Annotated in this window: 46 protein-coding genes (1 of these 46 running past the window's edge); 37 read left to right on the top strand and 9 right to left on the bottom strand. The window is 44.7% G+C overall.

What is annotated here, in order from left to right; all coding sequences use genetic code 11:
* The 13 genes from ftsH to G588_RS0106495 form a co-directional block, all read left to right on the top strand.
* On the top strand, window positions 1-1,103 hold the final stretch of the coding sequence (gene ftsH, locus G588_RS0106555; protein ID WP_022777963.1) for an ATP-dependent zinc metalloprotease FtsH. 1,201 nt of this gene lie to the left of the window's left edge; 1,103 of the gene's 2,304 nt are visible here — the last part of the coding sequence; its start codon lies beyond the left edge, outside the window; its stop codon occupies window positions 1,101-1,103.
* 83 nt (window positions 1,104-1,186) lie between these two features.
* Complete coding sequence (gene uvrC / locus G588_RS0106550) at window positions 1,187-3,061, top strand: excinuclease ABC subunit UvrC (RefSeq protein WP_022777962.1); 1,875 nt, start codon at window positions 1,187-1,189, stop codon at window positions 3,059-3,061.
* A gap of 97 nt (window positions 3,062-3,158) precedes the next feature.
* The gene (gene hprK, locus G588_RS0106545) at window positions 3,159-4,109 is read left to right on the top strand and encodes an HPr(Ser) kinase/phosphatase (RefSeq protein WP_022777961.1); all 951 of its coding nucleotides are present in this window, start codon (window positions 3,159-3,161) and stop codon (window positions 4,107-4,109) included.
* A 198-nt stretch (window positions 4,110-4,307) separates the two neighbouring features.
* A complete protein-coding gene (locus G588_RS0106540) occupies window positions 4,308-5,243 on the top strand; it encodes an ROK family glucokinase (RefSeq protein WP_022777960.1) in 936 nt (311 codons plus the stop codon).
* A gap of 18 nt (window positions 5,244-5,261) precedes the next feature.
* Window positions 5,262-6,188: a UDP-N-acetylmuramate dehydrogenase gene (murB, locus tag G588_RS0106535; RefSeq protein WP_035787988.1), complete on the top strand. Its 927-nt coding sequence runs from the start codon at window positions 5,262-5,264 to the stop codon at window positions 6,186-6,188.
* Window positions 6,189-6,229: 41 nt separating this feature from the next.
* Window positions 6,230-7,105 (top strand): RNase adapter RapZ, encoded by an 876-nt coding sequence (gene rapZ / locus G588_RS0106530; RefSeq protein ID WP_022777958.1) that lies wholly within the window; start codon window positions 6,230-6,232, stop codon window positions 7,103-7,105.
* Window positions 7,106-7,114: 9 nt separating this feature from the next.
* Window positions 7,115-8,059 carry a DNA-binding protein WhiA gene (whiA, locus tag G588_RS0106525; protein WP_022777957.1) on the top strand — a complete coding sequence of 315 codons (945 nt, stop codon included), beginning with the start codon at window positions 7,115-7,117 and terminating at the stop codon, window positions 8,057-8,059.
* A gap of 69 nt (window positions 8,060-8,128) precedes the next feature.
* Window positions 8,129-8,389, top strand: coding sequence for an HPr family phosphocarrier protein (locus tag G588_RS0106520; RefSeq protein WP_022777956.1), 261 nt, complete (start codon window positions 8,129-8,131; stop codon window positions 8,387-8,389).
* A gap of 327 nt (window positions 8,390-8,716) precedes the next feature.
* Window positions 8,717-9,637, top strand: coding sequence for a GNAT family N-acetyltransferase (locus G588_RS0106515; protein ID WP_022777955.1), 921 nt, complete (start codon window positions 8,717-8,719; stop codon window positions 9,635-9,637).
* Between the two features lie 129 nt (window positions 9,638-9,766).
* A complete protein-coding gene (locus G588_RS0106510) occupies window positions 9,767-11,560 on the top strand; it encodes a Na/Pi cotransporter family protein (RefSeq protein ID WP_022777954.1) in 1,794 nt (597 codons plus the stop codon).
* A gap of 94 nt (window positions 11,561-11,654) precedes the next feature.
* On the top strand, window positions 11,655-12,809 hold the full coding sequence (locus tag G588_RS19445; RefSeq protein WP_022777953.1) for a serine hydrolase domain-containing protein: 1,155 nt from the start codon (window positions 11,655-11,657) through the stop codon (window positions 12,807-12,809).
* A 264-nt stretch (window positions 12,810-13,073) separates the two neighbouring features.
* Window positions 13,074-13,634 (top strand): NUDIX hydrolase, encoded by a 561-nt coding sequence (locus G588_RS0106500; RefSeq protein WP_022777952.1) that lies wholly within the window; start codon window positions 13,074-13,076, stop codon window positions 13,632-13,634.
* Window positions 13,631-14,404: a Crp/Fnr family transcriptional regulator gene (locus tag G588_RS0106495; protein WP_022777951.1), complete on the top strand. Its 774-nt coding sequence runs from the start codon at window positions 13,631-13,633 to the stop codon at window positions 14,402-14,404. Before G588_RS0106500 ends, G588_RS0106495 begins: the two co-directional genes overlap by 4 nt.
* A gap of 136 nt (window positions 14,405-14,540) precedes the next feature.
* On the opposite strand, the gene pflA is transcribed toward G588_RS0106495, so the two are convergent.
* Window positions 14,541-15,269 (bottom strand): pyruvate formate-lyase-activating protein, encoded by a 729-nt coding sequence (gene pflA / locus G588_RS0106490; protein WP_022777950.1) that lies wholly within the window; start codon window positions 15,267-15,269, stop codon window positions 14,541-14,543.
* A 431-nt stretch (window positions 15,270-15,700) separates the two neighbouring features.
* On the opposite strand from pflA, the gene G588_RS0106485 reads away from it, so the two are divergent.
* The 3 genes from G588_RS0106485 (at window position 15,701) to G588_RS0106475 (ending at window position 18,946) form a co-directional block, all read left to right on the top strand.
* Window positions 15,701-16,450: a transposase gene (locus tag G588_RS0106485; RefSeq protein ID WP_022777949.1), complete on the top strand. Its 750-nt coding sequence runs from the start codon at window positions 15,701-15,703 to the stop codon at window positions 16,448-16,450.
* A 282-nt stretch (window positions 16,451-16,732) separates the two neighbouring features.
* Window positions 16,733-16,930 (top strand): hypothetical protein, encoded by a 198-nt coding sequence (locus G588_RS0106480; protein WP_022777948.1) that lies wholly within the window; start codon window positions 16,733-16,735, stop codon window positions 16,928-16,930.
* Between the two features lie 114 nt (window positions 16,931-17,044).
* Window positions 17,045-18,946: an asparagine synthase-related protein gene (locus G588_RS0106475; RefSeq protein ID WP_022777947.1), complete on the top strand. Its 1,902-nt coding sequence runs from the start codon at window positions 17,045-17,047 to the stop codon at window positions 18,944-18,946.
* Here the strand turns inward: G588_RS0106475 and G588_RS0106470 are convergent.
* The gene (locus G588_RS0106470; RefSeq protein ID WP_022777946.1) at window positions 18,935-20,020 is read right to left on the bottom strand and encodes a hypothetical protein; all 1,086 of its coding nucleotides are present in this window, start codon (window positions 20,018-20,020) and stop codon (window positions 18,935-18,937) included. The two genes, G588_RS0106475 and G588_RS0106470, sit on opposite strands and share 12 nt — an antisense overlap.
* 182 nt (window positions 20,021-20,202) lie before the next feature.
* Here G588_RS0106470 and pflB point away from each other — a divergent pair, with 182 nt between their 5' ends.
* On the top strand, window positions 20,203-22,467 hold the full coding sequence (gene pflB / locus G588_RS0106465) for a formate C-acetyltransferase (RefSeq protein ID WP_022777945.1): 2,265 nt from the start codon (window positions 20,203-20,205) through the stop codon (window positions 22,465-22,467).
* Window positions 22,468-22,819: 352 nt separating this feature from the next.
* Complete coding sequence (locus G588_RS0106460) at window positions 22,820-23,143, top strand: hypothetical protein (protein WP_022777944.1); 324 nt, start codon at window positions 22,820-22,822, stop codon at window positions 23,141-23,143.
* A gap of 113 nt (window positions 23,144-23,256) precedes the next feature.
* Here the strand turns inward: G588_RS0106460 and G588_RS0106455 are convergent, their stop codons facing one another.
* Complete coding sequence (locus G588_RS0106455; RefSeq protein WP_022777943.1) at window positions 23,257-24,246, bottom strand: helix-turn-helix transcriptional regulator; 990 nt, start codon at window positions 24,244-24,246, stop codon at window positions 23,257-23,259.
* Between the two features lie 288 nt (window positions 24,247-24,534).
* On the opposite strand from G588_RS0106455, the gene mgtE reads away from it, so the two are divergent.
* From mgtE to G588_RS0106435, 4 genes are all read left to right on the top strand, one after another.
* Window positions 24,535-25,899, top strand: coding sequence for a magnesium transporter (mgtE, locus tag G588_RS0106450; RefSeq protein WP_022777942.1), 1,365 nt, complete (start codon window positions 24,535-24,537; stop codon window positions 25,897-25,899).
* Between the two features lie 15 nt (window positions 25,900-25,914).
* Window positions 25,915-28,380, top strand: a complete 2,466-nt coding sequence (locus tag G588_RS0106445) for an adenosine deaminase (RefSeq protein ID WP_022777941.1) — start codon at window positions 25,915-25,917, stop codon at window positions 28,378-28,380.
* Entirely contained in the window at window positions 28,380-31,997 is a 3,618-nt protein-coding gene (locus tag G588_RS21365) for a GH25 family lysozyme (protein ID WP_022777940.1), read from the top strand. The genes G588_RS0106445 and G588_RS21365 overlap by 1 nt, the downstream gene beginning before the upstream one ends.
* 105 nt (window positions 31,998-32,102) lie before the next feature.
* A complete protein-coding gene (locus tag G588_RS0106435) occupies window positions 32,103-36,932 on the top strand; it encodes a leucine-rich repeat protein (protein ID WP_081644279.1) in 4,830 nt (1,609 codons plus the stop codon).
* Between the two features lie 72 nt (window positions 36,933-37,004).
* Here the strand turns inward: G588_RS0106435 and G588_RS0106430 are convergent, their stop codons facing one another.
* Window positions 37,005-38,003, bottom strand: coding sequence for a GGDEF domain-containing protein (locus G588_RS0106430; RefSeq protein ID WP_022777938.1), 999 nt, complete (start codon window positions 38,001-38,003; stop codon window positions 37,005-37,007).
* Window positions 38,004-38,195: 192 nt separating this feature from the next.
* On the opposite strand from G588_RS0106430, the gene G588_RS0106425 reads away from it, so the two are divergent.
* Window positions 38,196-39,560 (top strand): sodium-dependent transporter, encoded by a 1,365-nt coding sequence (locus G588_RS0106425; protein ID WP_022777937.1) that lies wholly within the window; start codon window positions 38,196-38,198, stop codon window positions 39,558-39,560.
* 24 nt (window positions 39,561-39,584) lie between these two features.
* On the opposite strand, the gene G588_RS0106420 is transcribed toward G588_RS0106425, so the two are convergent.
* Window positions 39,585-39,869, bottom strand: coding sequence for a hypothetical protein (locus tag G588_RS0106420; protein ID WP_022777936.1), 285 nt, complete (start codon window positions 39,867-39,869; stop codon window positions 39,585-39,587).
* 159 nt (window positions 39,870-40,028) lie between these two features.
* Here G588_RS0106420 and G588_RS0106415 point away from each other — a divergent pair, with 159 nt between their 5' ends.
* Together G588_RS0106415 and G588_RS21360 are read left to right on the top strand one after the other, a co-directional pair.
* Window positions 40,029-41,363, top strand: a complete 1,335-nt coding sequence (locus G588_RS0106415; RefSeq protein ID WP_022777935.1) for a hypothetical protein — start codon at window positions 40,029-40,031, stop codon at window positions 41,361-41,363.
* 286 nt (window positions 41,364-41,649) lie between these two features.
* Window positions 41,650-45,180: a starch-binding protein gene (locus tag G588_RS21360; RefSeq protein ID WP_022777934.1), complete on the top strand. Its 3,531-nt coding sequence runs from the start codon at window positions 41,650-41,652 to the stop codon at window positions 45,178-45,180.
* Window positions 45,181-45,236: 56 nt separating this feature from the next.
* Here the strand turns inward: G588_RS21360 and G588_RS22435 are convergent, their stop codons facing one another.
* Window positions 45,237-45,404 carry a hypothetical protein gene (locus tag G588_RS22435; RefSeq protein WP_022777933.1) on the bottom strand — a complete coding sequence of 56 codons (168 nt, stop codon included), beginning with the start codon at window positions 45,402-45,404 and terminating at the stop codon, window positions 45,237-45,239.
* Between the two features lie 281 nt (window positions 45,405-45,685).
* Between G588_RS22435 and G588_RS0106400 the strand changes: the two genes are divergently transcribed.
* Window positions 45,686-45,889, top strand: coding sequence for a leucine-rich repeat protein (locus G588_RS0106400; protein ID WP_022777932.1), 204 nt, complete (start codon window positions 45,686-45,688; stop codon window positions 45,887-45,889).
* Here G588_RS0106400 and G588_RS23255 read toward each other — a convergent pair.
* A complete protein-coding gene (locus G588_RS23255) occupies window positions 45,882-46,007 on the bottom strand; it encodes a hypothetical protein (RefSeq protein ID WP_022777931.1) in 126 nt (41 codons plus the stop codon). The genes G588_RS0106400 and G588_RS23255 overlap by 8 nt on opposite strands.
* Before the next feature lie 33 nt (window positions 46,008-46,040).
* Here G588_RS23255 and G588_RS22430 point away from each other — a divergent pair, with 33 nt between their 5' ends.
* From G588_RS22430 to G588_RS0106375, 4 genes are all read left to right on the top strand, one after another.
* Window positions 46,041-46,202: a hypothetical protein gene (locus tag G588_RS22430; protein ID WP_022777930.1), complete on the top strand. Its 162-nt coding sequence runs from the start codon at window positions 46,041-46,043 to the stop codon at window positions 46,200-46,202.
* Complete coding sequence (locus tag G588_RS22425; protein ID WP_196804954.1) at window positions 46,174-46,344, top strand: hypothetical protein; 171 nt, start codon at window positions 46,174-46,176, stop codon at window positions 46,342-46,344. Before G588_RS22430 ends, G588_RS22425 begins: the two co-directional genes overlap by 29 nt.
* A 160-nt stretch (window positions 46,345-46,504) precedes the next feature.
* The gene (locus G588_RS0106380) at window positions 46,505-47,992 is read left to right on the top strand and encodes a hypothetical protein (RefSeq protein WP_022777928.1); all 1,488 of its coding nucleotides are present in this window, start codon (window positions 46,505-46,507) and stop codon (window positions 47,990-47,992) included.
* Between the two features lie 181 nt (window positions 47,993-48,173).
* A complete protein-coding gene (locus G588_RS0106375; RefSeq protein ID WP_022777927.1) occupies window positions 48,174-48,974 on the top strand; it encodes an FRG domain-containing protein in 801 nt (266 codons plus the stop codon).
* 210 nt (window positions 48,975-49,184) lie between these two features.
* On the opposite strand, the gene G588_RS21355 is transcribed toward G588_RS0106375, so the two are convergent.
* On the bottom strand, window positions 49,185-49,604 hold the full coding sequence (locus G588_RS21355) for a LysM peptidoglycan-binding domain-containing protein (RefSeq protein ID WP_022777925.1): 420 nt from the start codon (window positions 49,602-49,604) through the stop codon (window positions 49,185-49,187).
* 140 nt (window positions 49,605-49,744) lie between these two features.
* A complete protein-coding gene (locus G588_RS22705) occupies window positions 49,745-49,900 on the bottom strand; it encodes a hypothetical protein (protein ID WP_022777924.1) in 156 nt (51 codons plus the stop codon).
* A gap of 289 nt (window positions 49,901-50,189) precedes the next feature.
* Between G588_RS22705 and G588_RS22965 the strand changes: the two genes are divergently transcribed.
* From G588_RS22965 to G588_RS0106325, 7 genes are all read left to right on the top strand, one after another.
* Window positions 50,190-50,852, top strand: a complete 663-nt coding sequence (locus tag G588_RS22965; RefSeq protein ID WP_022777923.1) for a hypothetical protein — start codon at window positions 50,190-50,192, stop codon at window positions 50,850-50,852.
* Between the two features lie 429 nt (window positions 50,853-51,281).
* Window positions 51,282-53,090, top strand: a complete 1,809-nt coding sequence (gene aspS / locus G588_RS0106350; protein ID WP_022777922.1) for an aspartate--tRNA ligase — start codon at window positions 51,282-51,284, stop codon at window positions 53,088-53,090.
* Between the two features lie 266 nt (window positions 53,091-53,356).
* Entirely contained in the window at window positions 53,357-54,511 is a 1,155-nt protein-coding gene (locus tag G588_RS0106345) for a hypothetical protein (protein ID WP_022777921.1), read from the top strand.
* Window positions 54,512-54,776: 265 nt separating this feature from the next.
* Complete coding sequence (locus G588_RS0106340; protein WP_022777920.1) at window positions 54,777-56,069, top strand: hypothetical protein; 1,293 nt, start codon at window positions 54,777-54,779, stop codon at window positions 56,067-56,069.
* Between the two features lie 113 nt (window positions 56,070-56,182).
* The gene (locus G588_RS0106335) at window positions 56,183-56,782 is read left to right on the top strand and encodes a hypothetical protein (protein ID WP_022777919.1); all 600 of its coding nucleotides are present in this window, start codon (window positions 56,183-56,185) and stop codon (window positions 56,780-56,782) included.
* 49 nt (window positions 56,783-56,831) lie between these two features.
* Window positions 56,832-57,260 carry a hypothetical protein gene (locus G588_RS0106330; protein ID WP_022777918.1) on the top strand — a complete coding sequence of 143 codons (429 nt, stop codon included), beginning with the start codon at window positions 56,832-56,834 and terminating at the stop codon, window positions 57,258-57,260.
* A gap of 18 nt (window positions 57,261-57,278) precedes the next feature.
* Window positions 57,279-57,665, top strand: coding sequence for a hypothetical protein (locus G588_RS0106325; protein WP_022777917.1), 387 nt, complete (start codon window positions 57,279-57,281; stop codon window positions 57,663-57,665).
* Window positions 57,666-57,671: the final 6 nt, after the last annotated feature.

The raw sequence follows: 57,671 nt of genomic DNA, 5'->3' as shown, positions 1-57,671 counted from the left end.
TTAAGATGGATGAGACCGTTGATCTTAAGGAAATCGCTCTTGCAACAGGCGGAGCCGTTGGTTCAGATCTTGCCAACATGATTAACGAGGCGGCCATCAATGCGGTAAAGGCAGGCAGAGAATATGTTTGCCAGCAGGATCTTATGGAAGCCTTTGAGCAGGTTATCGCAGGTAAAGAGAAGAAGAATTCAGTCCTCAGCAAAGAGGAGAGAAAGCTTGTAAGCTATCACGAAGTTGGACATGCCCTTGTAAGCGCAGTCCTTACCAATACAGAACCAGTACAGAAGATCACCATCGTCCCCAGAACCATGGGATCACTTGGATATGTTCTCCATGTGCCTGATGATGAGAAGAACCTCAACACCAAGGACGAGCTCCTTGAGGAGATCAAGGTACTTCTTGGCGGACGTGCAGCGGAGGAGATTATCTTTAACACCGTAACCACAGGTGCTTCCAACGATATCGAGAAGGCAACTTCCATAGCAAGAGCAATGATCACCCAGTATGGTATGAGCGACAGATTCGGTCTCATGCAGCTTGAATCAATCCAGAACAGATACCTGGACGGCAACAGGATCCTTGAGTGCAGTGACGAGACAGCAACACTCATCGATGAAGAGGTTAAGAAGCTCCTTGCAGAGTGCTATGAAGAGTCCAAGAAGGTTGTCAGCGCACACCTCGACACCATGGACAAGATCGCAGCCTTCCTTATTGAAAAAGAGACCATCACAGGCAAGGAATTCATGAAGATCTACCGCGAGGCAGAAGGTCTTACAGAGCCAACCGAAGAGGAGATGGAGGCAGCCAAGAAAAAGAGAATCTACGCAACAAGAGCGGAGTCAGCCCTTGTAGGAGCCAATGTTCCCGACAAGCGTGAGAAGAAGGCTGAGGAAGAGAAGAAAGCCGAAGAGGAAAAGGCAGAGGAAGAGCAGGAAGCTACTTCCGAGCAGACATCTCAGGCTCCCTATGAGAGTTCCACAGGCATAGATTATAACGAAGGAATCTTTGCCGATAGCAAGGAAAATACTGATGATTCAGATAAGCCTGAGCAGACCGGCGGCGGAAGATTTTCCCATGCTCCCGAGGACTTCGATAAGAAGTAATATCTGATAATATGTAAAGGAAAAAACGCAAACTCCTGACGATTATTTCAGCGGGAGCTTGCGTTTTTAGATATAATAGCATTATGAGTGAATTTGATGTAAAAGAAGAACTGAAAAAGCTCCCCAATGAGCCGGGGGTCTACATCATGCGTGATGAGAACGACACCATCATGTATGTGGGTAAGGCTGTTAATCTGCACAACCGCGTCAGGTCTTATTTTCGTGCCAACATCGGCCGCGGACCGCAGATAGACCAGATGGTAAGGCAGATAGCACGCTTTGAATATATCGTAACCGACTCGGAGCTGGAGGCGCTGGTACTCGAGAACAACCTTATCAAGGAACACTGCCCTCGCTATAACACTCTTTTAAAAGATGACAAGACCTATCCCTATATCAAGGTTACCGTATCGGAGGAGTATCCAAGAGTCCTTTTTTCCCGACTTATGAAAAAAGACAAATCCAGATATTTCGGGCCCTTCACCAGCGCAGCTGCGGTAAAGGATACCATTGATCTCATAAATAAGATATACGGTCTTAGGACCTGTAACAGAGTCCTTCCACGGGACATCGGCCTGGACAGGCCTTGCCTGAACTATCACATGAAGCAGTGCTGCGGCCCCTGTACCGGGAATGTCTCCAGGGAAGAGTACAGAGAGCGCATAGACAAGGCCCTTGATTTCCTCAGCGGCAATTATGCGGTAATAATAAAAGACTTGGAACAGAAGATGGAGGCAGCGTCGGAGGAGCTTGATTTTGAATCTGCCGCCAAGTACAGAGATCTTCTAAACAGCGTCAAAGTCGTGGCCCAGAAGCAGAAGATGACTGATTCTTCCATGGAGGACAAGGATATTGTGGCCATTGCTTCGGACGAGAAGGATGCGGTGGTTCAGGTATTTTTTGTACGAGACGGAAGGCTGATCGGGCGAGAACATTTTTACATGACACATGTGTCTGAGAATCCTCAGGCAGAGATCCTGCTCAATTTCGTCAAGCAGTTTTACGCAGGGACGCCCTTTATTCCGAGACAGCTCATGCTCCCCGAGCCCATCGAGGACATGGAGATAATAGAGAAGTGGCTTACTCAGCGCAAAGGAAGCCGAGTGTACATCACCGTTCCCGAGAGGGGGGAGAAGGAGAAACTTATGGAGCTGGCGGCCCAGAACGCCATGCTGGTTCTTTCCAAGGACAAGGAGAGGATCAAGCGTGAGGAGGGCAGGACTATCGGAGCGGTAAAAGAGATTGAGAATCTCCTGGGCATCAAGGGCCTTAACCGAATGGAGGCCTACGATATCTCCAATATAAGCGGCTTTGCCAACGTCGGATCCATGGTGGTCTATGAGAAGGGCAAGCCCAAAAAGAGCGACTACAGAAAGTTCAGGATCAAGTCCGTGGCAGGACCTGATGACTACGCCTGCATGCATGAGGTTCTGACAAGAAGGCTTCTTCATGGAATAGAAGAGCGCCATGACATGGAGGTTCGTGACATAGATGCGCAGTATGGCAGCTTTACCAAGTTTCCTGATCTGATCCTGATGGACGGTGGAAGAGGTCAGGTCAATATCTGCCTGCAGGTTCTGGAGGAGCTTGGAATTAACATTCCGGTCTGTGGAATGGTCAAGGATGATAATCACAGGACCAGGGGACTGTATTTCAACAATGTGGAGCTTCCCATAGATACCAGGTCAGAGGGGTTCAAGCTCATAACCAGGATTCAGGATGAAGCCCACAGATTTGCCATTGAATATCACAGGTCACTTAGAAGCAAGGCTCAGGTTAAGAGCTCATTGGATGATATACCTGGAGTCGGCCCTGCAAGGCGCAAGGCGCTGATGCGGCATTTTAAATCTATTGAAGATATTAAGAATGCTTCCTTTGAGGAACTTGCCAAGGTTCCTGATATTAATGAGAAGGTCGCAAGGCAGATTTTTGACTATTTTAATCCCACTGAACAATAGTCCTTTGTGGCGGCAGTATTTATTTGAAGTGCAGTAATAACTATGGTATCATTTAGCTGTTTGAAGACATTTTTATCTAATGAAGAGGGGGATAATAATGGCAAGCGTAAGTCTTAAAACTATTATTGAAAAAATGAAGCTTGAAAACCTGACACCTGAGCTCGACATCAAGAAGATCAGGATCTCACAGCCGGATATCAACAGACCGGCCCTTCAGCTGGCAGGATATTTTGAGCACTTTGAAGCCACGAGACTTCAGGTAATCGGTTTTGTTGAGTATACCTACATGGAATCTTTTCCTCAGGAAAAGAAGGAAGAGATGTACAGGGAATTTCTTTCCTTTGATATTCCCGGTGTTGTTTTCTGCAGAGAACTGACTCCTGATCCTTTGTTCCTTAAGATAGCGACTCAGGAAAAAGTTCCCGTTCTTATTACCAAGAAATCCACTTCCGCATTTATGGCGGAGATAATCAGATGGCTTAACGTTAAACTGGCTCCATGCATTTCAATCCACGGAGTTCTGGTTGATATCTTCGGTGTTGGCGTTCTTATCACGGGTGAGAGCGGAATCGGTAAGTCCGAGACAGCCATAGAGCTTATCAAGAGAGGACATCGTCTTGTATCGGACGACGTTGTTGAGCTCAGGCGTGTCAGCGAGGAGACACTTATCGGTACAGCTCCTGATATAACCAAGCATTTCATCGAGATGCGAGGCGTTGGTATCATCGACGTTAAGACTCTCTACGGTGTATCAAGTGTAAGAGAGACCCAGACCATTGACCTTGTTATCAAGCTTGAGGACTGGGACAAGGATAAGGAATATGACAGACTTGGTCTGGAGGAGGAGTATACCGAGTATCTTGGCAACAAGGTGGTATGCCACAGAATTCCCATCAGACCCGGACGTAACCTGGCGGTTATCTGCGAATCAGCAGCCGTTAACCACAGACAGAAAGCCATGGGCTACAACGCAGCTCAGGAGCTCTACAACCGCGTTCAGAATTCCCTTGCGCGTCGTCGCAGTGAAGACGATGAAGATGATGAGTGATACAGGGATTCAAAGTCATGAGCTTCATGTGCTCGCACAATGAAGGTTATGACCTTGAAGACCGAACATACATGAGGAAGTAGCGCGGTAGTGCGGATTCCGAATGTATGTAGCACGGCGAGAGCGTAAGCGGAGCCATGCGGTATCACGGAGTAGATTACATCAATTATTAAATTAAACATAGAGGAGAAACACAAAATGGCAAGATACGTATTCGGAGCAGACATCGGCGGCACAACCGCCAAGATCGGTCTTCTGACTGAGATCGGTGAGAAGGTAGATTTTTGGGAGGTTCCCACAAGGACCGACAATGGCGGAGAGCTGGTTCTTACTGATGTTGCGGAAGCAATCAGAGGCAAGATTAATGAGAAGAACCTCAACGATTCAGATATCGTAGGTGTAGGTGTCGGTGTTCCGGGTGCGGTTAATGTTGACGGACTGTGCTATCAGGCAGTTAACCTTGGATGGGAGAACAGAGCCGTTGTCAACGAGCTTCACTCCAAGGTTAAGCTTCCCGTTAAGGCCGGTAACGATGCTAACGTTGCTGCTCTCGGAGAGTCCTGGAAGGGCGGCGGACAGGGATATGCCAATATGCTGCTTGTAACACTGGGAACCGGTGTCGGCGGCGGAATCATCAACGAAGGCAAGATCCTTAACGGTGCCAAGGGTTCAGGCGGAGAGATCGGACACATTCATCTTGTGGATGATGAGCCTGATACCTGCGGATGCGGTAACCATGGCTGCTTTGAGCAGTACGCAAGCGCAACAGGAGCTGTAAGAATCGCCAGGAGAGTTCTTGCAGAGACCACAGAGGACAGCGTTCTTCGCGGCGGTTCATTTGAGTGCAAGGATATCTTTGATGCGGCCAAGAAGGGCGATGCAGTAGCAACCATGATCGCTGAGAGATACGGTTATTACCTTGGAAAAGGTATTGCCATCACAGCCAGCGTAGTTAACCCTGAGATCATAGTACTGGGCGGCGGCGTATCCAAGGCAGGAGATATGCTCTTTGACCTTCTTATGCCAAGCTTCAAGAAGTACGTATTCCCGGGCTGTGCAGATGCTAAATTCGCTCTTGCCAAGCTTGGAAATGATGCAGGCGTATACGGCGCAGCTAAGATGCTCCTGTACTAATGCTATTTTGTTAACTGGATGGAGAACAATCTTTTGAAGGAAGAATTACTTACATCCCTTAGAGGGATACTTTCGGAAGAAAATATATTAATAGATGAACCCATGAGCAGGCACACCACGTTTAGAACCGGTGGGCCTGCAAGCTTATTTATAAGGCCGGCTTCACGGGACGAACTTATACGGTCCATGACGATTATTAAGGAGAGCAATAGTCCTTTTTTCATCTTGGGGAATGGCAGTAATCTCCTTGTTTCCGACAAGGGATATGACGGAGTGATCGTATCTGTCTCCGGTCTTAAGGGGCTGGAAACCTTGGGTGAGAACAAGATTGTCGCCGAGGCAGGCTGCCTTAATTCACAGATAGCGGCGGTTGCCAGAGAGAATTCCCTGACAGGCTTTGAATTTGCGGCAGGAATTCCCGGAACCATAGGTGGCGCCATGATCATGAACGCGGGAGCCTACGGCGGAGAGATGAAGATGATAACAGAGAGTGTTACACTTCTTTCTCCGGAGGGAGATATCGTGACCTATGACAACGAGGCCATGGAGTTCGGGTACAGAACCAGCTCTATTAAGAATAAGTGCTACGTTGTTCTTGAAGCTACTCTTTCTCTTGAAAAAGGCGACAGCGAACAGATTATTGCGACCATGAACGAACTTGCTCTTAAGAGAAAAGAGAAGCAGCCACTGGAGTATCCAAGCGCAGGATCAACCTTCAAGCGTCCCGAGGGCTATTTTGCCGGCAAGCTTATCGAAGATGCGGGACTTAGAGGCTATCAGGTGGGCGGAGCGAGAGTTTCAGACAAGCACTGCGGCTTCGTAGTAAATATGGGAGATGCCACATCTACAGATGTATACAGGCTTATCTGCGATGTTAGAGAGAAGGTTCTGAAGGAATCGGGAGTTACTCTCGAACCGGAAGTTATAATGTTGGGAGACTTTTAATCGTATTTGTTTAATTACAGTCAGAGAGAAAGGATCTTGAGATGAGATTCGTAATTGTTACAGGAATGAGCGGCGGCGGTAAGGCCACAGCTATCCATATGCTTGAAGATGCAGGCTATTACTGCGTTGACAACATTCCGGTATCCCTTATTGAGAAGTTTGCCGATCTTATTACCATGCCGGACAATGAGATCAATAAGGTGGTTCTGGGCATAGATGCCAGAGCCGGACAGAGCTTTGAAGAAGTTCCGGGAATAATCGACTCCCTTAAGCGCAGGGGAATCCCCGTTGAGATTCTTTTCATGGATGCCAGTGACCAGGTGCTCATCAAGCGCTACAAGGAGACGAGGCGTGTACATCCTATGAATGTAAATGATGTTGGCGCCAGAATTGAAGACGGAATTGATAAGGAGAGAGCTGTTCTTTCCGAGGTAAAAAAGCGTGCTGACTACATCATCGATTCCACGCAGCTTCTTACAAGAGAGCTTAAGGAAGAGCTGGATCGAATTTTTGTTAAGAATAAGGCCTACAATTCGCTGATGGTGACAATACTTTCCTTTGGCTTTAAGTACGGAATCCCTGCCGATGCGGATCTGGTTTTTGACGTCAGATTTTTACCTAATCCTTACTATATTGATGAACTGAAACATCAGACCGGCAATGACAAGGGAGTTCAGGACTATGTTAAGAGCTTCCCTGAGTGCGGACAATTCCTGGATAAGCTGGAGGATATGCTGAAATTCCTTATTCCCGGCTACGTTCAGGAGGGCAAGTACCAGCTGGTTGTGGGAATAGGCTGCACCGGCGGACAGCACAGAAGCGTAACCATCGCCAACGAGCTGTTTGACAGGCTTCGGGAGTCCGGAGGCAATATCGGAATCAAGCTTGCTCACAGGGACATCAAGAACAATAAGTAGGAAAAATATATGTCTTTTTCAGCAGAGGTTAAAGAAGAACTTGCTGCCAGGATCGGAGGACCGAGGCACTGTCAGCTGGCTGAGATTGCTGCGATAATTACCTGCGAGGGTTATGTGGAGTCCGACGAAAACGGCGTGGCTGCGCTGTTTTTGCAGGATGAGAATGAGCTGGCAGTCAGAAAGTTCTTTACATTATTAAAAAAAGCATTTAATATAAGAACTAGCTTTTTGGAGAATATCCCTGAAATTAAGGAAGGGGGCAGAGTTTATCGGCCTGTTCTTACTGACAGGCAGGAACTGGACTCAGTCCTTGGGGCCATCAGAATGCTTGACGGCGACCGTAAGGTCAGGGAATTTGACAATGGGGCAAGCCCTATGGTTACCAGGAATTCCTGTTGTAAAAGGGCTTTTTTACGTGATGCCTTTTTGTGTACCGGCTCCATAAGCGATCCAAACAAGGGATATCATCTGGAGTTTGTCTGTAACTATGAGGGACAGGCTAAGGCGCTTCAGCAGATGATCGAGAGTTTTGATATAGAAGCCAGAATAGTTCAGAGGAAGAAATACCATGTCCTTTATGTTAAGGAAGGTGCCGGAATTGTAGATCTTCTGAATATTATGGAGGCTCCCGTCAGTCTCATGAATCTTGAGAATCTTCGTATTGTCAAGGAAATGCGCAACTCCATCAATAGACGTGTCAACTGCGACGTGGCCAATATTGCCAAGACTGTTAATGCCGCCGCCAAGCAGATTGAGGATATCACTTATATCAGAGACCATTACGGATTTAACAAGCTTCCGGACGGACTCAGAGAGATGGCCGAAGTAAGGCTGGAACACCCGGAATCAACTCTTGGAGAACTGGGTGGCTATCTTGATCCGCCGGTGGGTAAATCGGGAGTCAATCACAGGCTCCGCAAGCTCAGCGAACTGGCTGAGAAGATCAGGCTCTGATACGTTGTAATGTTTGAAATACCTGCAGTTTATAGCTTACACAGTGTAAGCCCGGCAAGGAGGGGAATTATGATCACAAAATCTATCGAAATCAAGTTACCAAGAGGACTTGAGGCAAGACCTGTTGCAGAGCTTGTTCAGCTCGCATCCAAGTACGAGAGTACAATGCACATCGAGGCTCAGTCTAAAAAAGTTAACGCCAAGAGCATCATGGGAATGATGACACTTAACCTCAACACAGGTGAGGAAGTAACTGTAATAGCTGAGGGAAGCGACGAAGAGACAGCAGTAGCTGATCTTGAGAAGTTTCTTCAGGGAAATGCACAGTGATGACTTTTAGCGATTAGAAAATGGCATGTCGGAAACGACATGCCATAAAATTTGCTCTAAAAAGGGAGGATGCCAGGTAAGCTTCCTTACCTGGCATATTATGAAAAAGTTTTTTATTTGGTATTGTCTTAACTCATCTGACAATATTATATTAACAAGCCTATATGTCCAAAAGATGATTCTGAGTAAACAAGCTTTTAATTAATTGTAAACAAATTATGAACGCGCCCGGAAACCAGTAAATATGCGGGCTGCGTTTTTTTGTTGTTTAAAAAAACATGCCTGTGCCTTATAATTAAGTTTGAAAGTTTCTGTTTTTGAGGTGATATGGTGTTAAAAACGGTAGTTTTTGTTCTGAGAAGTGAATTCATGGACAGTGAGATCATAACTTCCCAGATTGGAGAGACGATTGAATATATTAAAGAAAACAAAGTGGATGCATCTGTGGTATATGCAGATGAGGAGACCAATATCAGTATTCCCGGAGAGCCCGGAGAGATGCTGGTTATCTGCGACAGCGGCAGTATGGCGGAGAAACTAAAAGGCCGCGGATATTATATTACCGGACTGTGGCATGAGTTTAATAAGGATGAGAAGTTTAAGGACCTTAAATACATTTTTTCAGAGCTTACCGAGATAGATTTCGACTCTTTTGTTAAGACCTATCAGAGATACGCAGGGGAGCCCTGGGAGGTTCTTAGGACTGAGAGGTTACTTATCAGAGAGACCACCCTGGAAGATATTGATGAATTCTACAAGATCTACGCGGATCCGGAAATGACCAGGTATATGGAGGGACTTTTCGATGATCCGGCGGATGAGAAGAGATATCAGAAGGACTACATTGAGAAGGTCTACGGCCTTATGGGCTTTGGCGTGTGGACTATCGTAAGGCTTATCGATGGCAGAATCATTGGAAGAGCGGGATATTCCGTAAGGAACGGATTTGAGGACATTGAGCTGGGCTTTTTGATAGGAACGCAGTTTCAGAGGCAGGGCTATGCCTTCGAGGCTTGCAAAGCAATCCTTGACTACGGCCGTGACATTCTTTTGTTCGATAAGGTCCAGACTCTGGTTAAAAAGGAGAATCTGGTGTCCATCCATCTGTGCAACAAGCTGGGGTTTGCAGTCAGCGAGCAGGTAGAGGTGGAGGAGAATATTTACGGACATTCCTACAACGGCAAGAAGGTGGAGCTTAGTCAGTGCAACTATGGCACATATATTAAAATGGTTAAACATTTGACATAAAAAGCATTTCTTTATGGTAATTTTTAGCTTAATACTGTAATATATAGCTGTAGCAATGAGAAGGATTTAAGAATATAGGTACTAAGGGACACTGGAGCCCCTCAGGAGAGAATACCTATCGGAGGAAAAATGACAGCACTTCAAATGTTCAGTTTGGTCGCAGGACTCGTAGGCGGTCTTGCCATGTTTCTTTATGGAATGAATGTTATGAGCGGAGGCCTCACCAAGGCAGCCGGAGGTAAGCTCGAGGCAGTTCTTGCCAAGGTTACGGAGCATCCTATCATAGCCTATCTGTTCGGAGTCGGTGTAACGGCTCTTGTTCAGTCATCATCTGCATCAACCGTAATGGTTGTTGGTCTTGTTAATTCAGGTATCATGACTCTCAAGCAGGCAGTAAGCGTTATCCTTGGTGCCAACCTCGGAACAACCTTTACCGCATGGCTTCTTTCATTAAACGCAATCAGCAGTGACAACTTTTTGATCAATCTGTTAAAGCCCGCATCCTTTACGCCTTTCCTGGCGATAATCGGTATCGGTCTCTATATGTTTGCCAAGAGCGACAAAAAGAAGAATATCGGAACCATTCTTCTTGGCTTCTCGGTTCTTATGTTTGGTATGAGCAGCATGTCCAGCGCTGTTTCGCCTCTTAAGGAAGTTGATTCCTTTGTGGATTTCCTTACAACTTTTTCCAATCCAATAATCGGATTTCTGGTTGGTATAATCTTTACCATGGTAATTCAGAGTTCTGCCGGAACCATCGGTGTACTGCAGGCTCTCTCATTATCAGTCAGCGTTAAATACAGCATGTCTATTCCCGTGGTTGTGGGCGCAGAGGTAGGAACCTGTATTACAGCGATCCTTTCATCCCTTGGTGCCAATAAGAACGGTAAGAGAACAGCCCTGATGCACCTTTACTTCAATATCATCAAGGCTTCACTCTTTATGATCATCTTCTATACAGTCAATTCCTTTGTACATTTTGCATTCATGGAGGAGCAGAGCGGAATGGTTGGTATCGCCGGAATCCATACGCTCATCAACCTTGTGGCAACACCTCTTATGCTGCCTTTTGCAGGACTCCTTGTTAAATTGGCTCTTAAGACTATTCCTATCGATGAGAAGGAGAAAAAGGAGCAGGAGGAGAACGAGGCTATTCGTACTCTGGACGAGCGCTTCTTAAAGAACCCGCCCTTTGCTCTTCAGCAGGCAAGACAGGCTGCGGTTGAGATGGCTACTATGTCAAGGGATGCTCTGGTTAAGGCAATCGGCCTTATCAATGAATTTGATCCAGAGATCGCGGATGAGGTTGACTATCTTGAGAGAAAGGTTGACCGCTACGAGGATCAGCTGGGAACTTATCTTATGAAGATCAACTCCCACCACCTTGGTGAGGAGGACAGCCATACACTTTCAGTTCTTTTGCACTGTATCACCGACTATGAGCGAATCAGTGACCACGCCCTCAATATCATGCAGAAGGCCAGGAATATGTCAGACAACAAGAGGAAGTTCTCACCTAAGGCAGAGATAGAGATGGGTGTATTTTCTGCAGCGGTTCAGGAGATTGTGGAGCTGTCACTTAAGAGCTTCGAGAATCTGGATATGGTTGTGGCCAAAGAAATTGAGCCCCTTGAGGAAACCATCGACGGAATACAGAAGGAAGTTAAGCGCCGTCATGTGAGAAGACTTCGCAAAGGCAAATGTACCATCGAGCAGGGATTTGATCTTAGCGACATCGGAACAGATTTTGAGAGGATTGCCGATCACTGCAGCAATATCGCGGTTGGTATCATTGAGGTTAACGACGATGCCTATGATGCCCACGGATACCTTGAAGCGCTGAAGGCTGACAAGCGTGAGGACTTCGACAAGGCAGTTGAATTCTATGAGAGAAAGTACGAATTGCCTGCGGTTAAGTATTGACACAGTTAGACATTGTCATTAAAAGGCTGTGAGACTCTGCGGGGTTCTCACAGCTTTTGAGCGTATTACAAGAATAAATTGGAAGGATTTGTTTATGAATATCAGGAAACTTGGCAGACTGACTACATATATGGAGGCTCAGCAGAAGCTCGGGAGAATCCAGGGCGCAGCTCTTGTTGTGGAACACAAGGGCAAAAGAGTCTATGAGAATCACCTTGAGCCCGACAGGGAGGATAGCATCTACAAGATTTTCAGTATGACTAAGCCCATCACCGCCATGGCAGCCATGATGCTCTATGAGAGAGGTGAGCTGGACCTTATGAGCAAGGTATCCGATTATCTGCCTGCCTTCAAGGATTGCAAGGTTGCTTCTCCGGAGGGAATCAAGAAGGCGGAGAATCCTATTTTGATAAAAGATCTGTTGAACATGACTTCCGGCATTGTGTATCCCGGTGATTTCGGTGAGGCAGAGAGATCTATGGGCAAGGTTGTGAAGGAAGCAACGGCCCAGAGACAGTCGGGAATCCTTAAGAGCAACGTGGATTTCTGCAACAAACTGGCGGAAGGCTATCTTGCCTTCGAGCCGGGAACCGGATTCAGATACGGTTATTCCGCGGATGTTATGGCAGCGGTGATGGAGGTTATCACAGGACAGAAGTATTCCGAGTTTTTGAAAAAGGAGATATTTACTCCTCTTAACATGGAGGATACAGGATTTAAGATTGACGACAGCAAGGCCTTCAGAGCAGCTGTTCTCTACAGAAGAGATAAGACAGGTAAGGCAGTGAGAGCAGAGGATGATGTCAGAAGACGCCTGTCCATGGAGCATCCCACAAGGGAGCCTTTATTTGAGAGCGGCGGCGCAGGGCTGTATTCAACTATCAACGACTATACGCATTTTGCCCAGATGCTACTTAACAAGGGCTCTTATCACGGCAAAGAGCTTATCGGCAAGAAGACCCTTGCCTTTATGACAAGCCCACAGCTCACACCTCTTCAGCAGGATGCGCTGGATCTGGACAGCTGTGTTGGCTATGGATACGGCAACTATTTCAGGATTCTGACGGATCCTTCCGCTGCCTGCTCAAACGGCAGTATTGGCGAATATGGATGGGACGGAATGGCAGGCACCTATTTCTTTGTTGATCCCACCGAGGAGCTGATCGTGATCTATATGCAGCAGATTGAGGGCGGTTGTGATTATAACTTTATCCGCGGAATCAGACAGATTGTGTACGGCGCTTGTTGATTTTTGGGTGACGAGAACGCAGAGAAGTCTATCGAAATCGCGGAGTAATGATGGAGAATAGTATGCGATTTGAATATGAGCGATATAAGGAATGAGTAAATACAATGCTGTGCGTGCACAAAGCGTTGTGTTTATGAAATGACTGAACGGACATGAGGAAAAAAGATGCGCGATATTTATGAGCACATCGATTTCCGAGTGGACGTAGCATGACGAGAACGTAGAGGAGTCATGCGATATCGCGGAGTAATGATGGAGAATAGTATGCGATTTGAATACTTAGAAAAGAAGGAGCAGGGCCATTTTATCACCCGCTATGACCTTCACTACAAAACAGAAGACAACATCGACAAAGTCTATGAGATAATCAGCAGAAATCCCAATCTCAAGGGCTTTGAGGATATACATAACAAGAAAGTGGACGCAGTTGTGCTGATCATGCATGACGAGACCGGAGAGAAGATCCTTATCAACAGGGAATTCAGAATGGCTCCCGGTGCCTGGGTCTACAATTTTCCGGCAGGTCTTATCGACCCCGGAGAAGTTCCGGAGGAGAGCGCAAGGCGCGAGCTTAAGGAAGAGACAGGTCTTGACCTTGTGGCTATTGATGACTGGATCGGAGAGAGCTACAGTGCTGTGGGATTTTCCAATGAGAAGAACGTGTGCTGTGTTGGAAGAGCCGCAGGGACTTTTTCCAAGAGCAGCTCTACTCTGGAAGAGATCGAGCCCGGCTGGTATACCAAGGAGCAGGTAAGACAGCTCCTTAAGACAGAACCTTTTGCCGCAAGAACACAGGCTTATTGCTATCTGTGGAGTAGATCATGAGCGAAAGAAATCAAAATATCAGAAACAACGGAATATATAAGAAGCCATCGGAAGGTCAGAACAATGCCTTGAAGAGGGGTATTGTAGGACTTAATATCTGCGAGGAATGCGGCGGCTTCTGCACAGAGAGCGTGCCTCTTATCGAGGGTCTTCCTGTCAACGCCCAGGTGAGCCTTATGGAGCACTCGGTTCATGAGACGCTCAAGAAGAACAGTTATCTCTTCAGAGAAGGTGACCCTGTTGATTCCATCTGTATCATAAGAAAAGGCAGAGTCAAGCTCTGCCGTTATGACTCCCTTGGAAGAGAGCAGATCATTACTATTCTTGCGGACCACGATATCATCTGGGAAGGAATGTTCCTGGATGGCAGTATTTATCCTTATTCTGCAGTGTGCCTTACCAATGCATCCATCTGTCAGATACACAGGGATGATTTCATCAAGGTGGTAAATGACCCTACTGCAGCCATGAATACCATCATTCTTCTCAGTAAAAAACTTCACGATGCCAACGAGAGAAACATGCTACTGTCTACCAAGGATCCCATGGCTAGACTTGCTGGATTCCTCATGTACAGAGTGGACCGAAGCGCCACTGATGACATCGTGCTCAAGCTCGATGATATCGCTGCCAGTGTGAGCCTTAGGACTGAGACGGTCAGTCGTAAGCTCAGGGAGATGGAGAAGATGAATCTTATCACCCGCACAGGCCACGGCAAGATTAAAGTACTGGACCGAGACGCCCTGAGGGAGATATACGTCTCACAGTGATAGAGGACGGACAAGCCGCTTTTCTGTCCCAGAGCACCTTGTCCTGTGCTATGACACCGGTAGAAGATGCGCTTGCAGAGTATAATCTCCCTTTTTCCCGGTCTATAGCAATCATGGATAGAAGGGAGATAGTGTATTATTTGCCGTTTAGAATATTGCGGGCGTTTTCGACGCGGTCGGCGGTGGGGGATTTGACGCCTTCCAGCTGGTAGGGAATGCCTAGGGCTTCAAACTTGTGCTGGCCAAGGGTGTGATAGGGCAATACATCAATTCTTTTTACATTGGAGAGAGTTTCGATGAACGCTCTGGTCTTGTGAAGATACTCGTCGTTGTCGGTAATGCCCGGAACCAGTACGTGTCTGATCCAGATGGGTTTGTCAATCTCTGAGAGGTACTTCATGCCTTCGATGATATTCTCGTTGGGAAGACCTGTGAGCTTAATATGCTCATCTCTGTCGATGTGTTTGATATCAACCAATAACAAATCCGTATATTTCATGAGCTCTTGGAATTTGGAAAAGAAGGGCTCCTCTTTTGTAAAAGGCTGAAGCGCTGTATCTATGCAGGTGTTTATGCCTTTTTCTTTTGCCTTCTTGAAGAATTCCAAAAGAAAATCAATCTGAAGCAGGGGCTCTCCGCCGCTGACAGTGATTCCACCGTCTTCTCCCCAATAGGTTCTGTACCTTTCTGCGAAGTCCAGCAGCTCATCGGCACTTCTCATATCCTCGGAATTGGGATCCCAGGTGTCTGCGTTGTGGCAATACTTGCAGCGAAGCTTGCACCCCTTAAGGAATACAAGAAATCTGATGCCCGGCCCGTCAACGGAACCGAAAGTCTCTATGGAATGGATTGCTCCTTTTATCATAATTATTTCCTCGTCTTTCTGTAACTATACTATCGTGTACTATACTAGCGGGGCGTTTTTATACCAATGGGGACGGTTCTGTTTGGTATAGTTTTGCATATCATTACATGCACAAACTATACCAAACAGAACCGTCCCCATTGGTATAAAAACGTCCCGCTGATGTAGTTTGCCCGATAATCTATGGTAATTATATCAAACTAAAACATTGCGTAGAATCAAAAAGAGCAGATTGCTTTGGCATCATGTAAATAAAAATGCGACAAAACATAAATTTCTTAAGGCTTTCTTAAGATTGCACCAAAGCTGTTTACATGACAGGCAGTTTATGCTACCCTAGTCGTGAGCTCAGTTCTGAGCCTTCAGACACGGCAATGATATTTCAGCCGGACATTTCCAAAAAAGTCATTAATAAGTCATAGGAGAAAATAATGTCACGAAAGCCACGTGCCGCAAGCTATTCCGGATACATGCACGTCATCACACGAGGAATAAATAAACAGCGAATTTTCGAGGATCCAAGGGATTATGGATATTATCTTAAAAGACTCAGTCAATATTGTATGGATACGGAAGTAAAAATATGCGCATACTGCCTGATGAATAACCATGTACATCTACTGTTGAAAGGCGAAAAGGATGCTATAGCTGTTTTGATGAAAAAGATAGGCGTTAGCTATTCCTATTATTTCAATTCCAAGTACAACCGTGTTGGTCATCTGTTTCAGGATAGGTATAGGAGCGAGCCGGTGGATGATGGCAGATATTTTTTTACAGTCTTCAGATACATTTTGAATAATCCGCAGAAGGCTGGAATATGCAGCGCATCTAAGTATGGATGGAGTAGTTACTGGGACTATTATAATCCGCCGGAGTATATGGACTTTAGCTACGTCAAAAAATATATAGATAACGGGGAACGTTATCGAAAATTCATTGGAACCGAGAATGACGATAGCTGCATGGAGTACGATGAAAAGCATGATGATACCTGGGCCGAAGAAATAGTAAGGGAATATGTGCCTGAAGATAAAAATCAAAAGGGACTAAAATCCATGGACAAGAACGAACGCTTTGATGTGTTGAAAAAAATTCATGGCAGAGGCGTGACACTTAGACAAATTGAACGACTTACCGGTGTTTCCAGGCCAACAATAAAAAAGGCTATAGGGGATAGATAAAGGAAGATACACCTGTGTGGGTGATTTTATACCAATGGGGACGGTTCTGTTTGGTATAAAATAATCAGACAAAAAGCAATCCAAATAGATAGTTTTTGACAAATAACAAAAATGTATAAATTATAGATTAAATGAACCTATAAAACTCAGACAATTCAAGGCTTTGGGAGGGGCTATATGTAACAATGATGAAAGAATTATTGACCTATGAATAGCAGTTCGATAGAATATGAAATATCCTAAAGAATATACTAAAAATACAGAAAACGGAGGAGAGTTATAATGAAGAAATGGAACACACCTGAACTTGCAGAATTAAACCTTACAGAGACTGCTGGAGGATTCTGGTGCGATGATCACGAGAGTTGCACATGGTATGGGGGCACACATGACCATACTCCTAAAGGCGATAAGGGCCAGGAAGAAAAGGGTACAGAATCAACTCCTGAGGAAGAAGAGTTTACTGATAAGTTATCATAATTCAGTCGTCTTAAATTGGTGTTAAAGAGCTCATCAAAGACATTTGATGAGCTCTTATTTTTGTATATGTCAGTTAGTATAATAATGAGATTTTGAAGTGGTTCATGGTGAATTATGAGTGGAATATATGGTGTAGTTTCAAAAAATAAAATCGAACAAACTAATTACATTGGATTGACTAAGTGGAATGGTCTGTACGGTGATTTGGAGAATCAAAGGACTGTTACAGAGACCTTTCTTTTGGGAATCAAGCCTGAGCGTTTGAGAGAAAAGGATTCAAATGCTGATAATTATCTAATGAAGAACGGAAGCATGCTAGGAGCCATTGATGCATTTGTATTTTCAGAGAATGAAACAGAACAATCTGACCATGATTATATTTTTTGTACAATAAAAGAAAAAGGGATTCAAGGCTTAAAAGACATAAATGGAGATTTCGCAGGAGCCATTTGGGATGATTTTGGAAAGCAACTTGTGCTGTTTAGAGATCACATGGGAATCAGGCCACTTTTTTACTATCAGGATGATAAGAGAGTGATTTTTTCTACGGATATCAGAGGCATTACTTCTGTAGAGGATACAGATGTTTCAGTTAATGAAGAACTATTGTATTATGCGATGATAGGTGCATCTGAGCATTCAGCAACAAATACTGAATATCGTAGAATCAAATGTGTGTCTCCCGGTGGTTATGTAAAGTTTGATTTTTCTGATTCTAAAATAACATGTAACGAAGGCTACTATTGGATTCCCGGAGAAAAAAAGATTCGCTGTAAGAATAGGACAGAGTATACTCGTGAACTTAGGAAGTTAGTAGAGAATGCTGTTGCTATTAGAGCAAGAGCATCATCATTTCGAATTGGAGCGGAATTGTCAGGGGGCTTAGATTCAAGCGTGATTGATCTGCTTTTGGCAGGATTGAGAAAAGACTGCGTGTATTATTCCTGGACTCCTGGGGAAGATTATCTACCTATAGTGGAAAAGGATGAGCGCCTTGTAATAAAAGATGTATGTGAAAAGGCAGGAATAGAATGTAACTATGGGGGGCTGAAAATACAGATTGACGGGGACGAGACTCTTAATCAACGTTTCTTTTTGGATACTGAAGGAAAATATAAAAATACCTATTATTATATAAAATATGCATTTCCACACTATATGAATACAGCCCAAATCTATGAGACTGCTTCATTTATGAGGAATCAAGGTGTTAAATTTGTTTTTACCGGTCACGGAGGTGATGAAGGCGTTAGTCACAGGGCAAATCCATATGAAATGCTGCACTATCATGAGTACTATCATTATTTGCGACTGATGTATTCAAGGAGTAGTGTTTCGAAATACAGACTTATTAAGACCATTGGGCTTATTAGAGATAATTTAAAATATGCCAGAGAAAAGTTGTTAAAGCCTTTTTTCCATGTGGATGCGGGTGCTAACCCTGTTATGAAGCCTGAGTTTGCTGAGAAAAATAAAACAAAAGCTTTACCTTTATTATATTTTGCATACGACCCTGTTAGGTATATTAGGCAAGGAGGCAGCAGAAACAGACTCGATGTTTTGGCTTTCTACGGGAGTTGTACCGGTATAAGATATTTGACACCATATCTTGACTATAGAGTAATTGATTTTGCACTGGGCATTCCCAGGTATTTATACCATAACTGGTACTATAATCGATATATTTTCAGAGAGGCTTTCAAGGATATTATGCCAGAGTCCTTGTACTGGCTGAAGTCTAAAGAGAGCATCAGCATGAAAAACACTGTCATGAATAAAAAGAATGAGAAAGAAGACGGCGGTTTAAAAGAGGAAACAATTAATAGCAGGAAAGAGTATCTTGAATGGCTTGATCGGGATTACTGGTCTGACTATCTTGACTTTGACGTCTTAAATGATTGGGTTTATTGCAAGAGCAATAAAGAATTTGATAGTAAGATTTATTCAACAATAATTCAATGTATTCAAATAGAGCATCTGGTCAAGCGTTCCAGAGAAGCGAATTTATCCTCTTGAATTCTTATACACCCACGTGTAAATCTTGTCATGTGACACCGCAACACGCTGCATTCCGTTTTTATCCTTGAAGCTGATGGTGATAGCGGTATCAGAATCATAGTTTATGGTGTACTCGGTTTTGCCGCTGCAGATATATTCGAGGTCTTTATCATCTCTGTAATCGGCTTCGTTCCAGCCATAGATATCACCGGTGATGTTGTCCCTTATAAGGACGGCATCACCTTTTTTGTTGGAGGCAATTACACAAGAATCCTTGAGATGACTTACCTTGAAGCTTGTCTCTGAATAATTGTCGTAAACATAGAGCATGCCGCCGTTTTGTCTGTCGCTGTAAAAAAGAAATCTGCCGTCGGAGGAAACCATCTGGGGGTAATGCTCACCTAAAAGGAGTGTCTGATACTCCTTTGAAGTGGTGATCTTGACGATACCGGTTCGGCTTCCGTTTTCTTTGGTGGCGTAGATAAAATGGGCATCGCTGAAGTTTTCGTTATAGTAGATGGCGGTAATATTGTTATCTGCAAGATAGGTCTCGTTGAAGCGGGTGTCGTACATGTACAGATCGCCGTCGCTTGTAAGGTAAAAGTCGTAAAAATCTATATTGCAGGAATCTACAAGATCCGCATCCTGTGACAGGGTTGTCACAGTGAAGGGGTGCTGCTTGTCGGTGACATCGGGACGACTCGAGAAACGGGCATAGCCGGCGATCAGTGAGAATACCACTAAAAATACAGCCGACACCTTTAGTATGGAAATCATGAAGGGGCCTTGTTTCCTTTGGCTACGAGAAGTGTGTCTGCTGTCGTCGCTATTCTTGGAAAAAGGATTCGCTGCGTCTGCGTATTCTTCCTGTTTGGCCAGCTGTTGTCTGATGTCGGAATCTATATCTGACTCAAGATACTCACGCTTGATGTTCGGATTGCTCTCCTCTAAAAGAAACTCGCCGCGAAGACGATCGTTGCGGTCTTTCAGCGCAGCTTCTGTGTCAAATTGCACGGGAGGCTGCGGATTATCCTGAGTTTCAAATGCTATTGGGTTTGAATCAGAATTATTATCTTCAAGATACTGATACATTTATTCTCTCCTTTGTCAAAAAAAGACTCTACTAATTTAAAAAAATATTGTGACCATTTTGTGAACAAACATAAACTTGATTACAATCAATGTTTACATAATGTCGCTTTGATAAGATAACCTTCGGAAAAATAAGTGATAAAACTTTAACAAGCACTTTGTTTTTTAAGAAGGAGAATATTATGAAAGAAGCATGGAGAGGCTTTAAAGGAAGCCACTGGCTGGATGACGTAAATGTACGTGATTTCATCCAGAATAACTACACACCCTATGACGGAGACGAGAGCTTTTTAGCAGATCCCACAGAAGCTACAGATAAGCTTTGGGGAAGACTTCAGGAGCTCCAGAAAGAAGAGCGTGAGAAGGGCGGCGTTCTTGAGTGCGAGACAGAGGTTGTTTCAAGCCTCACAGCTTATGGCCCCGGATATATCGATGAGTCTATGAAGGATCTTGAGACTGTAGTAGGTCTTCAGACAGACAAGCCCCTTAAGAGAGCATTCATGCCTTACGGCGGAATCAAGATGGCTGAGGAAGCTGCTGAGACATACGGCTACAAGGTAAACGAGAAGTTCCACAAGATCTTCACAGAGTACCACAAGACTCACAACCAGGCAGTATTTGATGCATACACACCTGAGATGAGAGCTGCAAGACACAGCCACATCGTAACAGGTCTTCCTGATACATACGGACGTGGACGTATCGTAGGCGACTACAGAAGAGTTGCTCTGTACGGTATCGACTTCCTTATCCAGAAGAAGCAGGAAGATTACAACAACTGCGGCGACGGAACAATGCTTGATCACATCATCCGTCAGAGAGAGGAGATCTCCGAGCAGGTTAGAGCACTTAAGGGCATGAAGGAGATGGCAGCTGTATACGGCTTCGATATCTCACAGCCTGCTAAGAATGCAAGAGAGGCAGTTCAGTGGCTCTACTTCGGATACCTTGCAGCTATCAAGACACAGAACGGTGCTGCAATGTCAGTTGGACGTGTTTCAACATTCCTTGATATCTATATTGAGAGAGACCTTCGTGAGGGTACTCTTACTGAGAAGGAAGCTCAGGAGCTTATCGACCACATGACAATGAAGTTCAGAATGGTTAAGTTCGCTCGTATTCCTTCATACAACAACCTTTTCTCAGGCGATCCCGTTTGGGCTACACTTGAGGTTGGCGGTCTTGGTATGGACGGCCGTCACATGGTTACTAAGAACGACTTCAGATTCCTTCATACTCTTGAGAACATGGGACCTTCACCTGAGCCTAACCTTACAGTGCTCTACACATCCAAGCTCCCTGCTACTTTCAAGAAGTATGCTGCTAAGATCTCTGTTACAACATCTTCAATTCAGTACGAGAACGACGATGTTATGAGACCTATCTGGGGCGATGACTACAGCATCTGCTGCTGCGTATCCGCTACACAGACAGGTAAGGAAATGCAGTTCTTCGGAGCAAGAGCTAACCTTGCTAAGTGCCTTCTTTACGCTATCAACGGCGGTAAGGATGAGAAGTTCCTTACAAAGGACGGCAAGCACATGCAGGTAGGTCCTGAGATGGCTCCTATCACTTCAGAAGTTCTTGATTATAACGAAGTAATGCACAAGTACGACATCATGATGGATTGGCTTGCAGGACTCTATGTAAACATCCTCAACCTCATCCAGTACATGCACGACAAGTACTACTACGAAGCAGCTGAGATGGCTCTTATCGATACAAACGTAAGACGTACCTTCGCTACAGGTATCGCAGGCTTCTCACACGTTGTAGATTCACTTTCAGCTATCAAGTATGCTAAGGTTTCTACCGTTCGTGACGAGTCAGGCCTTGTTATCGACTACAAGGTAGAGGGAGACTTCCCAAGATACGGTAACGATGATGAGAGAGCAGACGAGATCGCTGTATGGCTCCTTAAGACCTTCATGAAGAAGATCGAGAAGCACCACACATACCGTGATTCCGAGCCTACAACATCTATCCTTACAATCACATCTAACGTTGTTTATGGTAAGGCTACAGGTGCTACACCTGACGGAAGACCTGCATTCGCTTCATTTGCACCCGGTGCATCACCTTCCTACGGTGCAGAGAAGAACGGACTTCTTGCTTCACTTAACTCTGTTGCTAAGATTCCTTACGAGTACGCTCTCGATGGAATTTCAAATACACAGACAATGAATCCTAACGCTCTTGGTCACGACGACGAGGAGAGAGCAAACAAGCTGGTTAACGTCCTTGACGGATACTTCAACCAGGGCTCACACCACCTCAACGTTAACGTATTTGGTAAGGAGAAGCTCATCGATGCGATGGAGCATCCTGAGAAGCCTGAGTACGCTAACTTCACAATCCGTGTATCAGGTTATGCTGTTAAGTTCATCAACCTTACTAAGGAGCAGCAGCTCGACGTTATCGCACGTACATGCCACGAGGCACTTTAATAGCAGGACGATGAGAGGCAGACAACATAAAACAAGTATTTTTTATGTTGTCTGCCTCTCATCTGTGTATTGGCTAATGAAAGGTGACGGAGTCATATGTACGCACTCTACTTTGCGTCTCGCAACAATCTTTTTTGATCGGGTAAAATGTGAATTCTTTGTGTCTGAGATTGCGCAAAAATCGCTGCAAAGCAGATGGGCTCTGGATGTATTTTATTTCATTTCTATACGCCGTTAATGAATTATTGTTTTTTCGGATTTTGTATTTACAAGTATAAGCGTATCTGATATATTGTCACTTGTCGGAAACAGTTAATAAATTTTTTAGATTTAGTTTATACGGAGATAAGAAATGAAAGCTTTAGTTATTACTTTTACATCAGTACTTGTTGGAATGGTTATGGCAATCACAGGACACCAGAGTTTTGCTGAGGCAAACATCGAGCATGATACAAATAATGTATTTGTTGTAGAGTTCAACGAGTATGTTGATCTTGACAGCAGTGCAGTTGCTAATGTTGAGAATGTGGCAAATGCTACTGCAGAGTATCGCCCATATGGATGCTATTATGTGTTCACTGTAGAAGATGGTTCATACGAGAAGCTTCAGAGCATCTGCGAAAGCGTTAAAGAGCTTCCTGAAGTAAAGAATGCACACACAAGATGGGTTAAATAATTTGAATTATAAAAAAGAAAAGCTCGAGACTTCATTGAGAAGCCTCGGGCTTTTTTCCAATATATTCTGTGCTGCAGATTCATAATCCAGATCTTTTATGCTGTTAAGAATAATCATTTATACATCTTCATCAGATTTGCAATCTCTGTTTTATACCGCTGCCTGACATCTGCAGGCTCCAGTATTTCCACATTGGTGGCAAGGGAGAAAATCCAGCCAAAGAACTGGTCGCTGATGGCGACTTCCACGGTGGTTTCCGACCAGCCATCTTTTTTGGAGGGGCGAATGGGCATATCTTTGCCAAAGCGGTCTATCATGATGCCGACAAAGCTGTTGTTGAAGGCAATCTTCACCATAGTTTCTTTGCCGCCGAACATTCCGAAATTCATTCTTGCCCAGGCGGCCATGTCGTACTGCTCAAATTCTTCGCGGCCTTCACGCCTTTTATCTGTTATTGTGATGTTTCTTATTTTGTCCACGCGGAAAAATTTGATCTTCTGCTGGGGGGTGTCGTAGCTTATGAGGTAATAATTCTCATCATCCCAGGTAAGAGCCCAGGGGCTTTCCTCGTAGAGGCCTTCCTTTCTTGGAACCATCTTTTTTTCCAGATTCCAGGTCAGGTATTCGAAGGTGATGCGCTTGTTACTCATCATGGCTGTGTGAATCTCGTCCACCAGATAGTAGATACTCTCGTTCATGGTCTTGACGCGGCCCTGAACCACAACCTGGCGCTTCAGCTGCGCTGCTTCATGCTCACTGGCAAGGGCTGTGAGCTTTTTGATCAGATCCGAGGACTTGCGCTCGGTTATGAACTTGGAGGACTGGATGGCATCCACCAGGAGCTTTAATTCTGCCAGCTCGAAGTGCTTGCCTCCCACATGGTAGTAGTAGTTGCGGCCCCGCTGCTCGCCTATAACATCAATGCCAAGAACCCTCAGCGCTTCCATATCGTCATATAGACTCTTCCTGTCCGCAGTAACATCGTATTCTTCGAGAAGCTTACGAATCTCAGGCATAGTAAGGTAATGAGTGTCGTCCGTCTTCTGAACAAGAATCTTGGCAAGATAATAGAGCTTGAGTTTCTGATTTGTTCCCTTTGGCATAACCGCCTCCTGCAAAAAGTATTCTGCTACAATGATACCCCAATTTTCAACATGTTATCAATGAAAGGAATAAATATAAATCCATATTTAACTCGGGCCTATTTATCCCCAATATTACTTTTGCACAACCCACCCCACTGTGCTATCATTATAGTGCATGGAAATGCGATTTTCATGTAATCTCGAATGAAAGGTGGTGGTTTTTAATGAAGTCGGATACACATAAATGCGGCAGTGATCCTGCTCCCGGTCGAAGTACCATAAAAACCACATACAAAGGAGATTACCATGGAAATGGAAGAAGAAAAGACAATCGTTGAAGTTTTACAGGATCTTCTCTCTAGCAGGCAATACACACTGCTCCGTCAGACCATCTCAGAGATGAACACAGCCGATATCGCGGCTGCAATGGGTGAGATGGAAAATGAGGATTCCCTTAAAATGTTCAGGATCCTGCCCAAGGACATGGCAGCAGATGTTTTTGCCGATCTGGAACTCGATGCACAGCAGTACATCATTCGATCACTGTCAGATCGTGAAGCATCCAATATTATCGACAATCTGATGGCCGACGATGCTACGGACCTTCTGGAAGAGATGCCCGCCAACGTCGTTAAGCGTATTCTGGCTAATGCCAGCCCTGAGACCAGAGCTGATATTAACCATCTTTTGCGTTACCCTGAGGACTCCGCCGGAAGTATCATGACCGTGGAGTACGTGGACCTGCGTGAGGACATGACCGTTAACGACGCCATTGAGCGCATCAGACAAAAGGGTGTGGATTCTGAGACCATCAATATCTGCTACGTCGTAACCAGACAAAAGATCCTTGTGGGCACAGTTGCCCTCAGATACCTGCTGATAATGAATCCCGATGACACCATCGGAGACATAATGAACACCAACGTCATCAGCATCAACACCATGACCGACCAGGAAGAAGCGGCCAGAATGTTCCAGAAATACGGCTTTACCGCCATGCCCGTTGTTGACAACGAGACCAGAATGGTCGGTATCATCACCATCGATGACGTAGTGGACATTCTGGAAGAAGAGGCCACTGAGGATATCGAGAAGATGGCAGCTATCATGCCTTCTGACAAGCCCTATCCCAAGGTTGGTATATTTGAAACTTACAAAAACAGAATGCCCTGGCTCCTTCTTTTGATGATCAGTGCCACCTTTACCGGCGCCATCATCACCGGCTTCCAGGAAGCCCTTGCAGCCTACGTTGTTCTGACAGCATATATTCCAATGCTGATGGACACAGGCGGTAATGCGGGTTCCCAGGCCAGCGTATCCATCATTCGTGGACTTTCGCTAAAAGAGATCGAGTTTGACGACATTTTTAAGATCATATGGAAGGAACTGAGGGTAGCGTTTCTCTGTGGTCTGACCCTTGCATCCGCAAGCTTTGTTAAGCTGCTTCTTTTGGATAAGCTCTCAGTCCCTGTTGCGGCTGTTGTATGCCTGACCCTTCTTATCGTAGTACTTATTGCCAAGCTGGTGGGCTGTTGCCTTCCCATGCTGGCTTCCAAGGCGGGTTTTGACCCGGCTGTTATGGCATCACCTATGATCACGACAATCGTTGATGCACTTTCGCTGCTGGTATATTTCAATATGGCAACGAGACTGCTGCACTTGGTTTTATAAAACAGAGGTGACAATATGACCTATTTCACAGCCTTTTTCCTGGATAATGAAAAAGACATTATTGTGAGCCTGTACAAGGACCTGGACAGAATGCTCTACGTTCTGTCCACGCCCAACCACGGCACAGGCAATCTTATAAGGAATCTCGCAGCAATCGTGCGGCTGCCCCTCTCCCATGACGAGAACGGAATGCTGGTGATAAGAGGCGAGGTTCCTTGTTTTATTGATGCGCAGAACCATGAGAGCTATATCTTCAGCCTTGGTGACATCGAAGTTGCAAGGATATATCCCGACGCCCGTGTTGAGATGAAGGCTGCGATCCCGGCTATTTCCAAGACTCTCATGAGCCAGACCAAGGATTATCGCTTAGGCCTTGATAAGACTGTTTTTAAGACCTTTGTAAAAAAAGAATTGAAATTCCGCGCAGATCTCCACACCCATATGAACGGCAATCTCACAGGCGATATGCTGATTGCCCTGGGAATCTGCCATCAGATAAGATATCCCCTGTATTATGTCAAAAAGTTAGAGCTGCAGCTAACCGAAGAGCAGTGGATCCGGGTAAATGCCCAGAGATCCAAGGTTGCCAAGCAGTTCATTACATCAGAGCTTACCGGCAAATACCTAGACCGCAAGATCAATGACAACACATATATCAATTTTGCAGACCTGATCCTCAATAACCTCGGAAATGCGGAAATGAACATAGTCAAGATCCGTGGTTCGCTGGCTGTTATCAAGGATGGACAGGCCGTTTTTACCAACCTTGAGAAGGTCTACCTCTATCGATATGTCTTTTGCAAAGGAAAAGAGAGCGATGAGAAGATAAGGCTCCATAACGTGGACCAGATCCCCGACGAGGACGTTAAGCGCTACCTCAAGCAGATGCTGATAGACAGGGAGAATCCGGATTATTGCAATAATACTATTTTCCAGGACAAGCTCCTGTGGATCGCACGTTACTACAAGCGTCAGGGAGTCTGCTACGCCGAGATAAGTGATACCACTCTGGTAAAAAAATATGAATCCATCGAAATGCTGCGGCAGGTCCATGAGGTCATGCCAAGGATCTATCAGGAGACGGGTGTCATGATCCGCTTCCTGGCTGCGATGCGAAGGATCCCTCTTACAATTATCAAAGATGCGGTGACACCGGCGGATTATCTGGAGCAGAACCTGGCAGTTCTGAAGGCCACAGCTCTTGATCCGTATGTGGCGGGCTGCGATTTTGTCGGCGAGGAGATTAATGATATCAGCACTCTGAGACCTGTTTTCAAGGAGCTGGTGAAGATCGCAAAGGACGATCCTTCCTTTGTCATCAGAGTTCACGCCGGAGAGAATGACAGTTACAAGGACAATATTCTGGGCAGCATTCAGTGTGTACGGGATTTCCTTGCGCCGGGGCAGCAGATGCCGAGAATGAGACTGGGACATGGTCTGTACACCTACTCCTTAAGGTCTCTGAAGGGCAAAGAAGTCCTTAAGATGTTAAAAGAGAACAATGTGGTGCTGGAGTTCCAGATAACCAGTAACGTAAGATTAAATAACCTGAATTCTCTGGATAAGCACCCCCTGCGGCAGTACCTGAAACAGGGCATAAAGTGCGTGCAGGGCTCAGATGGTGCGGCTCTCTACGGAACCAATTCAATTGATGAGGAACTGTCGTTGGAGAGGATGCTGGAGCTGTCTGAGAAGGACCTTCGTCTTATGAAGGAAAACGAGGAGAGCATCATAGAATACAGCAGGGCTGCGTATTCTACCAAGAAAGCAGCTTACACGGAGATGCTCGGCGAAAGGGATATGGAGGAAGTTCTTCTTGAGAAGATGCAGACTGTTAAGATATCCCGTGGCAATACTAAGAGTGTTCCAAGGTTCGACGCCAACAGAGAGCTCAAGGAAGAGATTGAGGAGCTGTCCTGGGATAGATTCCCGGTTATTTTGCTGGGAGGAAGCTTTAATACTGAGAAGCGTGCTACCCGTGTGACACAGGAGGGCATCAAACAGATGAAGGAGCTGATGAAGTTCCTGGATCCCGAGGAGGTCTTTTTTGTCATAGGGCACAAGCTCTCAGGCTATGAGAAGTATATGCTTGATAATAATAAAAAAGGATTCAAGATCTACAGCGTTGTTCCTGCGGCCGTGACCGCCAAAGAGATTGACCGGCTAAAGAATAGCGGCGTTAAAATAAGAGTTTCCACAGAGACTGAGGGCATGGGCATCTACAAGAGCTTCAACTACGAGATCTTCGAAAGGCGCCCTTCCATGGTCGTTGCCTTCGATGGCAACAGCGCCGCCGCCAACCTCATCCAGGAAGCCAAAAATGGCAAAGGCAAAGCCGCCATCCTGGTGTGGAGCCGCTCCAAGACCCTCCAGCAGAAGGCCCGTTCCCTGCAGGGATACGTGGAATTCTTCGATGAGGAGAAGGGGATCGTGGAGCAGATAAGGAAGATACAGAGGGAGTTTGGGGAGAAGGAGAAATGATGAAAAAGAGATTATGCGCAGCATTACTCAGCTGCATGATGCTGTTTACGGGAATCCCTGTAAGTGCATCAGAGGGAGAATACACTGATTTTTCTGAGGAGATAGCGTTGGAGGAATCAGTGGATATTGAGGAAGATGGAGTTGAAACTGCTTCTTTTGAAGAGAGTACAGAAGACTACTCCGAAGAAATGTTGGAAGAATCGGATGAAGTAACCACAGAGGAAGTGGGGGAAGAGCCGGTAGAAGAGGCGGTTGAAGACAGAGCGACCATTGACACGGACCGGGAATCCGCTTGGCTTGAGCGTTATAACCTCACCAAAAAGGAAGACGGCAACTACATATCCGTTGATGAAAACGGCGACACCTGGTTCTACGATTCTGAGGATCCGGAACTTCTTAAATACTTTCCAATAGAAGAGGATCAGACAATTGTTCCCATTTCACCTCTTGATGAGGAGGAATTCACTTTCCTTGAGGCGCAGAATCCCGATCCACATGTATTCAAGCTCCATCCGCAGCTCAGGGTCAGATATCCCAAGTATTACAAGACCGATGATGACAGCAAAAGAGTTGGCATTCGCTATGGTATAGACATCTCAAAGTATCAGAAGAACATTACTAAAGATAACTTTGCCCGTATGAAAAAGGAATTTGGCATTGACTTCGTTATTGTAAGGGCAGGTGCCAGAGGATACGGATCTGCAGGAACGCTTATCGACGATGAATGCTTTGTAAACAATGCAAAGAATGCAGCGGCAGCAGGACTTAAGGTTGGCGTATACATCTATTCACAGGCTATAACGGAAGATGAGGCCGTTGAGGAAGCTAATTACTGTCTAAACAAGATCAAAGATTTCAAAAGTGCTATCACTTTGCCTATATACATAGATTACGAATATAGTAAAGACCCCGGAAGACTTCAGAAAGCTGGGCTTTCAGCAGAGCAGCACACTGCAATCGTCAACCGTTTTTGCACTACTATTAAAAACAGCGGCTTCCTTCCAGGAATATACGCCAATAGGGACATGCTTGAAAAAGACATGGTTCTTTCCCAAATCCCGAAAACGACCTACATCTGGATGGCCAATTTTGTCAAAAATCTTGATGGCGAATATGGCACCTCCTACGAGGGAAGGCTTGAGACCTGGCAGGTTACCAGTAGTTTCAGCTTCCCTTCGGGCATGGTGGGAAGTACATATGTAGATTTTGATTTTTGGTTCGGAGACTACTATCGCATCGCCGACAGCCTCAAATATGAAGCCAACGGTGGGCGCGGTAGCATGTCAGTTACCAAGGGCTATCAAGGAACAGAAGTTACCGTAGCTAATTGCAGCTATAACAACGCGGGTCATACTTTTGTAGAGTGGAACACCAAGGCCGACGGAACCGGCCAATCCTACATGCCGGGAGATAAGTACACCCTCACCCAGGATAACGACGTTCTCTACGCCATCTGGAAGATCCAGAGCTACACCATGACCTTCGACAGTATGGGCGGCAGCAGCGTCAGCAGCATAACTGCAGTGTACAACACTTTGATCAAAAAGCCCGCTGATCCCGTGAGACAGGACTATATCTTCACCGGCTGGTACAAGGATGAGAACTGCAATTATGAATGGGATTTTACAAAGGATACCTTAAGGCGTGACACCGTGCTCTACGCAGGCTGGAAGCTGGATGAATCCCTTGACTGGGGAGACCTTGATCTTCCGGAAAATGCTGATATCAAGGCCATGTACGCGAGCGCAGATAAGGTACCGCTTGAGATACTGGTTTACGGAGTACCTGAGAGCGTTAACTACGAGGGCAAAGCGATCACTTTCCCGGGGATAAGAGTTTTTTACGGCACCAAACAGCTTAAGCTGGGCTCGGATTACACCGTTAAATACAAGAATAATGTTAACGTCGGCAAGACCGAGATTGACAAAGCGCAGCTCATCATAACCGGCAAGGGCAACTATCAAAAGACAAGGATCGTGGAGTTTGCGATTCTTCCGCTTGATATCACTGACAAACTGATTGCCCCGGATGTTAAGCTGGGTTATACCGGCAAAGCGCAGAAGGCAGTTACCACCGTGTCCTATGTTAAGGACGACAAGGGCGGAACGACCCTTCTTGCGGCAGGTAAGGATTTTGATTACATATATGATGAAGCGCTGATCGGCAGCGCAGATGAAGATACAGAGTATACCGTTACTGTAAAGGCTAAGGGCAACTACACCGGAAGCGGCACATTTACAGCGGTTATTCTGAAGAAGGAGACCGAGAAAGTACCTGTTTCCAAGCTCAAGATCGGCAAGATCAAGGCTCAGAAGTTAGAGCTAGGTGCAGATGGCTCCGTGAAGGCAGCTGAGCCGGTACTGACCGTTAGCTACAATAAGGCTGCGGTTCCGCTTCTTGGAGACGGAGAAGACCCTGACGCTGACGGCTATGTGATCGAGCGCTACACCGACAACGATCGGGCAGGCACCGCATCGGTATACATCAGAGGAACCGGCAAATACACCGGCGAGCGAAGGATCACCTTCAAGGTGACAGCGCTTCCCATGAAGTCCGTCAAGGTAGAGGGGCTTAAGACATCTTTTGTTTTTGCCTGCAAAGCCATAACCCAGGAGGGTAACTACAAACTGACCTATACGGACGCAGCCGGAACTACTTACGAGTTAAGAGAGAATGAGCATTTTACGGTGTTATATCTTAATAACGTCAACGCCGGCAAGAACAAGGCATCAATTACTTTTACCGGAATCGGAGCATTCTCCGGGACTGTTAAAAAGACTTTTTCCATAGAGCCTGCTGTGCTAATAGCCGGAAAAGAGCCGGATCCGGAGGATGTTGATACCTATTATTTCACCAAGGGCGGAGTTAAGCCTGAGGTAAAAATAGCGTTCAAAAAAGACGGCGTGCTCTATGACCTCGTTCAGGGCAAAGATTACACGCTTAAGTACGCCGGAAACACAACTGTCACAAAGCCCGGCAAAAACGCCAGTGTCACCATAACCGGAAAGGGCAATTACAAGGGAACCATAAGGCGCGAATTCAAGATCAGCCCCGAGAACCTGGGAGCCCTTGATGTATATGCGGCAGATGTTACAGACAAAGACAAAGCCGGTAACTTCAAGACTTCTATGACAATCACAGACCTTAGCGGACACAAGCTTGCTGCAGGCACAGATTTTGACAAGACAATTATCTATACCTACGCAGAAGATAGAAAAATTGGCGGACAGCAAAAGCACGATGGCGATCCCGTCTTAAACGCCGACATCATTCCTGAAGGCACCAGGCTAAGGGCCTCTGTATATGGCAAAGGAAACTTTGAAGGCATAGGCAGCGCCGAGTTCCGCGTTGTAACCACAAGCATCGCCAAGGCTAAGGTTAAGATCGCCGATCAGTGCTACACCGGAAGACCCGTTGAGATCACGAAGAGCGACATTACTTCTGTGATGGTTGGAAAAAACCTTGTTTTACCTGAGAACTACAGGATCGTTCCCGGAAGCTATGTGGCCAATGTAGGCAAAGGAACAGCCAAGGTGACATTAGAGGGCATTGGTAACTACGGAGGAAGAGTGGTTGCGACGTTCAAGATAACGGCGAAGAATGTTGCCGGCAAGTAATTAAGCCAATGCTGGTTGCATCCTTGGTTTACACCCCCCGGCATACACCTTATAATATTGGTGTATGCGTGAAAAAAACCTTTTATTCTATTGTGTGGGGGTGTGATGATGAGAATAGCAGGACAGGTGTTATCGGTTATGCTGGCAGGCATTTTGGCAGTCGGAAGTTTGCCTTTTAGCAGTTTTGCATATGAAAACAATGAAGAACCATGTTCAGTGGAAGAGATTTTGCTGGATGATGGTTCTTTTTTGTGTGAAGAAGAGGATGGCAATTTAGAGAGTGTGGGCGAGGAAATAGAGATTGAGCCTGAAGATGTCGATGATACTGACATTGAGATGATAGAAGAATCAGCTCAGACTTTAGCTGTAGAAGAGCGAAGCGGCGTCATTGACAATCTGACATGGCAGCTTAGCAGCGAGGGTGTTCTTACCATTAGCGGAAGTGGTGACATGATGGATTTCATAGATAGTGAAGCTCCTTGGAGAAGTTTTTCAGATGCTGTGAAAAAAGTGGTTATTTCATCAGGCGTTACATCTATTGGAGCTCAGGCTTTTTATTGGTGCGAGTTTGATGAGTTTGATCTTCCTGATTCGATAACTAAAATAGGTTCTGCAGCGTTTTACTGTAGTCACCTTGATCAGATCAAGTTACCTAAAAATCTGACAGTTATCGGAGATAATGCTTTTTATCAAAACCATTTTAAGACCATCGAGCTTCCTGACAAGTTAGAAAGGATATCCAGTTATGCTTTTAGTGGATGCAGCAAACTAGAAGCGGTTGTCTTTCCCGCAAGCGTTAAATATATTGAAAACAGTGCTTTTGAAAATTGTAATTCGTTGACTTCTGTAACGATACCTGGGACAGTTGTGGGTATCGGAGATCGTGCTTTTGAAAGTTGCAAAGGCCTGGAGACAGTAGTAATTAAATCCGGTGTTGAAAGGCTTAGCAATTTCATGTTCTACGAGTGCAACTATCTTGAAAACGTTGTGCTTGAAGAGGGACTTAAGGAGATTGGAGCGGACTGTTTTGGCAATTGTATTAATATAACAAAGCTTACCCTTCCAAGTACTGTGACAACTATTGGAAGTAGATTTATTAAGGGGTGTCATGAGCTTAAGACATTGGAATTGCCTGAGGGACTGCGCCTTACCGATTTTGAAACCTTCAGTACTTGCGGAATTACAGAGGTGGTACTTCCTGAAAGTGTAGACTGGCTCCCTGCATACAGCTTCTATGCTTGTGCCAGCATGACAAAAGTGTATATTCCGAAGAGCATGAAGGTTATTGGAGACAATTCTTTTTACTTTGATGACAGGATTACTGATGTATATTACGGAGGGGATGAATCAGACTGGCTAAGTATTGAAATTGGAATAGGAAATGAGAATCTCAAAAATGCGACCATTCATTACAATTATGGAATAGACAACAGATGTGGTAAAAATGCTCTATGGGAATATGCTGACGGAGTGCTGACTATTTCCGGCTCAGGTGAAATGTATGATTTTGTGTATGATGATGGAGAGGACGGAGATTTGACAGTTCCGTGGTGGGAATATCATACGCAGATTAAGAAGGTTATTGTAAAACAGGGTATTACCAGCATTGGTGCATGTTCTTTTATCCATCATTATGCTCTTACTGATGTATATATACCTATCAGCGTAAAAGAGATAAGACCATCCGCATTTTATTCAACATTTGTTAAGGACATATATTATGCCGGTTCGGAGTTGGAGTGGAAGGCAATAACGGTTGGCAAAGAAAATGATGCGCTTAAAAACGCGACAATTCATTATGGTGAGGAGGAAGCGCCGGAGGAAGAAGACCAAACTGTTAGCTTATCATACTGTGGGAACGACTTTACCTTTAAGTGGACTCCGGGGATTCTTTTGGACAGTAAAACTGTTGTAGATGCCAAACTCGCTCAGATAAGCCTTATTCTTAGTGCCATGGCTGAGTATAAGCCAAGAGATGCGATGCGAACATTGGATGATTCGCTTATTAAACTAGGGCTACTGGAAGAGAGCGAAGATTTAAATGAAATGGAGGCGCAGTATCGTTGGCATAAGTCTTATGGTACAGAGAACATGGATAAGCCAACACCTGCCCACACATTTGCGTTAAAGACCTATAAATCCGGGAATAGAACATATAAGATTGTGACTATTATTTGTCGAGGAACAGATCTTGAAACAGATTTTGTTGAAGATGGAGTATTGGATCTCTCAGATGAAGGATTTATTACTTCAGCTCAAAATGTTTATGATGATCTAATAACATTTTTGGCGGGAAATGGAATTCATGTAAACGATAGAGATGTCAGGTATTATATAACCGGGCATAGTTTGGGAGGTGCTACTGCCAACCTTTTGGATGTTTTTCTTGTCTCAAGTGGATGTTACTTGAATGATATTACATGCTATACATATGCAAGTCCGTTAACTGCTTGGGATTATGATTATCGACATAAGCTTTGGGGAAACTCCATGAATATTATCAAGCCATTAGATGCTTTTGCGAAGTTTTCAAATGATTATGATTCATGGATGTTGGATTTTTTGGATAAGAGGAACTCTTCGAATCCGTTCTATATGATGTTGGAAAAGTTAGGACTATATTCTCCGTTGGATCTCAAAGCGATGAGATATGGAACTGATATTATTCTAAATGTTGAAGCAGATACACTATTTTATTACAACAAATACACAGGAAAAGACAGACTTGAATCTGATCTGATAGAATATCACGTTTGTGAGGCATACATGGCCTATCTTCAAGGGGCTATTGCAAGTGGTACTTTCCGAAGGATACAAGAAACAATGAGGACGGGAAGGGTTTTGACTATATATTGTCCTGTAGATATTTCCGTGGTGGATCAAAATACAGGAAAGGAACTGCTTGCAATTAATGATAACAAGATAGTACACAAGGAAAGTGATGATATTAGCGCGTGTGTATTTGGAGATAAAAAGATTATTACCTTGCCACTTGAGGGGCAATTTAAGATTATACTTACCGGAACTGATGTAGGAAGCCTAAGATATGTCATACAGGATCAAGAACAAACTTCGGATGGTATAGTACTGACGAACACGATGACATTTGAGAATGTTGAGCTGACCAAAGGAAAAGAAATGATCAGCGTTATAAATAATGAGACTAGTAACAGTGATGTACAGTTATTAGTTGTAGATGAAAATGGTGTTCCTCAAAAAGAAATTCTCGAAGACGGCAAAGAAATAGACTACAGTAAATACGGCGATATCCTTCCCGAAGACATCCCCGAAGACGGCATAATTCCCGACGGAATCTGGCTCGGAGGAGTATCTAATCTCACTTATGACGCAGCCAAGCAGACCCAGAATATCAGAGTCTATGACAACATGAAACTTCTTGTTCCAAACGTGGATTACAAGGTTAGTTACAAGAATAATAAGAATGCGTACGTTCTTGAGAATTCGGAGAATCCCACTGCCAAGGATAAGAAGTCCGCACCACAGATTGTTTTGTCCATGAAGGGAAATTACAGCGGCAAAGAGATATCCTACTTCTCAATAGAACCGCTCACAATCGCTGACAATCAGGCTTTTGACACATACATGAAGAAGTCCGGCAAAGCATCTAAGCCTGCACTTGCCTGGAATGGTAAGGAGCTTAAGGCTGGCAAGGATTACACTCTGGAGGTGAATGATAGCACTGCGACTTTTACCGGCATTGGAAACTTTACCGGAACAAGAGCGATGGACCTTGCTGCGGCAGAGAGAGCGGTTAAAAAGATTTCAATCGACAAGGTCAAGATAACAGCAATTCCCGATCAGCTGTATATGGGTGAGGCATATACGCTTGAAAAGCTTAAGGCCAAAGATGGTGTTACACCGCTTGATTTTTCTCTGACCTATAACAATGTGAAGCTGATTGAAAACGTCGATTATAGGGTGGCAAAGATCATTGATGCCAAGTCCGCCGGTAAAGCGACAGTTGTTCTGGAAGGCTTAAATGCAGGAGGAACACCGGGGGCTAACACGGACAGTTTTGTCGGCGAAAAGAGAATAACATTTAAGATCAACGCATATCCTATCGCAGGAGACCTGATAAGTATTACTTCCACAAGCGGAAGTACTGAGCTATCCGCAGCTTACAGAAAATCAGGGGCGGCTGCGCAGATAAGAGTTATGTATGGTGAGAGTCTTCTTAGAGTAAACAGGGATTATACCGTGAAATATTCAGGAAATACAGGTTATCCTGCATCCAAGGCTACAGTTGTTGTAAGTGGAAAGGGAAATTATTCGGGCAAGATTTCAAAATCATTCACGGTTTACAGACGTGCTTTTTCTAAGACCGATGGAATAAATGTTATAACCACCGACGTTCCTTACTCCCCTAAAGCCGGCAAATACACCACCACCGTTAAGGTCTTCGACAACGACGGCAAACTTCTCAAAGCCGGCACAGACTACGAGAAGAAACTTGTATACCAAAAAGAAGGAGAGACACTTGATTCCAAATCCCACCCGGCAGCAGGCGATGTGATAACAGTCCTGGTAACAGGAAGAGGCGGCTACAGCGAGGATACAGTAGAAGCCACTTATACCATTCTTCCTGCGGGAACCGTTAACGACATTTCCAAGGCGACCATCAAGATCAAGGATCAGAGCTATAACAAGGGAAATCCTATTTGCATTACCTCACAGGATCAGCTGCTTCAGGCGACCATCGGTAAGGGAAAAACACCGCTGAAGCTTAGTACTGACGGAGGTGAGACCGGAGACCTCATGGTTGTCCCCGGTAGCTATGTGGCAAACAAGTACAAAGGAACTGCGCAGGTTACTTTCATGGGAATCGGAAATTACAGCGGAACCAAGACAGTGAAGTTCAAGATCGGCACCAGATCCATTCTGGACATATGGTTTGGATGGGCCAGGAAGAATTAAATCATTAGAGTATAAAAAACAGCGTCGGAAGTGTATGGAAGCCTCCGGCGCTGTTTATTATTTGCATGATGCTTATGAATTTGCGAAAGTTATATAGTTTCCTTCATGCTTCTTACTCTCGTTCATGGCCTTGTCTGCGGCGTGATAGAGAACTGAGAAGGCATCCTTATCATTTTCACCAAACAGAACGGCCCCGATACTGAGTCTGATCTTCCAGTCATTTATGCCCTCGAAGGATACTTTGTCTAAATTGTTAAAGAGTCTGTTGATGGTGATGCAGCCAAGGTCTTCGCTGTCGACGCCTGCGACGAAGACTACGAACGCGTCTCCGCCAAGCCTGAATAATACGTCTGTTTCGCGGAAGGTATCCTTGAGTACATTGGCGAGGGTGATGATGACCTCATCGCCTTTGTCGTGGCCGTAGGTTTCGTTGACGTATTTGAAGTGATCTGCGTCAATTACCAGCAACATACCTCTTTTGCCGTCAAGAAGAAGCTCTGAGATAACATTTTCTCCGCCGCTTCGGTTAAGGGTATGTGTAAGAGAGTCAGTTTCGGCGAGAGCCTTGAACTGCTCTTGTCTTTTCTTGTCTTCGTCTATGGGCTCTGTAGCCCAGATGATCTGCTGGGCGACGCCATTTGAATCTTTTTCGGCAACTATAAAATGAAGACGTGTCCATTTACCATCGTTGTCAACGTATTCATAGGATATGTTAGATAGACCTCCAATGCGCTCCCGTATTGTATCCATGCTGATAAACTGAGCAAGGGATTCTCTGAAGGGCTTGGCGGCAAGGTGCGCTGCGAGAACCCTTTCTTTGCTGGGGACGAGGGTTCTCTGCCCCTTAAAAACCTGCTCGTCAATCTCGCCCGGGTTAATAGGGATGACTAAGTTTTGGCTAAGATCGATCAAGGCAAGGGAAGAATATGTATCCATAATGGCATTTGATACAAGGCCATAGGCCTCTGCTTTTGTGTGCTTTTTCGAAAGAATTGCAGGTAAAGCGCATAGAAATGCCAGTAACGCAATAATTAGAATAATTATGGCAATGTCAAATGGCGAATAAATCATGCTTTGCATCATTTCTCCGGAGTCATACGAGACGTCTTAGCGATGAAATGTAAACTGTATACCATTATGATTATACTATGTTTAATGGGATTCGCTCAAATTAAAGCTTTATAAATAACTGAGGGGTACGAGTTGATGTTTTTTATGGTATATTAGAGGTTAAGTTTACATAAGTTTGGGAGGTTAAGTGTTTTGAAAAAAGAAAGAGGGTCTTTTTCGGGTAAAATAGGATTTGTACTGTCGGCGGCAGGAGCATCCGTGGGACTGGGAAATATCTGGAGGTTCCCATATCTGTGCGCCAAGTACGGCGGAGGAATCTTTCTGCTGGTATATATTCTTCTGGCGCTGACCTTTGGCTATACCATGATCGTGGCTGAGACCGCCATCGGCAGATATACGAAAAAAAGTCCTGTCGGAGCTTTTCATGCTCTGGGGAGCAACAAACTCATGGGCTTCGGAGGCTGGATAAATGCCATAATTCCGATTCTGATCGTGCCTTATTATTCGGTTATCGGCGGATGGGTTACCAAGTATCTGTTTGAATATATCAGAAGCGATGCGGAGTATGTGGCCACTGACGATTTCTTCGTGAATTTCATCACCGACGGAACTGCTTCCGAGATATGGTTCATCATATTTACAGCACTGGTTCTTGGGGTTATCTTCATGGGAGTTGAGCGCGGAATCGAGAGATTTTCCAAGTTTGTTATGCCCGTGCTGGTGGTGCTGGCTCTTGGAGTCTGCGTCTATTCCGTAACAAGACCGGGAGCGCTGAAGGGCGTGAAATACCTGTTCATTCCTGATTTTGCACATTTTTCCATTATGACGGTGGTAACGGCCATGGGCCAGATGTTCTATTCCCTGTCAATTGCCATGGGAATTCTGATTACTTTCGGATCCTATGTCAAAAAAGAAGTCAGCATTCATGAGTCCACAAGACAGGTGGAGTTTTTTGATACAGCAATCGCTGTTATGGCCAGCCTTATGATCATTCCGGCGGTGTTCTCTTTTTACGGAGGAGATCAGAGCAAGTTAAAGGCAGGACCATCCTTGATGTTTATTACTATGCCTAAGATTTTTGCAAGTCTGGGATTTGGTAAGATTATCGGAATCATGTTCTTTGCGCTAGTGCTGTTTGCAGCGGTGACAAGTGCCATCGCCCTTACTGAGAGCGCAGTTTCCACCTTCTCAGATGAGTTCGGATGGAGCAGAAGACGCGGCGTAGTGATAATGGCACTGGTTATGATCGTTCTGGGAAGTCTCTCTTCACTGGGTAACGGCCCTCTGGCTGATGTCACCATTATGAAGATGCAGATCCTTGATTTCTTTGACTTTTTGACCAACTCCATCATGATGCCCATTGCGGCGCTGATGACCTGCATTCTTGTTACCAAGCATATGGGAATCGATGTCCTCACCAAAGAGGTGGAGCAGGATGGTCATCCTTTCAGAAGAAAGAAGATCTTTTCCGTGATGATCACGGTGCTGTGTCCTATATTTGTAGTGGTTATCCTGGTGAGCGCTGTATTAAATGTATTAGGAATAATACAGATGTAACGGAGTAACAACAGGACCCATTAGTCAGTCATTGACAACGGTGCTGATAACAGCACTGTCTGCGGAATCAATAACATATTCATATTCAACGAAGCCTACTCGGAATTCCACCGTGTAGGCTTCTTTTCCGTTTACGAAGACCTTTTTGGCATAGGTATAGAGGGTGTCTTCCTCATCGTAGCCTGCGTCTTTAAGAGCTATGCAGGTGGCCTGGTCTTTGCTTGCGCAGGGAGAGGGTGCTGCCAGAGTTGTCATGGATGCGGTGGATAATGTGAATATGATCATTGCTGCTGCGAATACTTTTTTCATAGTGTATTCTCCTTTTTTCTTTGATTGATGTTATTATGTTAGCATTTGATTCATCACAGAAATATCACAGTATATTTTGCCTTTTTCGGCATTTAAGAGTAGCGTTTATCGCTCTAGAATAATAGAAAAATACGTCAGATTGACAGAGAGATATATGGTATGAAAAAGAAAATAATAACGATAGCGGCAGTTGTGGCGGCAGCAGCTGTTTTCGGGGGAATATGTTTTTTTAACTGGAAGAGCGCAAAGGATTTGCCCAAGGAAAGAGCCGAAACGGTGGAATTGAAAACAGATGAGAATCCGGCGCAAAATTCCGGTGATGACAAGGGGAAGAGTGATAAGAAAGCCGGAAAGGGAAGCCTTTTTAAGAAAAAAGAAACCGCTGAGGTGCCGACTTTTTCTGATAAATACTACGTTGCTTCATATTACGGCGGCAGCAGTTGGGGAATATGGTATGACTGCTTCAGCCTTAAGGTAATCGTCAGCTCAGACAAAGAGCTGCTTGTATATGTGCCTTCTGACGGAGAGCATAACTATATTTATATGACATCTTTACCTCTAAGCGATGCTCAGTACAACGGGATTACCCGCGGAATTGACAGGAATAAGCTCTATACGCTGGACCCGGAGTTGGAAAAGGATGTCTGTGATGGCTATTCCGACTTCCTTATCTTATATGATGAGAACGACTACGAGCTGAAGGCCTGCGGCGGATACATGCCCACCAACAAGGATTTCAATAAGATGCTCAGCAATCTGTTTAACAATGTTCCGAAGGATGAGCTTGCCAAGCTGTGGGATATGTGGCGTGAAGAGCTGATAGCGAGGGAAGAGTCGGTTAGGTACAAAACGGATTATCAGACAAGAGACTATTTTTGCCTTGATTGTCACAGACAGATCATCGATACATTTGAGGAGTATGTGATCCTTGATGAAAATGAGTATACAAAGGCTAAGGAAATAAACAAACTGATCAAGAAGGACATGATCTCGGAGAGGCCTGATGATATTTACGACAACTCGAAGGATGAGTGCGGCACCAACGATGGCGACAATGCTACATATCATTACTCAAAGGTAAAAAACGTATGCCTTATAGATGATCACATCCTGGCTATAACTGTCAGCGCAGAGACGGACATTCATACAGCTCCCCATCCATGGCTCTCCGAGAAGCAGTTTCTCTATGACATGAATACAGGAGAGAGACTGGATCTTCAGGAGTATCTTGGCAAGGATGAGGAGGCTTTCAAGAAGCTTGTGGCCGATGCCACTTATGATTTCTATACTAAGAATCCGGATGCGCAGCATGGTTTTTATGGGTGCAGCGAAGAAGATATTCATGAAAAAGCTTATGAGTACGCAGGGTATGATACGACCAAGCTTTTCCTGTATCCGACACATATGGAGCTGATCTATATTGATGATGGCATGGTGCCACATGGACATGGTGAGTATGTAATATATATTCCTTATGGCGAAATTGGGGTCTGACCCCAATTCACAGTTTAGACACAAATAGAAAAAAATGAAATGCAGATAAAATCAAGGCTTGAGGCTTGTCGAGAAAAAAATTGGGGTCAGACCCCAATTTCATAGGTTAATGTTAATTATACAAATTTACCGAAAACGTTTCCGAAAAATGGATGAGTTTCAACAATTGACGCAGAAACCCCAGTAAAATTATAATTTTATTATAAATGTTAATCGGTTTATCACATTGTAACTATCAACAGGCAGTGCAAACTGCCAATTCTTTAAAGGAAAGCAAGGAGGAAGTATGAGAAGGGGTAAACTATGGGGCAGAGTGGTATCTGCGGCAGGCCTTGGCTTGTCTGTTTTTTTGAGTTCTTTCGGAAACGTTTCCGGAGCCTATGCGGCTGAGCCGGAGGATGAAGTAATTCTTCTGGAAACCGTAGAGGAGACGGAGGAAGATACCGTAGATGATGCGGTAGAAGCTGATGTGGACTCAGAAGATGAGGCAGAAGAAGCAATTCTCCAGGACTTCGGTGCAGACGAGGATACGGATGATGTGGAGCTTCTTGAGGAATATGAGGTCGAGCCTGCAACTGCGGCTGTGGCAGAGCAGGGAACCTATGCCGTTGCACCAAGGGATAAGAGAGAGGCTGACAACAGTCTCATAACAAGAGACAGTGTACATGACGGTGCTATACTTCATGCTTTTTGCTGGAGCTTCAACACCATTGCAGAGAACATGGCGGATATTGCGGATGCAGGTTATACTGCGGTTCAGACTTCGCCTATAAATGAATGTCTTGCCACCGATCCGGGCATGAATCTTCACGGCCCCGACGGAATGTGGTGGTATCATTATCAGCCCACCGATTGGGTTATCGGTAACTATCAGCTGGGAAGTAGGGATGAGTTCAAGCACATGTGCGATGTGGCTGATGAGTATGGTATCGCAGTCATCGTTGATATTTTGCCAAACCATACAACACCTACCTACAGCCAGATTGCTGATGCTTTGTACGAGGCAGCAGGTGGAAGCGATGCTCTTTACCATACAACAGGTAAGACAGCGGGTGGTTACACCGACAGACTGGAGCTCACTTACTATGAGATGGGCGGCCTTCCGGATGTGGATACCGAGAATGCAGGCTTCCAACAGTATTTCTACGAGTTCCTTAAGGACTGCGTATATCTGGGAGCTGACGGTTTCAGAATCGATACGGCCAAGCATATTGCGCTGCCTGACGATCCGGTTCCTTCAGATTATGCATCAGATCCCGGCAGAAACAATTTTTACCCAAATATGAGAGCGGCAATTGATGAGTACTCTGCGGAGGTCGGAACCAAGAGCTACGATGAGCTGTTTGTATACGGCGAGGTTCTGCAGGGAACCAATGACAGACTGGCAGCTTACCAGCAGTATATTGGCGGAACAACGGCCAGCAACTACGGTGCAAGCATCAGATCTGCTCTGACAAGCACCAATTTGTCTGTTAACAGGATTCTGGATTATCAGATCTACGACGATACAGCTTATGGCAGCACATACAAAGCAGATGCAGAGCGCCTTGTGACCTGGGTTGAGTCCCATGATACTTATATGAATGACGGCGACAGCTGCTGGAAGTCTATTTACGACAGAGATGTCATCCTTGGCTGGTCCATCATCGGCGCAAGGAAGGCCGGAACACCTCTTTTCTTCAGTAGGCCCAATAATTCTTCGCCTGAGAGCCCATATGGTGACAACCTTATCGGCGAGGCTGGAAGCGATATCTACAAGGCTCCTGAGGTCAAGGCTGTTAACAAGTTCCGCAGGGAAATGGGAGATGTAAACGAGTATCTGTCTAATCCCGGCGGCAACAACAAGGTCCTTATGATCGAGAGAAAGGGCGATGCTGTTGAAGGCGCGGTTATCGTTAATGCAGGTAGTGAGAAGACGGCTGTAAATTGCAAGACGCAGCTGACTGACGGTATCTATCGTGATCAGGTTGAGGGCAGCAGTGCTATTTTCCTGGTAAAAGACGGTGTGATTTCCGGAACTGTAGCTGCCAGAGGCGTTGTTGTTCTTACCGATAGAGTGGATGGAACCGGCAAGGTGGTTTCTTTCTACAATGCAGATAACTGGTCACAGGTTAAAGCAAGAGTAGATGGCGGAGAGGCGCTTGATACCGAGGATGAGGGCGATGGCTGGTTTAGTGTTACCGTTTTGGCAGAGGAGTTTGGCATACGTTTCGAGAATGAAGACGGAACCCTGGTTTCACCTGAGTATGTGATTACTGAGGACAGCGGAACTTTTGCAACACCCAGGTCATCGGAGCTGTTTTATTCGAAAAAAGAGGCTGAGGAGTCACTGGGAATCCACAGCTACAGCGTATATTTCTTTAATACAGAAGGCTGGAGTGCGGTCAATGCCTATGGCTGGCTCGATGGCGGTGAGCAGATTTTTGGCGGATGGCCGGGGGAGCCTGCGGTTAATGAGGGAGAAGGCTGGTGGAGAGCTGATATCAAGTCGGATAAAGTTCTTGATGCCTTCAATGTGATTTTTAATAACGGAAACGGCGTTCAGACAGTAGATATTACAAATATTTCTGCAGGCGGAAAAGAGATCTTTTTTGCAGTAGATGCGGAGAATAGCGGCAGCCAGTTATCGGTGCTCAGGTTCACGGACAAGGAGTCGGCGGAGAAGGCTCTGGGAGTGTCCGGAGAGTATACAACTGCTTACTTCTATGACACTGAGGGCTGGGGCGAAGTAAGCTGCTACATTTGGGGCGCTGCAAGCTTTGGCGATTGGCCAGGACAGGCCGTTAGTAAGGATGAGGACGGATGGTACAAGGTTGTAGTTCCTGCGGGAGCCTGCGATGATCTGAACATCATCTTCAACAACGGCGGCAATGGCAAGCAGACACCGGATATGAAGCTGTCTGATATGAAGTATCGTTTCTTCATGCACGATGGCATAACCTATCGTAAGTTTGGCTCCAAGAAGGAGGCCATGGAAGCTATTTCGGGACAGGAAGAGGTGACCTACAAGACGGTTTACTTCTACAACGAGAAGGCCGACGACAGTGCATGGCAGGATGTTTTCCTCTATGTTTACGGTGGAAATAACGGCGAGTACAACCACCTTGTGGGGCAGTGGCCCGGGAAAAAGATGGTGAGAGAAGAGGGTAGTAACTGGTATAGCGCCGAGGTTCCGGAGAAGCCGCTTAATACAGGCACTCTGACATATATTTTTAACAACGGAAACGGAACGCAGCTGGGCGACAACAGAAATATTACGGCGGAGAAGTGCTATTTTACCATGAGCAGTACTGACAGCTTTGAGAGCAAAGAGACTGTATACGAATTCCTGGGCTATAACCCCGAGGAGCCGGAAGTGCCTGAGATTCCCGAACCTGTCGGAAAATTTGTGACAAAGTGGGGAACAGTCAGCTATGTTCAGGAAGATGGAACCAAGGTAACCGGATTTGCAAGAATCGATGGATACATCTACTACTTCAAGGCCAACGGATCTATGGTAAGGTCCGACTATGTAACTGTTGATGACAAGATCTACTACCTTGATGCCAGCGGTCACAGAGTAACCGGATTCTACACCAAATGGGGCAAGACCTATTACTATGATGCTAACGGCGTGCAGGTAAGAGACTCTCTGATCGAAGTCGATGGTGACACTTACTATATCAATGTCAGAGGCGGCAGGGTTACAAGCTCCTTCGTCGATTTCGAGGACGGAAGACGCTTCTTTGACTCCCAGGGCAAAATGGTCCGCGGCCGCACCATCACTCGCTGGTGCAAGAAATACACCTTCGACGACAACGGAATACTCATCGGCTAAACTTTGCCTAACTAAAGTGACAGGCACTTCACTATGTTGAAGTGCCTGTCACGTTATCATAATGCAGTGCCTGTCACCTTATTGAATCCCGGAAAATTCTTTCTAACAATCGAGATCGCCGCCAAAGCTCCGAAGGAAGCCAGCGCCTTCTCAAGATTGTCTCCGGCGGGTGCCCCGCCTGCTATATTTTTGTTTCCGTTCTTTTCACAGATATTTGTACCCATTTTTCTATACCTTCTTTCACACAAGAATTCGTTTTTGTTTACAAATTTATACTATCACCTCTTCTATCACACTTTTGTCACACAAAAAATTGGGGTCTGCCCCCAATTGGGAATTTAATTCTCTTTTTGTAGAATCGCCCGAAATCTGCTATGATGTCTCCACTTTATTACAAACTGTTGGGAGAAATATGGACTGACAAGATTGGGAAAATCGGCTGCAATCATTGCCCTTACTGCGATTCTTACTGCAGGAAGTGCTATGAGCTGCGCAGCCACTGCGTTTGCAGAAGAAGTCTGTAACGCCACCTGGACCTATGATTCCAAGCACCGTCACAGAGATCGGAGACTATGCTTTTTACAAGATAATGACTGGCAAAGACTTAAAAAAGCCTGTTATTCCGGACTCTGTCACTACTCTTGGCAAGCATTGTTTTGAAAAAAGTGAGATTTATAGTCCGATAGTATTGGGAGATGGGATCACATAAAAACCTTACAGGTAATGTTGAGCTCCCTGGAGTTTATAAACTGGGAGATTGAGCTTTTAGATCCACTTACATAGACTCTTTTACTCTGGGAAAATATGTATATTTCTATTATTGCCATTTTGCCTCCTGCTTTGGCAATGCGTATTCAAAAGTGACCTTCAGGGGAGCGCAGTGGGAGAAGAAGATCAGCGAGAACACCTGGAAGAACCTTAAGTTTATTCCGTCCGGTGAAGTATATACGGAATACGATGAGGAAGAATGGGGTGATGTGACACCGGATATTCGTGAGGCCTGTCATAAAGGTGAGCCTTGAAGGCGGCGACTTCACCCTGAAGGAGGGCCGTGACTATACTCTTACCTATGAGAATAAGAAGAGCGCCTTCAAGGTCCCCGGCGAATATAAAATAACCGTCAACGGTAAGGGCAATTACCGGGGAACTTTGCCGGAAGCGTAAAAGGAACGTTCATAATTAAATAATGAAATTACGGCTGCGCCGTAGTGAAATTCATTTGCTTTAATTTGCCTATTCCACACTATAATGCCTCAGTAGTTTGGCATAGAATTAATCTGAGGTCTGACCTCAATCTAGATTATATGAAGAATTGGAGATTACTATGAAAAAACCAATTGCAGGTATTATGGCAGTAATGATGCTGACCGGCTGCGCATTAAATGCCCCCAAAGAAGAACCGATAATTATGGAACCCACCGAAGAGGCAACATCAGCAATTACTCAGGTGGAAATATCAACAGATGAGGCGAAGGAGAACATCACAACTGAGGAAGAGGCCGCCGTAGCTACCACTGCCGAGGAACCCAAAAACGGCATGACCACCACCTTTCGTGACACCCCCGATCTGACTGCCTTCCCCACCTTCGACGCCTTCTTAAAGGACGAAGCAAAGGCCCATTTTGCCGACTCTGCAGATTACCGCATCAAGGATCTTGAGGATGCCTTCGACCTGACCGCCGATTACACCCTTCAAGAGCTCATTGAAGCCTTTGAAGGTTCATCCTTTGCTCTTGATGGCACCAATGATGCCCATGTAGATGCTCGTCTTCTGGACTGCGGCAAGGACGGAGCTAATGAGCTGGCGGTGGATGTGGCTTTTACAGAATCCAAGTTTGATGACCATGCGATAGAGTTCATCTTGAAGGACACCGCCGATGGCCTTACGATTGGATATTTCAAAGAGAACATGTTTAGAAATGAAGAGGCTGTAAGCTCCGATGGAGCAGTTTCTCCCGCCGGTGCAGCATCCCATGACATTTGGGGTGGCGATTACGGATATCTGGACGCTGAGCTTAGATGGCATTATCTTTACACCGAATACTATTATCTGGAGATCAGCGGCTATGCGCATAGCATGGAATCTGTGGGTATCAACCTGGACGTATCCGGCGCTGAATGGAAGGGGATTCAGGCCACCAAATATGCCTTTGAGGAGGACCCGGCTGACAGGACCTGGTACACAATCTATACTCTCTGCGACGACAAGGGTGCTCACAAGGATCTTTCTATTTACGACGAGGGAAGCTATTACAAAAACGCTTTTGACGCCGCTGGAATCGCAACCTATTCACCTTATGAGATAAAAGAACTGATGGTGAAAAACATTCTCAGAGGAAATAAGTCTCCCATCACTCTCGAGGATGTTACATTCTCCTATAACGGAAACACCTTTGGACCCTCTACCAATTGGAAAGAAATTGTGGATGCCCTTGGCTACCCTGAGCGCTATGAGGAAAGCAACTACGGTTTTGTTTCAGCTGAAGCCGGCTATAGATGGAATTTATGCTATCCTGAGGCCATGGCTTCCGATTATGGATTTGAAGCGGTTCTTGTCAACGATGATATGAAAAGAGAAGGCCCGGCAACCTATATCGATTTTTACCTATTGAACACCACCCCAACCGCCAGAGGAATCCAGGTGGGAGACAGTATTGTTCTGCTAAAAGAAAAATACGGTGAGCCTGACAGCATAGAACCTTTTTATAATACCCCTGACTGGTGCTATGTGACCTACGACGGAGGCACCGCTAAACTCAGATTCGCAATTAACAATTACAATGAAATTTTCAGCATAACAATAGATTGGTGATGAAATTGGGGTCTGACCCCAATTCACAGTTTAGACACAATTAGAAAAAACTGAAGTGCAGATATAATCAAGGTTTGAGGCTTGCCATGAAGTAAATTGGGGTCAGACCCCAATTTTTTCAACACGGAAAAGTAGATGCGGATGATCGGGAAATGGTACAATGGTAGTGGAGGGTGAGCCTATGATTAAGACTGTGATCATTCAGGATATGGACCACCTGTACGACCTTCTTAATGAGCAGGAATACAGGAATGACCTAAAAAGAAACAGGAATCTCTTTGTGTACCGGGGGCAGCCGGACGCGGAGTTTGAGCTGACCACGAGCCTATCGAGGAATTGCAAGGACAAGAAAAAGGAGCTGGAGCCCTGCATGCTGCGGAACTTCACCAAGTACGCGGTGCTGGAGGAGCCGTCGATTGAGAATTCAGTGTGGCGGCAGATGATCTTCGGGCAGCACCATGGACTGCCAACAAGGCTCCTGGACTGGTCATTTTCGCCGCTGATCGCGCTTCATTTCTCCTGTACCGAGAACGATATGGAAGATATGGAAAAAAGAGACAGCGTCGTGTGGCGCACGGACATCCACGAACTTCATGACCTCCTTCCGGAGAAATACCGGAAAATCGCGAAGAAGTACAACACCACCGTCTTCTCCGTGGACATGCTCTCGGAAGCCTGCGACAGCCTTGACACCTACGACCGTGACATGGGCTCCTCCTCAATGCTCATGATTGAGCCGCCGTCGGTTGACGTCAGGATCGTCAACCAATACTCGTTCTTCTCCGTCATCCCCAATGACATGGCAGACATTCAGGGCTTCCTTGACAGATGCACGGACAAGACAGTCAAATATGTGATAAAAAAAGAAATCCGCTGGCAGATACGTGATATGCTTGACCACCAGAATGTCTCAGAACGCATTGTTTACCCGGGCCTTGACGGCCTGTCAAAATGGCTGGGAAGACATTATTACGTAAGATAACACCCCTAAGATCACATCATCCGAGACTGTGATTCTTCTGTGATACTTGCTTTGATAAGATGCATTATATCGAATACAAAGAGAGGGAAAAAACATGAAGAACACAGTAAGAAAAATAACAAAAACAATGCTCAAAATAACAACAGCCCTGGCAATCACAGGAACCGCCATGGCTGATGTAAAACTCTGTACATTGATCTGACATACAGATCACTTAAATTCTGCAGAATAATAAGGAATAATAAGACTTTCTCCCGCCAGAATGTTACAATTCTCCGGGAGATTGTTTATGCATGAAACCTCCGCCACATAGGAAGCAATATCGCTGTAGTGGTCGTAGGAAATATTCTCAGCCGCGATATCCCAGAGCGTGTCGCCGCTGTGAACCGTGATCTGCTTGTAATATTTAAACTCAGGAGCATACTCATCGCTCTGAGCATCAAGTATTAGTGTTGACAGTAAAAAAGAAAACACGAAAACCACTACTGCAGCTGCCAGCGCCAAAGCAAGTTTCTGTCTGCGAATAATTCTCTCACGGCGAAGCTTGTTTTTATAAATGCGGATCTCGCTCTTAGATAAAAATCTGGGATCATCATACATCTTTGCTGCGGCCAAAAGTGCTTTACTCATATCGCGTACTCCTCTCATTTGAAATCACTTGGAATCATCCGAAGTCATTACCTCATTCTTACATCCTAATAATCCCAAATAAGGAGTACAATAAAAACACCACCTCGCAAACCCGCACCAAAACTGGGCTCGCGGGCTAATTATAACTCTTTTACCACCTCAACCATATGCTGGAAATAGCACATATCCGTCAGCAGATCAGCGATGGCAATGCACCTGCTTTTACCTTCAGGGCCGGGTTTTTCTGCCTCAGTAATGGCTTTGATATAGTCAAAATCAAGATATTTGCTCCGCAAGTCTTGGTAAAAAGATACTCTGGATTGATATTTCCCGGAACTGCCGGGAGGTTAATCAGCCCGCAGCCAAACATTACAGTAACGCAATGAATCGCTAAAACAACCGCTGCACAAACCGCTACAACCCGCATAAAACAAAGGAAACTGCAATTCCCTTCATCCCCCTGCCATATTTCAGAAAACGTTTCAGAAAATTTGTACAAAAAAACCCCGATTTTATCGGCGGTTTTGGCATTTTCAGACAAGTCCCCGTAAGTTACAATGAAAATAGCTATAGGGGGTGATGCCTATGACGAAGAAAAGTATTCTGGGTCTTATTTTATCGGGACTTTTAATAATGTGTGTTGGATGCAGCGGTGCTCCGGCGGGAAATGGCAGTTCAGATGACTGCGCTACGGGACAGGATCTCAAGCCTGTAATTTACCTTTATCCCGAGGAAGATAACACTGCTGTTTCAGTGCGTTTGGATTACAACGGAGATCTTACCGAGCTCATACCTGAGTTCAATGCAGAGAATGTTTGGAACTGCACCGCCAATAAGAACGGCAAGATAACCTTCGAGGGCAAAGACTACGATTATCTCTTCTGGGAGGGAGCTCCAAAGTGGGAATATGATTTCTACTCAGGCTTCTGCATCAGAGGGGCTGATACAGAGGCGTTCCTCAAGGAAGCACTTCCTCAGCTGGGACTTAACGAGTCCGAGGCCAAAGAGTTCATGGAGTTCTGGGTTCCGCAGATGCAGGGCAACGCTTATAACATGATAAGCTTCCAGGGCAGAACCTATAACAAGAACGCCAAGCTTACCGTAACTCCCGAGCCTGATTCCATCATCCGTGTATTCATGGCCTGGTATCCTACAGAGAGGTTCATCAAGATCAACCCTCAGTACTTAAGCGCACCTGAGCGCAAGGGCTTCACCGTAGTAGAATGGGGCGGCAACAAAGTTAAATAACCCAATATCAGTTTTTTCTTGCAACAAACATAATCATGTTCTAAAATGTAATGCGTGATATCAGACCTTCATCCGATATCACGCTACTTTTTTGTCAGCGTAACCCAGCGGTTATCCCATTAACTACGCCTTATCATCCAGACCGGGATTGTAGGCCGACATTACAGTAGCAGCTATTTTACAAATATTGGTTAAAGGAATGCATGACGTCTTTGTCAATTCCTATTCCTTTGGCTATAAGTGAGCAGCCATCATTTCAAAATATACATAAGGCGCGATTGTAGTGCTACGGAGTAAAGACCTATATCGTGAGTGCCCTTGCACGAAACGATATGCTCAGGGCTTTACGCAGTGTTCAGCACTATGAGCAACGTTGTATATTTTGAAATGATGACTGCGGATTAAATTAAAGAAATGGAGTAACAAATTATGATGCAGTCACGTACACATACCTGTGGTGAGCTGCGCATGGCAAATGTCGGCGAGAGTGTTAAGCTTGTTGGCTGGCTTGAGAACATGCGTGAAGTAGGATCCAACCTCGGCTTCGTAGTCCTTCGTGATTTCTACGGCACAACACAGATCGTTCTTGAAACAGAAGAGATGGTCAAGACAGCCAAGGCCATCACCAAGGAATCCACAATCTCCGTTAAGGGCGTTGTAAGAGAGCGTAGCTCCAAGAACCCCAAGCAGGAGACCGGTGATATTGAGGTTGTTCCCGAGTCCATCGAGATCCTCGGAAGATGCCGTTACAACGAGCTTCCCTTTGAGATCAACCACTCAAGAGAGGCTGACGAGACAGCACGTCTTAAATATCGTTATCTTGACCTTCGTAATCCCGAGGTTAAAAAGAATATTATCCTTAGATGCAACGTAATCGCAGCCCTTCGTCAGTCAATGACAGAGCACGGATTCATGGAGATCACAACTCCCATCCTTACCGCTTCTTCACCTGAGGGCGCAAGAGATTACCTTGTACCTGCAAGAAAGCACCCCGGCAAGTTCTATGCTCTGCCCCAGGCTCCTCAGCAGTTCAAGCAGCTTCTTATGACAGCAGGCTTTGACCGCTACTTCCAGATCGCACCCTGCTTCAGAGATGAGGACGCTAGAGGCGACAGAAGCCCCGGAGAGTTCTATCAGCTTGATATGGAGATGGCTTTCGCTACTCAGGAGGACGTTTTTGCAGTATGTGAGGATGTACTTCCTCCCGTATTTGAGAAGTATGGTACCTATGACCGCGCTTCCAAGTCTCCTTTTACCAGAATTCCTTATCTTGAGGCTATGGAAAAATACGGTTCAGACAAGCCCGACCTTAGAATCGACCTTACTGTTACAGATGTAACTGAGGCTCTTAAGGACTGCGGCTTCGGACCTTTCGCTACTAAGGCTGAGGACGGTACAGATACCAACGTAAGAATCAAGGCAGTTGTTATTTCCGACTTCAAGGAGAGCCGCAAGTTCATCGACAAGACCATCGGCGATGTAGAGGTTCAGTCCGGAAACAAGGCATACTGGTTCAGAATGGATGAGAACGGCGAGCTGGTTGGAGGAATCTCCAAGTTCGTTGCACCTATAAAAGACGCAGTGGTTTCAGCTCTTTCACTTAAGAGCGGCGACCTGGTTGTTCTTTCTGCCGGTAAGCTTACAGCAGCTCAGAAGACAGCCGGCGTTATCGTTAAGACCTTCGGCGCAGCAGTTCCCGGTCACATGGACAAAGAAAAGTACGAGTTCTGCTGGATCGTTGATTTCCCTATGTACGAGATCGGCGAGGAGTCAGGCGAGCTTGAGTTCTGCCACAATCCTTTCTCAATGCCTTCAGGTGGTCTTGAGACCCTTCTTAAGGCTGAGAGAGGCGAGATAGATCCTCTTTCCATCACAGCAGATCAGTACGATCTTGTTGTTAACGGAATCGAGCTTTCCTCAGGAGCTGTTCGTAACCATGATCCCGAGATCATGATCAAGGCCTTCGAGATGGTAAGACTTGGTGAAGAGGACGTTAAGGCCAAGTTCCCTGCCATGTACAACGCATTCTGCTACGGAGCACCTCCGCACGCAGGAATCGCACCCGGCGTAGACCGTATGGTAATGCTCCTTGCAGGAGAGGACACAATCAGAGAGATTATTCCTTTCCCTATGAACAAGAACGCGCAGGACATCATGATGGGTGCTCCCGGATACGTAACAGACAAGCAGCTTGAGGAGCTTCACATCAAGACTACAGCTGATGAGGAAAATGAATAATTAAGTATTACCCGGACAGGTCATTTTGACCTGTCTTTTTTGTGAAATAATTAAAAACTTCATAATTCACGGGGGCGGTCAACTCGCTATTTAGGTGAAAACAGATGTCCTTATTTTTCCGAAAAGTGTGTTTTATGGCTTGAATGCCGCTAATATACTGAATTTATAAACATTCCTATAAAGATGAAAACGGCAGATTTTATAAAAAGGCTAAAAAAGAGCATAAGGATCAATTCACAAACTAATGATTAGGAGTATGAAATACAGTGAATAAATTAGCTAGAGCCATAGAAATAATCATGGTAGCCATAATAACAGATTATATTTTCCTTCTATCTATTTTTACGTATGGAATCGGATCTAATTCTATTTTCCATATACTTCTAATCCTGCTTCCGTTTTTATGCAGTATTTTGTTTTATATGATCATTCAGTCTCCATCGCGTAAAGAGAAAGTGGCTTTCAATTTATTTAGGATAGTATTATTGCTTGCTTTGGTGAAAACTATGGCTATTAGATTTCAGGGAGGCGACTCACAAGTAATGTTCTTAGGTTATGTTTTGTTAGTTGTTTTCCTGGATGCAGTTTTTTCGGTATTGATTTTTTATCTAATCGGATGGTGGATAAAAAGAAAACAACTTAGTGTTACTTTGGGTATTCGTTGCAAAAGAGTCGTAGAGGTCTTGATGACTTCTTTTATAATTATTACAAGTTCCGTTTTGATAATAGGCTATTGGCATTATTTTGATGGCTCGTGGTCGGGAATTTATATTGGCACATATAGTAATGATAAGGTGGTTCTTGATCAGCATTATTTTTGTTACAACGACGTAGTTGAAGCTGATTTTAAGGTTAGAAACAGATATGTAGTATTGGATATTGATTCTATTCGAATAAAAGAGAATTCATCAGATCTTTATTCAGATTCTCAAAAGCAGCGAATGTTAGACGAAATCATTTTCTTAGCTGAAAACAATCGCATTAGCCTGGCATCTTCGAATTCTCAAATGTATTTTGTCCATGACCTTACAAATTTTGATGAAACCCTGTTAGAACGAGTATTTGACCCAGTTCCGGTCTCTGGCAATTCTGATGGTTCGTATTCGCAAACTTTTGCTAGTAGAGATAGTAATAATAAGGTGGTTCTTGATAAGCATTATTTTTGTTACAACGACGTAGTTGAAGCTGATTTTAAGTATGGAGACGGTGCGATAGTATTGGATATTGATTCTATTCGAATAAAAGAGAATTCATCAGATCTTTATACTGATTCTGAAAAGCAGCAAATGTTAGACGGAATCATTTCCTTAGCTGAAAGTAATGGCTTTCACCGGGGACCTAATGGTTTATACCTATACCACAACAGTACACATTTTAAAATCTTGTATCCAGTAGCCGGCGTGGCCTTTTTCTATGGGTAAAATAAATTTTTAAAAAATTCTAAATAAAACATTAAAATTTTCTGAAAACCGCTATGGATGCGCACTCGCGCGATAGGAATATGTTGCCTTCAGCAACCGCGCTCGGCGCGAGAATGTCGCAAGCGACATTCTTTATTGATTATGTGCAAAAAAATCTTCGAAAAATGCCATTCATCCCATTTCAAGTGTCATTCGTCGGAAAATCAACATATGTGGAAGGACATATGATATAGTACTTGCATCGAATTAATAAGGAGAATGTTATATGGGGAGCTTTAGAATTAATATTTCCGGATGCAGGCAAGCGTCACAGGGGTTCATAGGCGCCAGTACGAGGCTGGAAGCACTGAGCAGAGAGACTGAAGATATTGCATGCGAATTGGAAAAAATGCCTAGCTTTAGTGAATTGGTGCCAACTGTAAGAGGGTTTGAAACTACAATTGCCGATGAATCCAGGAAAGTACAGGAATTAAAGGAGGCTATTGATAAGATACTGGATTATTATACTCAGGCAGAAGACAATATACTGCAATATATAAGGCCTTCAGGAGGCGACCAACAGGCAGTGATTGAAGGTGGCGGTGGAACGAGTAAAAAGTCCGGAAATGACCTTATGCAGACGGACCCTGCGGAAATGGAAAAATTCATTTCAGACTTTGAAAAAATTCATCCCGAATATGCCAAGGCTTTTGAAGATTTCTTAAAAGGCGGCAAGAATAATAATTTAACCGAAGATGATATAAGGAACATAAAATATCTTGCATACAATGCACCGGAACCATATAGATCTATGTTTCTTAATAATTTGGATAAATACTGTATAGTAGACTGCAACTATTATACCATTGATGAAAACGGTAACAAAAAGCCGGGAGCATGTTTTAATTATACTAAAGGCGGAGAGTATGGCGGATTATTTTATAATCCGAATAGTTTCGAACCGGATCCGAGAGGCCCGTATACAACTTTGTTCCATGAAACAGGCCATTGCCTAGATTATAATAACGATATGTGTAATTTTTCCGGATCTGATACTGAGACCTATACTTACTATAGCCATGCAATGCAAAAAGAAGTCACACTAAAAGAGGCAATATGGTACGATGTATACGATAATCCTAATAACGAGCATAGTGTCCATAGTATAGGAGAGCAATTACAAGCTAATAACCAATATCCTGCTGCAGACTTGGATAAAGTTGTTGAAGCCATGAAAAACGGAACCAGAGATAGTCTTCCGAGGCGTGATAAGGCTTTATATGACAAGATAGTAGAGGAAATGAAAACAAACCACATAACCGGTGGACCATTATATGAAGCACCTTCAGATGTATATGGCGGAGTTTCTCGAAATGAATTGCGAAATGGATACGGACATGATCAAGATACTTACTGGGGATGTGATGCTGACGGTGTTAAGCCTGGTAAAGAACTATGGGCCGAATATTTTTCATATCAAATGGCAGGTGATTTGGAAAATATTGAAATCTTAAAGGAGTACTTTCCTGAAGCGAGTGATATGCTTGAACAGTATGCTAAAGATATGGCAAATAATTAATACAAAGGAGCTAAAAAATGAAAAGACGGCTGATTTGCCTTAACTTTTTATTAATACTTATATTATTGGTTGGATGCAGCAATACAGGAAATGGAAAAGGAGAAGAAATAAGCATGGAACATACCGAAGCAAATAAGGAGCAGGAATATATTCAGTATCTGGTTGAACATTATGATTTCAAAAAAGAAGACTTTGACGAGATGGACGTAGTTGCCTTTGTTGAAGCGTACGATCTGGTCGCTGATGATTGTACCTCAGAGGAGGCCCATGAAATATATGAGGGCTCTGCGGACATGTACAGATATACGGAAATGGACAGGTTATATGGCTTCATTGACAAAGATACGGACTATGCTGTGAAAAAAGATGACAAAATCGTGCGAATTGGAGTTTATCTTAATGAAGGAGTTTTCGCACAAAAAAAGGTATTTGATCTGACTCAGAAGGCATATTACACCGATGATACCAATTCTGTTGCTCTATCAGCAGAAGCTATTGAGAAACTAAGTACAATTGTATCGAGATATGAAGTTGATGCTTGGGAAAAAACACCTGAATTTACAGGGACAGATACTGATTCGACCGCAAACTATGCATGGCGTATTGTCTTTGTTACGGAGGATGGCAGGAACTGCTCTTACTATGGAGGATTGGGGTATAATGACCCGAAACATTCAGCAGAAGTGATTGAAGAGCTTATGAAGCTTATTTGATAGAGTGCACCAAAGCACGAGGGACTATTGAGATCAGCTAAGGATAATCATGATTTTTGATAATTATATAAAAAATAATCGCATACAAGCTGATGATGACCTGCTGAATATCCATGAAGCATTAGATCTAATTAGTAAAGATGCCGGTGATCTTTTAGCGGAAGAAGCACTCATAACTCCTTATTACATCGATGGCCGAAAAAAATACGAACTATACCAATATGAGTTTTGCCTTTCTGGAGAAAGCTTTCAAGAGTTTCTCGAACGAAAAACGGGCAAAAAAGCTGAACTTGTCGATAAGGATATTATTATACTAAGGGCAATGTGTTTTGCTAATTTGCATGACGGAATGGAAGTAGTATCAAAGAATATCAAGAATTATTTTGAATACTTGCTTTCTAATCCTGAAATTCAAGAGGAGATATCCGAAATATTTGGTTCCTATGATGAAGAAAAAATGTTCATGGAAATATATTGAGATCAGCTAAGGATAAGTATGAACAAGAAAAAGATGATACCGGCAGCCGCTGCTATTGAGGCAAAACTCGACCCATACCCAAAAGGCGAAGAAGTCTTCGATGAGATTATTTCACTTGACGGAGCAAGATATAGGGATGTCGATTGGATAAGGCCTTTATTAGACTATCAGGAGAAAACCTACGTCAAGGAAAATGGTAAGATCATACGAGCCAAGTACAGCTATGACCCACAGGAATACGGAACCTATAACTCCTCAGGAACACTGTACTACGATGGGCAGGAACGCCCTTTTTACAAGAATTATTATGTAACCAGTGGATCAAGATATACATTCTACCAATATGAACTGCCCTCACCGACTCTGCGTCGGAAAGGGTTTCTGTTACGCCGCTTCGCGGCATGAACCTGC

It is taken from the genome of Butyrivibrio sp. AE3009 (genome assembly GCF_000420845.1).
Taxonomy (GTDB): Bacteria; Bacillota; Clostridia; order Lachnospirales; family Lachnospiraceae; genus Butyrivibrio.
The sequence above is the reverse complement of the archived record's forward strand: the minus strand, read 5'-3'. Positions and strand labels throughout refer to the sequence as shown.

Coding starts and splice junctions, on each gene's coding strand:
- uvrC (WP_022777962.1), top strand. CDS start 1,187: ATGAGTGAATTTGATGTAAAAGAAGAACTGAAAAAGCTCCCCAATGAG.
- hprK (WP_022777961.1), top strand. CDS start 3,159: ATGGCAAGCGTAAGTCTTAAAACTATTATTGAAAAAATGAAGCTTGAA.
- G588_RS0106540 (WP_022777960.1), top strand. CDS start 4,308: ATGGCAAGATACGTATTCGGAGCAGACATCGGCGGCACAACCGCCAAG.
- murB (WP_035787988.1), top strand. CDS start 5,262: ATGGAGAACAATCTTTTGAAGGAAGAATTACTTACATCCCTTAGAGGG.
- rapZ (WP_022777958.1), top strand. CDS start 6,230: ATGAGATTCGTAATTGTTACAGGAATGAGCGGCGGCGGTAAGGCCACA.
- whiA (WP_022777957.1), top strand. CDS start 7,115: ATGTCTTTTTCAGCAGAGGTTAAAGAAGAACTTGCTGCCAGGATCGGA.
- G588_RS0106520 (WP_022777956.1), top strand. CDS start 8,129: ATGATCACAAAATCTATCGAAATCAAGTTACCAAGAGGACTTGAGGCA.
- G588_RS0106515 (WP_022777955.1), top strand. CDS start 8,717: ATGGTGTTAAAAACGGTAGTTTTTGTTCTGAGAAGTGAATTCATGGAC.
- G588_RS0106510 (WP_022777954.1), top strand. CDS start 9,767: ATGACAGCACTTCAAATGTTCAGTTTGGTCGCAGGACTCGTAGGCGGT.
- G588_RS19445 (WP_022777953.1), top strand. CDS start 11,655: ATGAATATCAGGAAACTTGGCAGACTGACTACATATATGGAGGCTCAG.
- G588_RS0106500 (WP_022777952.1), top strand. CDS start 13,074: ATGCGATTTGAATACTTAGAAAAGAAGGAGCAGGGCCATTTTATCACC.
- G588_RS0106495 (WP_022777951.1), top strand. CDS start 13,631: ATGAGCGAAAGAAATCAAAATATCAGAAACAACGGAATATATAAGAAG.
- pflA (WP_022777950.1), bottom strand. CDS start 15,269: ATGATAAAAGGAGCAATCCATTCCATAGAGACTTTCGGTTCCGTTGAC.
- G588_RS0106485 (WP_022777949.1), top strand. CDS start 15,701: ATGTCACGAAAGCCACGTGCCGCAAGCTATTCCGGATACATGCACGTC.
- G588_RS0106480 (WP_022777948.1), top strand. CDS start 16,733: ATGAAGAAATGGAACACACCTGAACTTGCAGAATTAAACCTTACAGAG.
- G588_RS0106475 (WP_022777947.1), top strand. CDS start 17,045: ATGAGTGGAATATATGGTGTAGTTTCAAAAAATAAAATCGAACAAACT.
- G588_RS0106470 (WP_022777946.1), bottom strand. CDS start 20,020: ATGTATCAGTATCTTGAAGATAATAATTCTGATTCAAACCCAATAGCA.
- pflB (WP_022777945.1), top strand. CDS start 20,203: ATGAAAGAAGCATGGAGAGGCTTTAAAGGAAGCCACTGGCTGGATGAC.
- G588_RS0106460 (WP_022777944.1), top strand. CDS start 22,820: ATGAAAGCTTTAGTTATTACTTTTACATCAGTACTTGTTGGAATGGTT.
- G588_RS0106455 (WP_022777943.1), bottom strand. CDS start 24,246: ATGCCAAAGGGAACAAATCAGAAACTCAAGCTCTATTATCTTGCCAAG.
- mgtE (WP_022777942.1), top strand. CDS start 24,535: ATGGAAATGGAAGAAGAAAAGACAATCGTTGAAGTTTTACAGGATCTT.
- G588_RS0106445 (WP_022777941.1), top strand. CDS start 25,915: ATGACCTATTTCACAGCCTTTTTCCTGGATAATGAAAAAGACATTATT.
- G588_RS21365 (WP_022777940.1), top strand. CDS start 28,380: ATGAAAAAGAGATTATGCGCAGCATTACTCAGCTGCATGATGCTGTTT.
- G588_RS0106435 (WP_081644279.1), top strand. CDS start 32,103: ATGATGAGAATAGCAGGACAGGTGTTATCGGTTATGCTGGCAGGCATT.
- G588_RS0106430 (WP_022777938.1), bottom strand. CDS start 38,003: ATGATTTATTCGCCATTTGACATTGCCATAATTATTCTAATTATTGCG.
- G588_RS0106420 (WP_022777936.1), bottom strand. CDS start 39,869: ATGAAAAAAGTATTCGCAGCAGCAATGATCATATTCACATTATCCACC.
- G588_RS0106415 (WP_022777935.1), top strand. CDS start 40,029: ATGAAAAAGAAAATAATAACGATAGCGGCAGTTGTGGCGGCAGCAGCT.
- G588_RS21360 (WP_022777934.1), top strand. CDS start 41,650: ATGAGAAGGGGTAAACTATGGGGCAGAGTGGTATCTGCGGCAGGCCTT.
- G588_RS22435 (WP_022777933.1), bottom strand. CDS start 45,404: ATGGGTACAAATATCTGTGAAAAGAACGGAAACAAAAATATAGCAGGC.
- G588_RS23255 (WP_022777931.1), bottom strand. CDS start 46,007: ATGGCAATAATAGAAATATACATATTTTCCCAGAGTAAAAGAGTCTAT.
- G588_RS0106380 (WP_022777928.1), top strand. CDS start 46,505: ATGAAAAAACCAATTGCAGGTATTATGGCAGTAATGATGCTGACCGGC.
- G588_RS0106375 (WP_022777927.1), top strand. CDS start 48,174: ATGATTAAGACTGTGATCATTCAGGATATGGACCACCTGTACGACCTT.
- G588_RS21355 (WP_022777925.1), bottom strand. CDS start 49,604: ATGAGTAAAGCACTTTTGGCCGCAGCAAAGATGTATGATGATCCCAGA.
- G588_RS22965 (WP_022777923.1), top strand. CDS start 50,190: ATGACGAAGAAAAGTATTCTGGGTCTTATTTTATCGGGACTTTTAATA.
- aspS (WP_022777922.1), top strand. CDS start 51,282: ATGATGCAGTCACGTACACATACCTGTGGTGAGCTGCGCATGGCAAAT.
- G588_RS0106340 (WP_022777920.1), top strand. CDS start 54,777: ATGGGGAGCTTTAGAATTAATATTTCCGGATGCAGGCAAGCGTCACAG.
- G588_RS0106335 (WP_022777919.1), top strand. CDS start 56,183: ATGGAACATACCGAAGCAAATAAGGAGCAGGAATATATTCAGTATCTG.
- G588_RS0106330 (WP_022777918.1), top strand. CDS start 56,832: ATGATTTTTGATAATTATATAAAAAATAATCGCATACAAGCTGATGAT.
- G588_RS0106325 (WP_022777917.1), top strand. CDS start 57,279: ATGAACAAGAAAAAGATGATACCGGCAGCCGCTGCTATTGAGGCAAAA.